This is a genomic window from Micromonospora sp. C95, from assembly GCF_018070465.1.
GTDB lineage: Bacteria > Actinomycetota > Actinomycetes > Mycobacteriales > Micromonosporaceae > Micromonospora.
Genome location: NZ_JAGPXT010000025.1, coordinates 1 through 57671 on the forward strand (window position 1 = coordinate 1; position 57671 = coordinate 57671).

The 57671-nt window shown below is 72.9% G+C and carries 51 protein-coding genes; 22 read left to right on the forward strand and 29 right to left on the reverse strand.

What is annotated here, in order from left to right; genetic code table 11:
- Positions 1–109: 109 nt before the first annotated feature.
- From KBX00_RS23095 to KBX00_RS23110, 4 genes are all read right to left on the reverse strand, one after another.
- Positions 110–1399 (reverse strand): DUF2314 domain-containing protein, encoded by a 1290-nt coding sequence (locus tag KBX00_RS23095; RefSeq protein WP_210830158.1) that lies wholly within the window; start codon positions 1397–1399, stop codon positions 110–112.
- 67 nt (positions 1400–1466) lie between these two features.
- Complete coding sequence (locus KBX00_RS23100; protein WP_210830159.1) at positions 1467–2240, reverse strand: adenosylcobinamide-GDP ribazoletransferase; 774 nt, start codon at positions 2238–2240, stop codon at positions 1467–1469.
- Positions 2230–4131 carry a bifunctional adenosylcobinamide kinase/adenosylcobinamide-phosphate guanylyltransferase gene (gene cobU / locus KBX00_RS23105; RefSeq protein WP_210830160.1) on the reverse strand — a complete coding sequence of 634 codons (1902 nt, stop codon included), beginning with the start codon at positions 4129–4131 and terminating at the stop codon, positions 2230–2232. Before cobU ends, KBX00_RS23100 begins: the two co-directional genes overlap by 11 nt.
- A 74-nt stretch (positions 4132–4205) precedes the next feature.
- Entirely contained in the window at positions 4206–4412 is a 207-nt protein-coding gene (locus KBX00_RS23110; RefSeq protein ID WP_210830161.1) for a hypothetical protein, read from the reverse strand.
- 181 nt (positions 4413–4593) lie between these two features.
- Here KBX00_RS23110 and KBX00_RS23115 point away from each other — a divergent pair, with 181 nt between their 5' ends.
- Both KBX00_RS23115 and KBX00_RS23120 read left to right on the forward strand, forming a co-directional pair.
- Positions 4594–4794, forward strand: a complete 201-nt coding sequence (locus tag KBX00_RS23115) for a hypothetical protein (RefSeq protein ID WP_210830162.1) — start codon at positions 4594–4596, stop codon at positions 4792–4794.
- Positions 4794–5585 carry a site-2 protease family protein gene (locus KBX00_RS23120; protein ID WP_210830163.1) on the forward strand — a complete coding sequence of 264 codons (792 nt, stop codon included), beginning with the start codon at positions 4794–4796 and terminating at the stop codon, positions 5583–5585. The genes KBX00_RS23115 and KBX00_RS23120 overlap by 1 nt, the downstream gene beginning before the upstream one ends.
- Before the next feature lie 53 nt (positions 5586–5638).
- Here the strand turns inward: KBX00_RS23120 and KBX00_RS23125 are convergent, their stop codons facing one another.
- Together KBX00_RS23125 and KBX00_RS23130 are read right to left on the reverse strand one after the other, a co-directional pair.
- A complete protein-coding gene (locus KBX00_RS23125; RefSeq protein ID WP_210830164.1) occupies positions 5639–6637 on the reverse strand; it encodes an aldo/keto reductase family protein in 999 nt (332 codons plus the stop codon).
- A 45-nt stretch (positions 6638–6682) separates the two neighbouring features.
- Positions 6683–7348: a TetR/AcrR family transcriptional regulator gene (locus KBX00_RS23130; protein ID WP_210830165.1), complete on the reverse strand. Its 666-nt coding sequence runs from the start codon at positions 7346–7348 to the stop codon at positions 6683–6685.
- 108 nt (positions 7349–7456) lie between these two features.
- Between KBX00_RS23130 and KBX00_RS23135 the strand changes: the two genes are divergently transcribed.
- Positions 7457–7969, forward strand: coding sequence for a quercetin 2,3-dioxygenase (locus KBX00_RS23135; protein ID WP_210830166.1), 513 nt, complete (start codon positions 7457–7459; stop codon positions 7967–7969).
- A gap of 275 nt (positions 7970–8244) precedes the next feature.
- Here the strand turns inward: KBX00_RS23135 and KBX00_RS29440 are convergent, their stop codons facing one another.
- The 4 genes from KBX00_RS29440 to nadA all read right to left on the reverse strand — a co-directional run bounded on the left by KBX00_RS29440 (position 8245) and on the right by nadA (position 16289).
- Positions 8245–12402 carry a WG repeat-containing protein gene (locus KBX00_RS29440; protein WP_301548456.1) on the reverse strand — a complete coding sequence of 1386 codons (4158 nt, stop codon included), beginning with the start codon at positions 12400–12402 and terminating at the stop codon, positions 8245–8247.
- 443 nt (positions 12403–12845) lie between these two features.
- The gene (locus KBX00_RS23145; protein ID WP_210830167.1) at positions 12846–13451 is read right to left on the reverse strand and encodes a DUF3043 domain-containing protein; all 606 of its coding nucleotides are present in this window, start codon (positions 13449–13451) and stop codon (positions 12846–12848) included.
- 79 nt (positions 13452–13530) lie between these two features.
- A complete protein-coding gene (murA, locus tag KBX00_RS23150; protein WP_210830215.1) occupies positions 13531–14886 on the reverse strand; it encodes a UDP-N-acetylglucosamine 1-carboxyvinyltransferase in 1356 nt (451 codons plus the stop codon).
- 227 nt (positions 14887–15113) lie between these two features.
- A complete protein-coding gene (gene nadA, locus KBX00_RS23155; protein WP_210830168.1) occupies positions 15114–16289 on the reverse strand; it encodes a quinolinate synthase NadA in 1176 nt (391 codons plus the stop codon).
- 68 nt (positions 16290–16357) lie between these two features.
- Here nadA and KBX00_RS23160 point away from each other — a divergent pair, with 68 nt between their 5' ends.
- The 3 genes from KBX00_RS23160 to KBX00_RS23170 all read left to right on the forward strand — a co-directional run bounded on the left by KBX00_RS23160 (position 16358) and on the right by KBX00_RS23170 (position 19249).
- The gene (locus tag KBX00_RS23160) at positions 16358–17497 is read left to right on the forward strand and encodes a glycerate kinase (RefSeq protein ID WP_210830169.1); all 1140 of its coding nucleotides are present in this window, start codon (positions 16358–16360) and stop codon (positions 17495–17497) included.
- 158 nt (positions 17498–17655) lie between these two features.
- The gene (erpA, locus tag KBX00_RS23165; RefSeq protein WP_093401225.1) at positions 17656–18024 is read left to right on the forward strand and encodes an iron-sulfur cluster insertion protein ErpA; all 369 of its coding nucleotides are present in this window, start codon (positions 17656–17658) and stop codon (positions 18022–18024) included.
- Positions 18025–18271: 247 nt separating this feature from the next.
- Complete coding sequence (locus KBX00_RS23170; RefSeq protein ID WP_210830170.1) at positions 18272–19249, forward strand: carbohydrate kinase family protein; 978 nt, start codon at positions 18272–18274, stop codon at positions 19247–19249.
- A gap of 244 nt (positions 19250–19493) precedes the next feature.
- Here KBX00_RS23170 and KBX00_RS23175 read toward each other — a convergent pair whose 3' ends face one another.
- Positions 19494–19730 (reverse strand): sulfurtransferase TusA family protein, encoded by a 237-nt coding sequence (locus KBX00_RS23175; protein ID WP_210830171.1) that lies wholly within the window; start codon positions 19728–19730, stop codon positions 19494–19496.
- On the reverse strand, positions 19727–20878 hold the full coding sequence (locus KBX00_RS23180; RefSeq protein WP_210830172.1) for an aminotransferase class V-fold PLP-dependent enzyme: 1152 nt from the start codon (positions 20876–20878) through the stop codon (positions 19727–19729). The genes KBX00_RS23175 and KBX00_RS23180 overlap by 4 nt, the downstream gene beginning before the upstream one ends.
- Before the next feature lie 193 nt (positions 20879–21071).
- Between KBX00_RS23180 and coxB the strand changes: the two genes are divergently transcribed.
- A complete protein-coding gene (coxB, locus tag KBX00_RS23185; protein WP_210830173.1) occupies positions 21072–22043 on the forward strand; it encodes a cytochrome c oxidase subunit II in 972 nt (323 codons plus the stop codon).
- Positions 22044–22053: 10 nt separating this feature from the next.
- The gene (locus KBX00_RS23190; protein WP_210830174.1) at positions 22054–22482 is read left to right on the forward strand and encodes a cytochrome c oxidase subunit 4; all 429 of its coding nucleotides are present in this window, start codon (positions 22054–22056) and stop codon (positions 22480–22482) included.
- 120 nt (positions 22483–22602) lie between these two features.
- Here the strand turns inward: KBX00_RS23190 and trpD are convergent, their stop codons facing one another.
- From trpD to KBX00_RS23205, 3 genes are all read right to left on the reverse strand, one after another.
- On the reverse strand, positions 22603–23649 hold the full coding sequence (gene trpD, locus KBX00_RS23195) for an anthranilate phosphoribosyltransferase (protein WP_210830175.1): 1047 nt from the start codon (positions 23647–23649) through the stop codon (positions 22603–22605).
- A gap of 84 nt (positions 23650–23733) precedes the next feature.
- Positions 23734–24129: a hypothetical protein gene (locus tag KBX00_RS23200; RefSeq protein WP_210830176.1), complete on the reverse strand. Its 396-nt coding sequence runs from the start codon at positions 24127–24129 to the stop codon at positions 23734–23736.
- A 174-nt stretch (positions 24130–24303) separates the two neighbouring features.
- The gene (locus tag KBX00_RS23205) at positions 24304–25305 is read right to left on the reverse strand and encodes a cytochrome c oxidase assembly protein (RefSeq protein ID WP_210830177.1); all 1002 of its coding nucleotides are present in this window, start codon (positions 25303–25305) and stop codon (positions 24304–24306) included.
- Positions 25306–25412: 107 nt separating this feature from the next.
- Between KBX00_RS23205 and KBX00_RS23210 the strand changes: the two genes are divergently transcribed.
- The 5 genes from KBX00_RS23210 to KBX00_RS23230 all read left to right on the forward strand — a co-directional run bounded on the left by KBX00_RS23210 (position 25413) and on the right by KBX00_RS23230 (position 30485).
- Positions 25413–26012, forward strand: coding sequence for a heme-copper oxidase subunit III (locus KBX00_RS23210; protein ID WP_210830178.1), 600 nt, complete (start codon positions 25413–25415; stop codon positions 26010–26012).
- Between the two features lie 76 nt (positions 26013–26088).
- Complete coding sequence (locus KBX00_RS23215) at positions 26089–26928, forward strand: cytochrome c (protein WP_210830179.1); 840 nt, start codon at positions 26089–26091, stop codon at positions 26926–26928.
- Between the two features lie 11 nt (positions 26929–26939).
- A complete protein-coding gene (locus tag KBX00_RS23220; protein WP_210830180.1) occupies positions 26940–28025 on the forward strand; it encodes a ubiquinol-cytochrome c reductase iron-sulfur subunit in 1086 nt (361 codons plus the stop codon).
- Entirely contained in the window at positions 28022–29641 is a 1620-nt protein-coding gene (locus KBX00_RS23225; protein WP_210830181.1) for a ubiquinol-cytochrome c reductase cytochrome b subunit, read from the forward strand. Before KBX00_RS23220 ends, KBX00_RS23225 begins: the two co-directional genes overlap by 4 nt.
- Before the next feature lie 166 nt (positions 29642–29807).
- Complete coding sequence (locus KBX00_RS23230; protein WP_210830182.1) at positions 29808–30485, forward strand: DUF4142 domain-containing protein; 678 nt, start codon at positions 29808–29810, stop codon at positions 30483–30485.
- A 48-nt stretch (positions 30486–30533) separates the two neighbouring features.
- Here the strand turns inward: KBX00_RS23230 and KBX00_RS23235 are convergent, their stop codons facing one another.
- The 7 genes from KBX00_RS23235 to KBX00_RS23265 all read right to left on the reverse strand — a co-directional run bounded on the left by KBX00_RS23235 (position 30534) and on the right by KBX00_RS23265 (position 37948).
- Positions 30534–30821: an Lrp/AsnC family transcriptional regulator gene (locus KBX00_RS23235; protein WP_210830183.1), complete on the reverse strand. Its 288-nt coding sequence runs from the start codon at positions 30819–30821 to the stop codon at positions 30534–30536.
- A complete protein-coding gene (locus tag KBX00_RS23240; protein ID WP_210830184.1) occupies positions 30818–32116 on the reverse strand; it encodes an MFS transporter in 1299 nt (432 codons plus the stop codon). Before KBX00_RS23240 ends, KBX00_RS23235 begins: the two co-directional genes overlap by 4 nt.
- On the reverse strand, positions 32113–32691 hold the full coding sequence (locus KBX00_RS23245) for a helix-turn-helix domain-containing protein (protein ID WP_210830185.1): 579 nt from the start codon (positions 32689–32691) through the stop codon (positions 32113–32115). Before KBX00_RS23245 ends, KBX00_RS23240 begins: the two co-directional genes overlap by 4 nt.
- A 90-nt stretch (positions 32692–32781) precedes the next feature.
- Positions 32782–33663: a sugar phosphate nucleotidyltransferase gene (locus KBX00_RS23250; protein WP_307869057.1), complete on the reverse strand. Its 882-nt coding sequence runs from the start codon at positions 33661–33663 to the stop codon at positions 32782–32784.
- On the reverse strand, positions 33660–34202 hold the full coding sequence (locus KBX00_RS23255) for an NUDIX hydrolase (protein WP_210830186.1): 543 nt from the start codon (positions 34200–34202) through the stop codon (positions 33660–33662). Before KBX00_RS23255 ends, KBX00_RS23250 begins: the two co-directional genes overlap by 4 nt.
- Positions 34203–34276: 74 nt before the next feature.
- Positions 34277–36064, reverse strand: a complete 1788-nt coding sequence (locus tag KBX00_RS23260; RefSeq protein ID WP_210830187.1) for a bifunctional (p)ppGpp synthetase/guanosine-3',5'-bis(diphosphate) 3'-pyrophosphohydrolase — start codon at positions 36062–36064, stop codon at positions 34277–34279.
- A gap of 129 nt (positions 36065–36193) precedes the next feature.
- A complete protein-coding gene (locus KBX00_RS23265; protein ID WP_210830188.1) occupies positions 36194–37948 on the reverse strand; it encodes a DEDD exonuclease domain-containing protein in 1755 nt (584 codons plus the stop codon).
- A gap of 127 nt (positions 37949–38075) precedes the next feature.
- Between KBX00_RS23265 and KBX00_RS23270 the strand changes: the two genes are divergently transcribed.
- The 3 genes from KBX00_RS23270 to KBX00_RS23280 all read left to right on the forward strand — a co-directional run bounded on the left by KBX00_RS23270 (position 38076) and on the right by KBX00_RS23280 (position 42068).
- Positions 38076–39506, forward strand: a complete 1431-nt coding sequence (locus KBX00_RS23270) for an NYN domain-containing protein (RefSeq protein WP_210830189.1) — start codon at positions 38076–38078, stop codon at positions 39504–39506.
- Positions 39507–39687: 181 nt separating this feature from the next.
- A complete protein-coding gene (locus KBX00_RS23275) occupies positions 39688–40947 on the forward strand; it encodes a M48 family metallopeptidase (protein WP_210830190.1) in 1260 nt (419 codons plus the stop codon).
- The gene (locus tag KBX00_RS23280; protein ID WP_210830191.1) at positions 40944–42068 is read left to right on the forward strand and encodes a glycosyltransferase family 4 protein; all 1125 of its coding nucleotides are present in this window, start codon (positions 40944–40946) and stop codon (positions 42066–42068) included. The genes KBX00_RS23275 and KBX00_RS23280 overlap by 4 nt, the downstream gene beginning before the upstream one ends.
- Before the next feature lie 580 nt (positions 42069–42648).
- On the opposite strand, the gene KBX00_RS23285 is transcribed toward KBX00_RS23280, so the two are convergent.
- The 5 genes from KBX00_RS23285 to KBX00_RS23305 form a co-directional block, all read right to left on the reverse strand.
- Positions 42649–44304, reverse strand: coding sequence for a bifunctional diguanylate cyclase/phosphodiesterase (locus KBX00_RS23285; protein WP_210830217.1), 1656 nt, complete (start codon positions 44302–44304; stop codon positions 42649–42651).
- 79 nt (positions 44305–44383) lie between these two features.
- Positions 44384–45193, reverse strand: coding sequence for an SAM-dependent methyltransferase (locus tag KBX00_RS23290; RefSeq protein WP_210830192.1), 810 nt, complete (start codon positions 45191–45193; stop codon positions 44384–44386).
- Positions 45194–45356: 163 nt separating this feature from the next.
- Positions 45357–46025, reverse strand: a complete 669-nt coding sequence (locus tag KBX00_RS23295) for a response regulator transcription factor (RefSeq protein WP_092382321.1) — start codon at positions 46023–46025, stop codon at positions 45357–45359.
- A 7-nt stretch (positions 46026–46032) separates the two neighbouring features.
- Entirely contained in the window at positions 46033–47727 is a 1695-nt protein-coding gene (locus KBX00_RS23300; protein ID WP_210830193.1) for a histidine kinase, read from the reverse strand.
- Positions 47728–47741: 14 nt separating this feature from the next.
- A complete protein-coding gene (locus KBX00_RS23305) occupies positions 47742–49541 on the reverse strand; it encodes a long-chain fatty acid--CoA ligase (protein WP_210830218.1) in 1800 nt (599 codons plus the stop codon).
- Positions 49542–49686: 145 nt separating this feature from the next.
- Here KBX00_RS23305 and KBX00_RS23310 point away from each other — a divergent pair, with 145 nt between their 5' ends.
- The 6 genes from KBX00_RS23310 (at position 49687) to KBX00_RS23335 (ending at position 54949) form a co-directional block, all read left to right on the forward strand.
- Entirely contained in the window at positions 49687–50142 is a 456-nt protein-coding gene (locus KBX00_RS23310; protein WP_210830194.1) for an SRPBCC family protein, read from the forward strand.
- A gap of 40 nt (positions 50143–50182) precedes the next feature.
- Positions 50183–50887, forward strand: coding sequence for a hypothetical protein (locus KBX00_RS23315; RefSeq protein WP_301548459.1), 705 nt, complete (start codon positions 50183–50185; stop codon positions 50885–50887).
- 66 nt (positions 50888–50953) lie between these two features.
- Entirely contained in the window at positions 50954–51901 is a 948-nt protein-coding gene (locus KBX00_RS23320; protein ID WP_210830219.1) for an ROK family glucokinase, read from the forward strand.
- Between the two features lie 29 nt (positions 51902–51930).
- Positions 51931–52635 carry an endonuclease/exonuclease/phosphatase family protein gene (locus KBX00_RS23325; RefSeq protein ID WP_210830195.1) on the forward strand — a complete coding sequence of 235 codons (705 nt, stop codon included), beginning with the start codon at positions 51931–51933 and terminating at the stop codon, positions 52633–52635.
- A gap of 92 nt (positions 52636–52727) precedes the next feature.
- Positions 52728–54134 (forward strand): NAD(P)/FAD-dependent oxidoreductase, encoded by a 1407-nt coding sequence (locus tag KBX00_RS23330; RefSeq protein ID WP_210830196.1) that lies wholly within the window; start codon positions 52728–52730, stop codon positions 54132–54134.
- Between the two features lie 11 nt (positions 54135–54145).
- A complete protein-coding gene (locus tag KBX00_RS23335; RefSeq protein WP_301548476.1) occupies positions 54146–54949 on the forward strand; it encodes an alpha/beta fold hydrolase in 804 nt (267 codons plus the stop codon).
- A 32-nt stretch (positions 54950–54981) separates the two neighbouring features.
- Here KBX00_RS23335 and KBX00_RS23340 read toward each other — a convergent pair whose 3' ends face one another.
- Both KBX00_RS23340 and KBX00_RS23345 read right to left on the reverse strand, forming a co-directional pair.
- The gene (locus KBX00_RS23340) at positions 54982–56397 is read right to left on the reverse strand and encodes a trehalose-6-phosphate synthase (protein WP_210830198.1); all 1416 of its coding nucleotides are present in this window, start codon (positions 56395–56397) and stop codon (positions 54982–54984) included.
- Positions 56398–56572: 175 nt separating this feature from the next.
- Positions 56573–57418: a DUF308 domain-containing protein gene (locus tag KBX00_RS23345; RefSeq protein WP_210830199.1), complete on the reverse strand. Its 846-nt coding sequence runs from the start codon at positions 57416–57418 to the stop codon at positions 56573–56575.
- Between the last annotated feature and the right edge of the window lie 253 nt (positions 57419–57671).

Here is a 57671-nt window from a genome sequence, read left to right on the forward strand (position 1 = left end):
AGTCCCTGCTGATCATGAAGTTGTTGTCGCGCCACGCCGGCGCGGGTGACAACAACTTCATGATCAACGGCGACAGAGACGGGGTGGGTGGGAGAGGGCCGGGGTGGGTTTAGGGGGTGGGGGGTTGGCCGGCGTCCAGGACGGCTTGGGTCCAGCCGCCTTCGATGACGCCGTCGGCGTTCAGCACGGCCCAGTCGACGATGTCGGTGGTCTCCACCACGACGGGGGAGCCGATGCGCACGGTGGGGTCGGTGTTGGCGTCGCTGGCGCTGGCGCCGACGATCCGGTCCGGGGAGTCCCAGTCCGTCACGCCGGCCCAGACGTACTCCGGGCCGTCGTCGCCCGGTAGCCCGTACTTGACCACCAGCTGCGTCTCCGGCGGCAGCTGACCGTCGCGGAACCGGACCCGGATGTCCGCCAGTCCGGCGCGGGCGGTGGCGATCGCCCGGCTCATCGCGTCACCCGAGCGGGCGTACCGCACGTCGGGCTGGATGCCCGAGAAGAGCGTGGCGCAGGCGTTGGCGAAGTAACGCCCGGCGGGGCCGGGGTGCCCGGCCGGTGGGCGCAGGCTGAGGAAGGAGTCGGCGTCCGGGTCGGTGGCCGGGTCCAGCTCCAGGCGGAGCAGCACCGGCGCGGTCGCCCCGTGCTGTTCCGGATTGCCGTACGCCACCGCTATGTCGTGGCCGGTCACCGTGGCCAGCACCGGTAGCTGCACGAACGCCGGCACCTCCGCGCCGGCCAGCCCGTCGGTCCAGTCCCGCAGCAGGCGTCGGGCGGCACCGGTCATCACCGCGCCCCAGGCCCGGGTGAGATGGTCGGGCACCCCCTGGGTCTGCAGCTCCAGCAGGCCGAAGCGGCGTAGCCCCTTGGTGGTGAACCAGAGCCCCTCGGCGTCCGACGAGTAGGGCACCAGCACCCAGTCGACCAGCCGAACCCGGCCCTGCGCGTCGGGCAACGAGCGCAGCGCCGTGGCCGGGTCGAGGAACTGCAGGCCGAATACGTCCACCACGTCACCGCCCACCGCCTCGGCGACCGCCGCGGCCACCGCCCGCGCGGCCCACTCGTGGGCGGGCGGCCAGCCCGGCCGGTACTCCGCCTGCACCACCACCAGGTGGGTCGCGGCGGCCAGCCGGTCCAGCTGCGCCTCGCTGGCCCCGAACGCGGTGAGCAGGTCCGGCGGCAGCTCGGGAAACTCGCCGACCGGCCGGATGTCGACGCTCATCAGCGGGCTGTCCAGCATCTGCCGGGCCAGCCCGTACACCGGCTCGGCGAGCCGGCCGGCCAACGTCCCGACGGCCGTCCGGGCGGTCACCGACGGCAGCCCGGCCGTCGGCACCAGATAGGTCGCGTTGAGCGACTCCGGGACCGGAACGGGCAGGAAGTCGTCGGTGATGAGCATGTCGCCCCCCGGGTGGCCGCGCCGGTGCTGTCGTCGCAGGTACGCTACCCGCCGCCGGGCCACCGACTCAGCCGGACAGCACCAGTCCCAGGTAGACGAGCGTGGTGACCAGCTCGACGGTGGCGCCCAGCACGTCGCCGGTGATCCCGCCGAGGCGGCGTACCACGTGCCGCAGCAGCCCGGCCGCGACGGCGAGCGCCGCCAGCACGACCAGCGGGCCCTGCCACGGCCGGTGCGGCACCGCCGCGATCGCCAGCAGCGCGACGGCGGCGGTGGCGACGGCCAGCGCGACCGGCCCGACGCTGCCGGCGACCAGCGCCCCCAGCCCCTCCGGTCGCGCCGCCGGCACCCCACGCCGGCAGGCCAGCGTCACCCCGAGCCGCCCCGCCGCGGTGGCCGTCAGCACGGCCGCGAACACCGCCGGACGGGACCGACCGGCCAGCTCGGCCAGCGCCGCGGCCTGCACCAGCAGGACGAGCACCAGGGCGACCACGCCGAAGGGCCCCACGTCGGGCTTCTTCATGATCTCCAGGGCGGCCGGTCCGCGCCGGTACGACCCGAGCGCGTCCACGGTGTCGGCCAGCCCGTCCAGGTGCAGCCCCCGGGTGAGCAGGGCGGCCGCCGCGACGGTCACCCCGGCGGCGACCAGCGGCGCGGTGCCGGCGGCCAGCAACAGCAGTACGCCGGCCAGCGGCACGCCGAGCAGCACGCCGACCGCCGGGGCGAGCGTCATCGCCGTACCGGCGATGGCCCGGTCGACCCGGCCGACGCGCAGCGGCAGGATGGTGAGGGTGGTCAGCGCCAGCCGCGCCCCGTCGCCGAGCCGGGGCTCAGCCGGCACGCGCGGCGGAGGTCTCCGCCGGCTCGGCGGCCGGCGCGGTGGTGGTCGGGCCGGGCCCATCGGGCTCCGGCTCGTGGAAGTCGGGCTCCGGTTCCTCGATCGGACCCGGCTCGTTGCCCTCGCCGTCGTCGCCCCCGGGGCGGGGCGGCAGCGTGGCGGCCAGCGCCAGCGCCGACCGCAGCAGCGGCAGCACGGTGAGTGCGTTCGCCCCCTCGCCGAGGTCGAGCCGCAACTGGGTCAACGGATCCAGGCCGAGCACGTCGGCGGCGAGCCGGACGGCCGGATGACCGCCGTCGTCGGCCAGCAGGCACCAGTGCCGGGCCTGCCCGGCCAGGTCCCGACTGATCAGCGCGGCGGCCACCCCGACCGGCCCGTCCAGCAGCACCGGCAGCTGGCGGGCCGTCGCACCCAGCAGGATGCCGGTGGCGACGGCGATGTCCCCGCCGCCCAACTCGGCGAGCACGTCGACGGAGTCCCGGGACGCTCGACGGGTGCGGTGCAGGGCGTCGCGGACCGCGGCGCAGCGGGCCATCCAGGCCACGTCGTCGAGCCGGCCGTCCGTGGTGACCACCCGGGCCAGCACCGCGGGCGGTTCGGCGCCGGCGGTCGCGGCCAGCACCGCCGCGGCGGTGGCCTCGGTGCCGGCGCCGCACGCGGCCAGCACCAGCAGCTGTACGCCGGCGTCCGCCGCCTCCTCGGCCAGCCGCCAGCCGTAGCGTAGGGCCGAGTTCACCTGATCGGTGCCGAGCGCCGGGCCGTGTTCGATGGGCGCGGCGGCGGGGGCGTCCACCACCTGAAGGCTCGCCCCGCTCTCGGCGGCCAGCCGGGCGAGCACGCCCTGTCCGGCTCGGGCCTGCTCGGCCCGGCGGGCCGACTCACCGGCCGTCGTGCCGGCGGCGACGCCGCCCGCGTGGTCGCCGTGCACCAGCAGCACCCGCACGGCCCGCCACGGGGCCGGGGTGGGGGTGCCCTGGGTGGCGGCGGCGAACGAGATCACCTGCTGCAGCGCACCGAGCCCGGTGCCCGGCACGTCCAGGCTCGCCAGCCGATCGACGGCCTGCGGGCCGGCGTACTCGTCGGGCATCGGCAGGTCCATGCCGGGCTGGATGACCAGGCCCGTAGCGGTCACCGGGAGGGCTGTCGTGGGCCCCGTCCAGCCGGTGCCGACGGTCTCGGCGGCGCGCTCGGTGGGCACCTGCGGGTTGGTCACCGGAGGCGAACCGGGCAGCGGCGGACCATCGGGGGCGACCGACGACTCGCCGGTCGGGCCGGCCTGGGTGGGCACGGTGGCACCGGAAGCTGGTGCGGCGGGAACGGCCGGCGGCGTGTCGGCGGAGGTGGGTTGGGCGGCGGGCTTCAACCGGCACGGCTGGCCGGCGACCACCAGGACCACCGTGTCGCAGGCGTCCGCGACGGCACGGTTGACCGCGCCGAGGGCGTCGGTGAACGCCCGGCCCAGCGGTGTGGTGGGTACCAGGGAGAGCCCGACCTCGGGGCTGACCAGCACCAGCCGCGCGGCGCAGGACCGCACGGCGGCGGCCAGTTCGTCGATGGTGGCGGTGTCGTCGGCCGGCTGGTGTGCCGGGTCGAGCAGGACCGTCACCCAGCCGCCGAGGTCGTCGACGAGCAGGGTGTCCTCCGGTCGGGCGGTGGAGATCACGTCGGCGAGGCGACGCGGGTCGGCCGCGGTCTCCTCGGTGCTCCAGGTGGCGGGCCGGCGGGTGCGGTGTGCGGCGATACGCGCGGCCCACTCGGGGTCGTCTCCCGGGTCGGCGGCGGTCGCCAGGTAGCGGACCGTGGTCGCGTCGGCGACCAGGGACTCGGCGAATTCCGACTTGCCGGACCGGATGCCGCCGAGAACCAGAAGCGTGTTCCACCCGTCAAGGGACATGCTGCGTACCTTACGTCGCGCGGGAGGGCCGACGGACCGCAGGTGGGGCACCGCGCCGCCGGCCCATGGTGCGGTCAGTGCCGTTCGGGGGCCCGGTACCTGACGTCGTTGGGGTTGACGTCCGCCGGCTTGGGATCCTCCTGCCAGGCCCCCTCGCCCGGGCGGGCCTGCAGGGCGTCGATGAGTTCCTCCCGGTCCATCTCCCGCGCGCCTACGATGCCGCCGCGCACCGCGATGTCGCGCAGCTCCGCCGTGTCCATCTGCGGGATCGGTGTCGTCATTTGTCGCCTCCATGTGCGTCGGGTTCCTGAACGACATACCCGGCCGCGGCAGGGTCAGTCTCGCCCGGGGCGCGGCACCGGCCGCCGATCGCCGCCCGTGGCCCGGTCGTCGGTGCTGCGGTACGACTACGCTGGCGGAGGTCCGTCCCATGGGGCAGCAGCGGCGAGGGGAGACGCGCACATGGCGTGGAGCTGGCGGTACGAGGGCGCGAACGGCGAGTCGGTCGACGGACCGGCCGAGTCGTTCGGCAGCCAGGCGGATGCCGAGTCCTGGATCGGTCAGTCCTGGCGGGAACTCGCGGCGTCCGGCGTCACCTCGGTCGCGCTCCTCGAGGACGATCGGGTGGAGTACCGGATGAGCCTGCTGCCCGCGGCGGAGTGATGACTCCCAGGGACTCCGAGCCGCTGGTGCTCGGGGTGCCCCGGGCGGCCTTCCGGCCCAGCCCGGTCTTCCTGGCGCTTGTCGCCCTGCTGGTGGCAAGCGCCGTGCTGACCTGGCACGGAATCGGCAACGTCCGGCTCACCGTGTTCGGCTTCGTCGTCTCCGGCTGGCTGGTCTCGTTGTGCCTGCACGAGTACGCCCACGCCGTGGTGGCCTACCGCAGCGGTGACCGGGGGGTGGCCCACCGCGGTTACCTGACGCTGAACCCGTTGAAGTACAGCCACCCGTTGCTGTCCATCGCGCTGCCGGTGGTAGTGGTGCTGCTCGGCGGGATCGGCCTGCCCGGTGGCGCCGTATGGGTGGACCGGCACGTCATTCCGGGGCGGTTACGGCACACCCTGGTCAGCCTCGCCGGACCCGCCACGAACGTGCTGTTCGCCCTGGTGCTGGTGGTGGTGCTGCGGCTCGGCGCGGCCGGCGGCGGGCCGGTGGAGTTCTGGGCGGCGGTAGCCCTGCTGGCCTTCCTCCAGATCACCGCGAGCCTGCTCAACCTGCTGCCGGTGCCCGGGTTGGACGGTGGGAACATGATCCAGCCGTGGCTGACCTCGCCGTACCGGCGGATGTACGACCTGTTCGCGCCGTACGGGTTCATCCTGCTCTTCGCGTTGCTGTGGAACCCGACGATCGGCGGCTGGTTCTTCACCGCCGTCTTCGCCATCGGCGACCTGCTCGGCCTGCCGCCGTGGCTGTACGCGACCGGGCTCGACCTGATCCGCTTCTGGCAGGGCTGAGCCCAGCCGAGACGCCCGGCCGGCGTGCGGTGCGCCGGCCGGGCACAGTGCGGTCAGGGCCGTTCGGCCGGTGACTCGGTACGCGCCGGGTCCCGCTCGGTCACCGGCTCGACGATCTCGTCGATCGCCTTGAGCAGGCCGGCGTCGAGCTTGACGCCGGCCGCCTTGACGTTGTCGTGCACCTGGTCGGGGCGCGACGCGCCGATGATGGCCGACGACACGTTGGGGTTCTGCAGCACCCAGGCGATGGCCAGCTGGGGCATGGTCAGCCCGGCCTGGTCGGCCAGCGGCTTGAGCTGCTGCACCCGGGTCAGCACGTCGTCGGTCAGCCACTTGGCGATGAAGCCCGCACCGGACTTCTCGTCGGTGGCCCGGGAACCGGCCGGTGGCGGCTGGCCGGGCAGGTACTTGCCGGAGAGCACCCCCTGGGCCATCGGCGACCAGACGATCTGCCCGAGGCCCAGCTCCTCGCTGGTGGGGATGACCTCGCTCTCGATGACCCGCCAGAGCATCGAGTACTGCGGCTGGCTGGACACCAGCGGGATGCGCAGCTCCCGGGCGAGGCCGTGTGCCTCGCGGATCTGCGACGCCTTCCACTCGGAGACACCGATGTAGTGCGCCTTGCCGGAGTGCACGACGTCGGCGAACGCCTCCATCGTCTCCTCCAGCGGGGTGCTGTAGTCGTACCGGTGGGCCTGGTAGAGGTCCACGTAGTCGGTACGCAGCCGGCGCAGCGATCCGTTGATCGACTCCATGATGTGCTTCCGGGACAGGCCCCGGTCGTTGCGGCCCGGCCCGGTGGGCCAGTACACCTTGGTGAAGATCTCCAGGCCCTCGCGCCGCTCCTGCTGAAGCGCCCGGCCGAGGACGTCCTCGGCGCGGGTGCCGGCGTACACGTCGGCGGTGTCGAAGGTGGTGATGCCGGCGTCGAGGGCGGCTCGCACGCAGGCGAACGCCGCGTCCTCCTCGACCTGCGAACCGTGGGTGATCCAGTTGCCGTACGAGATCTCACTGACCATGAGGCCGGAGCGGCCCAGGTGTCGGAATTCCATGCTCTGACCCTAGCCCGCCCTGGTGAACCCGGCAGGCGGCGGTGATCAGTCGGGGTCGGACAGCAGGGCGTGGCGCAGGCTGCGGCCGAGCCAGCGCCGGAAGGTCTCCTCGTGCCAGCCGCGCTCCAGCACCAGTGCGCCGTAGTGCGCCGGGTCGTTGTAGAACCACACCTCGTCGATGGCGGCCTCGACGTCGGAGCCGTGGCGCAACCGCGCGTCCAGGGCGCACATCCGCTCGACCACCATCGTCGCGCCGAGCCGCCGGTTGCGCAGCAGCATCTGCCAGACGTCGGCCACCTCGGGGCTGCCGTCGGCGGCCCGCCGGACGGTTTCGAACACCCGGGTGGTCCGGGCGCCGATCAGGGTGCACACCCCGGCGTACGCGTCGAGCACCTCGCCTCCGCTGGCAGCCTCCCAGACCGGCCGGTACCAGGGGCGTTGCGCCACCGGCACCGGCTCGTCGTCGCCGGCGAGCGCCTCGTCGAGCACCTGGCGCAGCAGCGCCGCCTTGGATCCGAACGCGGCGAACACGGTGGGCCGGGCCACCCCGGCCGCGGCTGCCACGTCGGCAAGGGACGTGCCCGTGTAACCCCGCGCGACGAAGAGGTCGGTCGCCGCCGCGACCACGGCCTGTCGGGTGCGGCGGGCGTTCTCCTCGCGGATCCGGGACCGGTACGGCCTGGTCGGTTTTCCGTCCTTGACTTCATCCATGGCGTCGTCATACTAGCAATGTATTCACTAGACTCCCAGATATCGAATAGCGGATGGCTATCCAATAGCTGGCAGTCCACCGAAGACGGCTGATCCTGGGAGGCACCCATGTCCGTCCATCCGTTCGTACGCCGGCCCGACGACGGGGAGGCGTACTGGTTCCTGGGCAACCTGGTCACGGTCAAGGCGACCGGTGCGCAGACCGGCGGTCGGCTCACCGCGGTCGAGTTCGTCAACCCGCCCGGCTTCGCCCCACCGCTGCACCGGCACCAGGTCGAGGACGAGATGTTCTACCTGCTGTCCGGCACCGCGACGTTCTACTGCGACGACTCGGTGCTGACCGCCGCACCGGGCGATTTCGTGCTGCTACCGGCGGGCCTGCCGCACACCTTCGTGGTCGGTCCGGACGAACCGCTGCGGGTGCTGCAACTGACCACTCCCGCCGGTTTCGAGGAGTACGTCGCCGAGGTCGGGGTGCCGGCGGCGGAGCGTCGCCTGCCGGATCCGGCACCGATCGATCCGGCCGCGCTCGGGCACGCCTCCGCGCGGCACGGGATCGAACTGTTGGGACCGCCACCCGGCCACCAGCCGACCGGCCCGGCCCACCAGCCAGTGCCGTGACCGCCTCCGGTGCACGCCCGGGGCGGTCGACCTCCGGTGACCGCCCGCGCAGCCGCCGGGTCGTCTCCCGCGTCCCCGGTCACCAGCGCACTTCCGGCCCCGCCCACCACCGGCGCCTGCCGCCTTCCCGCACCGATGGCCGCCACCCGTGCCAGGTGGGACCCAAGACCGGGCAGGCTCGGGTGCGCCGGGCCCGGACGCGGTCGGTAGCGCCGGCCTGATCCCGCGCCGCGACCGGCCCACCGGTGGCGGCGCGGCGACAACGGGCCGCGGTCTCAGAGCACCGGGTTGGCGTCGGCGAGCAGCCCGTCGATCTCGGCGACCACCGCGCCCGGGTGATGGAACATCGGGTCGATCAACGACTCGCCCCGCCGGTCCAACGCACCCCAGTTCCCGGCGCTGTTGGTGGCCAGGAAGGCGACCGGGTGGATCAGCAACGCCGGGTGCGCCGGCGCGACGATCACCTGCCCGCCACGGTCCACCACGCCCTTGCGGCCAGCCAGGTCCACCACGGCCAGCCCCTCCTCGGTGAAGCCGTCGACGTAGTGGCCGCCGGCGAGGGTGGTGTGGAAGCCGTGGTAGCGGGTCGGCACCACGATCCGGCCGGTGCGGTCGACGGCGCCCCAGCCCTCCCGGCGGACCACCGCCACACCCTTGTGGAAGGGCCGCACGTCGGCGAAACCCGGCGGCACCGCCACCGCACCGGTGGTGTCGACGGCGTGCCACCCGCTCTCGTCGCGCACCACCCACGCCAGCCCGTCGGAGAACGGCCGAGCCGCCAGGTAGGTGGGTTCGAGCACCGTCTCGCCGGCCAGGTTGATCAACGACCACCGGTCGGTCTGCGGTCCGCGTACCCAGGCCAGGCCATCCCGGAACGGCTGTGCCTCCGCGTACGCGGCAGGCACCACCATGTCTCCCTCGGCGTCCGCGTAACCCCACAGGCCCTGGCCGCCGTCGCGAGCCGGCACCGGAGTCCGGTCGCGCTCCAACACCTCGTCCCAACTGCGCGGGTACGGCCCGAAGCCACCCTCCTCGGCTCGGGTGGCGACCGCGTCGAGGCCGGTCCGGACCCGGTCCAGCAACTCGGCGTCCTGCTCGCCGCGCAGGTCCAGAGCCCGCTCGAAGTGATGGCAGGCCTCGATCAGCCGGCCCTGGTCGTAGCAGCAGCGGGCGGCGTGCTCGTGCAGCGCGGCGCGGAGCCGGTCAGGTAGTTCGATCGAGTTGGCCTCCGCGAACAGCCGGTCGGCCTCGGCGAATTCGCCGCGCCAGCGCAGGACGTGGGCCAGCCGGGCCTGGGCGAGCGCGGCCCGGCGCAACTCCCCGGTCGCCTCGGCGTAGGTCAGCGCCATCCGGCCGTCGGCCAGCGCGTCGTCCAGGTCGTCGAGCACCCGCGAGGCCACCGCGCGCAGGCTCAGCAGCCGGGCGCGGGACCGGTTGTCAAGCGCCGAGGCGAGCTTCTCGGTGAGCCGCTCCCGGACCTCCCGCAGCTCCTCCGGGTCGTCCACGACCTCCCGCAGAGTCACCGGGTCGAGACGCCAGCGGAAGCGGGCCAACACCTGTTCGGGATCGGCCGGTGCTTCCGGTACGGGCTCGTCGTCGGTCGCGCCCTCGGAGCCCTGCTCGTCGTCGGCCGGAGGTCCGGATTCCGCCGAGGTGCCGAGCATCGCCTCGACCGGGCCGCTGCCCTCGCCGACGTCACCGAACGAGGCGCTGGCGGCACGCTCGACGGCCTCGCCGGAGCGCCCGGTGCCACCGTCCGCGCCGGCGGTGGCCTCGTACCCGCTCTGGGGCTGGTCATCCGAGAGCGGAGGGCCGCCCGTCGGGGTGGGGGCCGGCGGCGCCGACACCGGCATGGCCGACACCGGCGCACCGAGGTCCGGCTCGCCGGGGTGTCCGGAGACCGGCGGTGCCGAAACGGGCGGCGCCGAGGTCGGCGGTGTCGAGGCATCCGGTGCGGGGACCGGCGGCTGCGAGACGGCGGGTGCGGAGGCCGGCGGCTCCGCGACGGGATACGCCAGGTCCGGCGGGGCCGGGGCGGCAGACGCCGAGACCGGCGACGCCGGGTCCGGCGGTCGGGCGGTCGGACGGTCGGGCGGTGACGGTGCGAACGGTGCGGAGTCGGGAGATGCCGGGGCGGGCGATGCGGGGGCAGCGTCGTCGTCGGGCGGTGTGCGGTAAGGGGGTGCCGGTCGGTCCGGTGCGGTGTAGGCGGGTGGCGCCGACACGGGCTCGGTGAGCGGATCGGGGCCGGTCGGTGCGGGCTGCTCCCGTGGCGGTGCGGCGGCGGGCGCGGCCTGCGCTGCGGCGGGCGGCTCGGCGGCGGGACCGAACCAGCTCTGCGTGCCCTCGGCGGCGGGACGGGCGGGCGCGGACGGCTCGGACGCTGGCGGAACGTACCGGGTCGGCTGGCGGGCCGCCGGTGGCCGCAGCACACCGGCGGCACTGTCGGCTCGCGCGTCCGGCGGCGGTCCGAGCGGTGCCGGATCGGCGACGGCCCCGGACATCCGCCCCGACGGCGCGGGCACGGGTGGCTGGCTGGGTGGTGCGGAGACCGGTCGGTGGGCCGGTGGTGCGGAGACGGGTGGCCGGCTGGGTGGTGCGGGGGCCGGTCGGTCGGCCGGCGGTGCGGAGCCCGGACGGGCCGGGGGCGGAGCGACGGGCGGTGCGGTGGCCACCGCGGGCGCCGGTGCCGGTGGTGGCGAGGCGACGACCGGTTGATCGTGCAGGGGAGCCGGACGGACCTGGTGCTCGTGCAACGGCGCGGGACGTACCTCGTGCTGGTGCAGCGGTGCCGGTCGGACGGCGTCCCCGGTCGGTGCCCGGTCGGCATCGGAGGCGGCGGCGGGCCGCTCCCGGCCCCGGCCGGGAAGGTCGGTCCGGTTGCGGTCGGGACGGCCGAGCGGAGCACGGTCCGGGGCCGGTCGGTAGTTCTCGTTGCGGTCCGCGACCGGCGCGGCGGGGCGAGGTTGTGGCGCGGGGTCGACCTCCGGCTGGAGGTGTTGCGGAGCAGGGGAGACCGGCCGGGCCCGGCCGGCTGCGGGGGAGACGGGACGGTCCCGCTCCGGGGCGGGTGAGACGGGATGGTCCGGCACCACCGACAGGTGACGGCGGCGCGGGTCCTGGTCGGGTGTCCCGGAGACGGGCCGCTCGGGGTCGGGCAGTGCAGCGGCCGGCCGGTCGACGAACCGCTCCGGTTCGGGACCGTCCGGTGGGCCGCTGGGTCGCCGGTCCTGCGGGGTCGGCCGCTGGTACTCACGATGGTCCCGCCCGCTGCTCGGCCGCAGTGGTCCGGGTGCCGGCCAGGGCAGGTCGCCGCGGGGCGGAGCACCGTACGCCTGCTGATCCGGCGTCGGCGGCTCCGGGCGACCCGGCCGGCGGTTCCGGTCCGGGCGGACCCACTCGTCGGACGCGGTACGGGCCGGCTCGTCGTCGACGTAGCCGTCCGGGTACGGCGCGGCGTCCGGGTCGCCGCCGCCGACAAAGTCGCTTCGGTAGCCGTCGACCACCGGGCCGTCGGCGCGGGCCGGCTGCCCGGGGTGGTGACTCCACTGGTAGCGGGGGCGCTGGGAGATGTCCTCGGGTGACCGGCGGTCGACACCGGCGGTCGGGCGGTGTGCGGCGGTGGGCCGAGGCGTCTCCTCGTCCGTCTCCGCCACCCAGCCGGGTTCCGGGCGGGCGGCCGGGGACACCGGTGCCCCGCGCCGGTACTCGTCCCGACCGGTCGGCTCGGCGCGGCGGCGCGGCCGGTCCGCGTACGGCTCGGGCTCGCGCTGGCCCCGTCGCTCCGGTTCGGGTCGTGGATACCGGTCGTCGCGCCGATCCGGGTCACGTCGTTCGGGCTCCCGGCGGGCGTGCCGCTGCGGGTCGCGTCGCGCGTACCGGTCGGGCTCGCGCTGGTCGCGAGCGCGGTCCGGGTCGCGCCGGTCGGATTCGCGCTGGTCTCGGCGGTCCAGGTACCGGTCCGGGTCGCGTTGGTCGCGGCGCGGTGGCGCGCCGGCGGCCTGCGGTCCGAAGTCCGACCAGACGACCCCGTCGCGGCCCCGGGCAGCATCGCCGTACGGCGAGCGCCGCCCCTCGGGCCGTGCCCGCTCGGTCCGGGAGCCGGGTGGCACCGACCGGTCGTACGGTTGCGAACCGTTCGGGCTCTCGGTGGGTCGACGGTCCGGGATCTCGTGCCGACCCGGCCAGCCGTCCGGCTCCTCGTCCCAGGACCGTCCGGTGTACGTGCCGTCGGGTCGGGTCGGCGCGAGTGGCGGCACCTCGGCACGTCCGACGGCGCTCGCGCGACCTCGTGCGGGCGGCGGCTGGTGCTCGACCCCGATGTCACCCGGGTAACGCTGGCCAGGGAACTGCGGCTGCCATTCGCTCGTCGGCTCGACGACCCAGGATGGCTCGGCGGGATCGTGCCACCGGTCGGCGTAGCCGCGACTCATCCGCCGGACCTGTCGCTACGGCCGGGACGCCGGCAGGCGGCACACGTCGCGACACGAGCTGTGGCCGGTCCGACGGACCGGCGACGATCGGGCCTTTCGCCACGGCCCGTGCCGCAACCCAGGGCCGGCGCCCGCTCGCTCACGGTCGCGCCCCGGTGGTCGGCTCGCGTCCGCTCGCTCACGGCGATGTCACCTCGTCGGAAATGGTCGCGCTGGGCACCCCGGAGGCCGGCGAAATCGCTCGTCCGGGCACCGAATGGCTGCGCATGGAGGGTAACGGCGCGGGCTCGGTCACCGCCACTGCGGCACCCTCGTCAACCCAAACGTTATCCTATTGATCCGGACATTTATCCCTATGCCGGTATCGGACTTCCGACGCTGCCGCACCCACCGTCAGCCGCTCGTCGCATTCGCCCGCGGCCCGGCGGTGGCCGGGCTCGCGGTCAGACCTGGTCGCCGATGGCGACCCGTGGCTCCGGCGTACGCAGCTTGCGGAAGGTGATCGCCCGCATGATCGCGTAGAGGTACAGCGACCCCATCCGTTGGGTGGACTTCGGGAACCGCTCACGGACCAGCTTCTTGATCTTGCGCGAGATGAGCACCGAGTCGACCACCACGCCCAGCGCCAGCGCACCCCAGAGCAGGTTGGAGGCCAACCGGATCACCGGGGGCATCGCCTGGTTCGAGCCGATCAGCACCACCAGTGCCCCGCCGAAGAACCAGGTGCCGACCGTACGCCGGGAGTCGACCACGTTGCGGGCCAGCAGCCGCTCCGGCCCCCGGTCCCGGGGACCGCCCTCCCGCCGGAACTCCGCGGCCGTCTCGGCGCGACGCTGCCGGCGCAGCGTCTTCGCCTCGTCCTTGCTCAGCGGCTTCGTCGCCCCGGCGGGTCGACGCCCGGTGACGGGCCGCTTCGGCGTCTGGCGACCCTTGGCCGGGGTGTAGGCACGGGACCGGGCGGCCTCGGCCTCCTCCTCCTGCGCCGGGGTCAGCGGCTCGGTGGCGGGATCGGCGAGGTCGGCGGACTTGCGACGAAACAGCGACGGCACGCGGCAAGGGTAGCCAACGCCGCGCGCCCGCCGCACATCGCGGTGCGGCGAACGCGCGGCGGGCGGCGTCGCGGACCGACTACGGTCGTTCCACGTGCGCGCCCAGGTCGGCGAGCTTGGCCTCGAAGTCCTCGTAGCCCCGGTTGATCAGGTCGACGCCGTAGACCCGGGAGGTGCCCTCGGCGGCGAGCGCGGCGATCAGGTGGCTGAAGCCCGCCCGCAGGTCGGGAATGACCAGGTCGGCGGCGTGCAGCTTGCTCGGACCGGCGATCACCGCGGAGTGCTTGAAGTTGCGCCGGCCGAAGCGGCACGGGGTGCCGCCCAGGCAGTCCCGGTACACCTGGATGTTCGCGCCCATCGAGTTCAGCGCCTCGGTGTAGCCGAGCCGCTGCTCGTAGACCGTCTCGTGGACGATGGACAGGCCGCGAGCCTGGGTCAGGGCGACCACCAGCGGCTGCTGCCAGTCGGTCATGAAGCCCGGGTGCACGTCGGTCTCCAGCGCGGTGGCCTGGAGTTCGCCGCCCGGGTGCCAGAAGCGGATGCCGCCCTCCTGCCCCGGCTGTCCCAGCCGAGGGGGACGGGTGTCGGTCACCTCGTACTCGCCGCCGACCGAGCGGAAGACGTTCAGGAAGGTCATCATGTCGGCCTGCTCGGCACCGAGCACCTCGACGTGACCCCGGGTGGCAAGCGCCGCCGCCGCCCAGCTCGCCGCCTCGATCCGGTCCGGGATCGGCCGGTGGGTGTAGCCGTGCAGTTTCGGTACGCCCTGGATCTCGATCACCCGGTCGGTGTGCACCTTGATGATCGCGCCCATCTTCTGCAGGACACAGATCAGGTCGACGATCTCCGGCTCCACCGCCGCGTTGCGCAGCTCGGTGACCCCCTCGGCCATCACCGCGGTCAGCAGCACCTGCTCGGTCGCGCCCACACTCGGGTAGGGCAGCGCGAACTTGGTGCCGTGCAGCCCGTTCGGCGCGGACAGGTGCAGCCCTTCGGGGGTCTTGTCGACGGTCGCACCGAACTCCCGCAGCGCCTGCAGGTGGAAGTCGATCGGCCGGGGCCCGATGTGGCAGCCGCCGAGGTCCGGAATGAAGGCGTGCCCGAGGCGGTGCAGCAGCGGCCCGCAGAACAGGATCGGGATCCGGCTGGAGCCGGCGTGCACGTTGATCTGATCGGTGCTGGCGCTCTCCACGTTGGCCGGGTCGAAGACCAGCTCACCGTCCTCGCCGCCGTCGGTGACCTTGACCCCGTGCAGCCCGAGCAGACCCCGGACGACCTCGACATCGCGGATCTTCGGCACGTCGAACAGCCGGCTCGGGCTGTCGCCGAGCAACGCGGCGACCATCGCCTTGGAGACCAGGTTCTTCGCACCGCGCACGCGGATCCGCCCTTGCAGCGGCGTGCCTCCGTGTACGACCAGGATGTCGTCGGTCAACGCAACCTCCAGCGCGTGCGTGCTGCCGTTTCGATGGATGGACACCACCGGTCTCGCTACCCGGGGTGCGACCGCGCGCAAACGCCCGCGCCCGCGTGTGTCGTCGCCCGGCAGCATAGCCCTCCGTGATGAGAATGGATCCGGTCACACCGCCTCGGAGGGCATTTATCGGTGATCCGGCACTTTCGCGTACACCGGACGTCACTGAGCGTGAGGGTCGGTCGAGGTCAGGCGCCGGGCAGCGCGAGCATCTGGTCCAGCGCCACCCGGGCGTGGTGCGCGGTGTCGGCGTCGACCGTGATCCGGTTGACCACCCGCCCGGCGACCAGCTCCTCAAGCGCCCAGACCAGGTGCGGCAGATCGATGCGGTTCATCGTCGAGCAGTAGCAGACCGCGCGGTCCAGAAACATGATCTGCTTGTCGGGGTGGGCCAGCGCGAGCCGGCGGACCAGGTTCAGCTCGGTCCCGACGGCCCAGGCGGAGCCGGCCGGGGCGGCCTCGATGGTCCTGATGATGTACTCCGTCGATCCGACCAGGTCGGCGGCCTGCACCACCTCGTGCCGGCACTCCGGGTGCACCAGCACGTTCACCCCCGGCACCCGCTGCCGCACGTCGTTGACGCTGTCGAGGGTGAACCGGCCGTGCACCGAGCAGTGCCCGCGCCAGAGGATCATCTTCGCCGCGCGCAGCTGCTCGGCGGTGAGCCCGCCGCCCGGCTTGTGCGGGTCGTACAGGACGCAGTCGTCCAGGGCGAAGCCCATCTCCAGCACGGCGGTGTTGCGGCCCAGGTGCTGATCGGGCAGGAAGAGCACCTTCTCGCCCTGCTCGTACGCCCACTCCAGGGCCCGCTTCGCGTTCGACGAGGTGCAGACCACACCGCCGTTGCGCCCGACGAAGCCCTTGATGTCCGCCGAGGAGTTCATGTAGGTGACCGGTACGGTGTGCTCCGCCAGGCCCAGCTCGGTGAGCACGTCCCAGGCGTTCTCGACCTGTGGCAGCGCAGCCATGTCGGCCATCGAGCAGCCGGCGGCCAGGTCGGGCAGCACGACCTGCTGCGCGTCCGAGGTGAGGATGTCCGCGCTCTCGGCCATGAAGTGCACGCCGCAGAAGACGATGTACTCGGCCTGCGGCCGGGCTGCGGCCTCGCGGGCCAGCTTGAACGAGTCGCCGGTCACGTCGGCGAACTGGATCACCTCGTCGCGCTGGTAGTGGTGACCCAGCACGAAGACCCGGTCGCCGAGGGCGGCCTTGGCCGCCGTCGCGCGGGCCACCAGGTCGGGATCGCTCGGTGCCGGCAGGTCACCCGGACACTCCACGCCACGTTCGGTGGCGGGGTCGCTGCCGCGGCCGAGGAGCAGCAGCGCAGTGGCGGTGTTGGAGGGCTCAACCCAGGTCGACGTCACGTCCTCCATGGTCCCACAGCGCGACCGTGGTGCCGCCCGTGCCGGTGTGGGCTGCCACACTGCCAGGCATGCGCGTACTGCTCTGCCCGGACAAGTTCGCCGGTACGCTCCCGGCCCCGCAGGTCGCCGCCGCGGTGGCCGAGGGCTGGCGGGAGGTGGCACCCGGCGACGACCTGCTGGTCAGGCCGTTGGCCGACGGGGGGCCGGGCTTCCTCGACGTGCTCGCCGAGGCGCTGCCCGGCCGGCGGGTGCCGGTGTCGACGACCGATCCACTGGGCCGGCCGGCCACCGGTGAGATGCTGCTCACCGACGGGGGTGCGGTCGCCTGGCTGGAGAGCGCGCAGGCCTGCGGGCTGCACCTGCTCACCGCCGGCGAGCGTGACCCGCTGGCCACCACGTCGTACGGCCTGGGTCTGCTGATCGCCGCCGCGGTCGAGGCCGGGGCGCGCACGGTGGTGGTCGGGCTCGGCGGCTCGGCGACGAACGACGGCGGCGCGGGAATGCTCGCCGCCCTGGGCGCGGTGGCGCTGGACGGCACCGGCGCGGCCCTGCCGTACGGCGGTGCGGCGCTGACCGCGGCGGCGAAACTCGACGGGACGCCCCGGTTGCGGGACGCCCGGCTGATCGCGGCCACCGACGTCGACAACCCGCTGCTCGGGCTGCACGGCGCGAGCAACGTCTTCGGGCCGCAGAAGGGCGCAGACCGGGCCGACGTGCTGCTGCTCGATGCCGCGCTCGGGCGTTGGGCCGAGGTGCTGGAGCGGGACCTGCCCGGCTGCCCCAGCGGGCTGGGCGCGCTGCCCGGTGGCGGCGCTGCCGGCGGCGTCGGTGCCGGGCTGCTGGCCCTGGGCGGGCGGTGCGAGTCCGGCATCGGGCTGGTCAGCCGAGCCGTCGAACTGGACACCGTGCTCGACGAGGTCGATCTGGTAGTCACCGGGGAGGGCAGATTCGACCACCAGTCGCTGCGCGGCAAGGTGGTGGCCGGAGTGGCCGGCGCCGCGCGTGACCGGGGGGTACCCTGCGTCGTGCTCGCCGGGCAGGTCAGCACCGGGCGGCGGGAGGCGGCGTCGGTCGGGGTGACCGACGCTTACAGCCTGGTGGAGCACTTCGGCGGTGAGGAGCGCGGCGGGTTGGCCGCCGCCCTGGAGCGCCCGGCGCAAGGGCTGCGGGAGCTCGGCGCCCGGCTGGCCCGGCAGTGGAGCCGCTGACTGCTGACCCGGGTCGTACCGAGTGCCTGGTCACGCCGCCGGGTGGCACGGCCACCGGCGGCCTACAATCAGAAGCTGGACCACTGTGGGAATCGCTGACCGGCGGCTGACGTTGGCCAGAGGAGGACCACACCGACGCGCCGCAGGGAGAATTCCACGTGACCACGCCAGCGCAGACCGAGTCGACCGAGGCCAAGGCCCCCACGTCCGTCGTCCTCACCGACGTCGCGGCGCAGAAGGTCAAGGCCCTGATCGAGCAGGAAGGCCGCGACGACCTGCGGCTCCGGGTCGCGGTGCAGCCGGGCGGCTGCTCCGGCCTGCGGTACCAGCTCTTCTTCGACGAGCGTTCGCTCGACGGTGACATCGTCACCGACTACGACGGTGTCGAGGTCGTCGTCGACCGGATGAGCGCCCCCTACCTGGCCGGCGCCACCATCGACTTCGCCGACCGGATCGACGCCCAGGGCTTCACCATCGACAACCCCAACGCGGGCAACTCCTGCGCCTGCGGAGACTCCTTCAGCTGAGTCCGGTTCGCCACGCGGACGGCGGTACGGCCATGCGGCCGTCCCGCCGTCCGCGTCTCTGTATCCCGGCCCGGGTACCCCACAGTCGATCATGAAGTTGTTGTCGCGCCAGGCCGGTGTGGGTGACAACAACTTCATGATCAACGGGTGGGTTTCGCGGTGGGGGCGGGTGGGTGGCGGGGTGGTCGCTCGGGGGTGGTGGTGCCGGTAGGCTGATCGGGCTCTGCTGCCGATCCCGAGGGTTGCCATGAAGATCGCCGTGACCGGCTCGATCGCCACCGATCACCTGATGAGTTTTCCGGGTCGGTTCGCCGACCAGCTCATCGCCGACCAGTTGCACAAGGTCTCCCTCTCCTTCCTGGTGGACGATCTGGTGCTGCGCCGGGGCGGGGTGGCGGCCAACATCGCGTTCGGCATGGGTCAGCTCGGCCTCCGGCCGGTGCTGCTCGGCGCCGTCGGCGCCGACTTCGCCGACTACCGTTCCTGGCTGGAGCGGCACGGGGTGGACTGCGACTCGGTGCACGTCAGCGAGATCGCCCACACCGCCCGCTTCGTCTGCACCACGGACACCGACATGTGCCAGATCGCCTCGTTCTACGCGGGGGCGATGAGCGAGGCCCGCAACATCGAGCTGCACCCGGTCGCCCGGCGTCTCGATGGGCTCGATCTGGTGCTGGTCGGTGCCAACGATCCGGAGGCGATGCTGCGTCACTCCGCCGAGTGCCGGGAGCGTGGCTACCCGTTCGCCGCCGACCCGTCGCAGCAGCTTGCCCGGATGCCCGGCGAGGACGTGGTGGCCCTGATCGACGGTGCCGACTACCTGATGACCAACGACTACGAGAAGTCGCTGCTGCAGAGCAAGGCCGGCCTCTCCGACGACCAGCTGCTGGACCGGGTGAAGATCCGGGTCACCACGCTGGGCAAGCATGGGGTGGAGATCGCGGGGCGGGAGATCGAGACGATCCACGTGCCGATCGCCCGGGAGACCCAGGCGGTCGATCCGACCGGCGTCGGCGACGGCTTCCGTGCCGGCTTCTTCACCGCGCTGTCCTGGGGCGTCGGGTTGGAGCGGGCCGCCCAGGTCGGCTCCCTGCTCGCCACGCTGGTGCTGGAGACCGTCGGCACCCAGGAATACCAGGTGCGCCGCGACGCCTTCGTCAAGCGCCTCGCCGAGTCCTACGGCGACCACGCCGCCGACGAGATCCGCCCCCACCTGCTGCCCTGACCGGCTCCGACGGCACCGTCGGGCGGCCGAGGAATCCGGGTCCGGGTCTACCCCCCATCCGTAACCGGAAGGTCCGGCGGCAGGGGTACCGGCCCTGTCGAGCTGAACCGTGTGCGCTCTCACGCGGGACGCGGGACGCGGGACCGACGGCGACGGCTGGTGACCCGTTCGCGCCCTCAGGTCGACAGCGTCTCGGTACCGCACCCCGGTGCCATGCCGCAGCGCCAGCGATGGTCGCCGTTCGTCAGTGTGTGCGGCGCACGTCGTAGCCGGGGCCGGGTGCGTTGCCCAGGAACTCCTGCTGACGCATCCGGCACCAGGCCGGGATGTCGACCGCGGCCGCCGGGTCGTCGGCGAGCACCCGGACCACCGCGCCCACCGGCAGCTCCGGCAGCCGACGGGCCAGGGCGATCACCGGCAGCGGGCAGCGCTGGCCGAGGCAGTCGAGCACCACGTCCGGCTGACCGTCGGGCGCGCTCACAGCCCCACCACCCCCGCCTGTTCTCGTAGGTCGGCGACGATGCCGGGCAGTTCGGTGAGGAAGCGTTCCACGTCGGCCTCGGTGTTGCCGGCGTGCAGCGAGACCCGGACGTTGCCGTGCGAGAGCACCCCCATCGCCTCCAGCACGTGCGACGGGCGCAGCGTGGACGAGGTGCAGGACGAGCCCGACGAGACGGCGAAACCCCGCCGGTCCAGCGCGTGCAGCAGCGCCTCCCCGTCGACGTACAGGCAGGAGAAGGTGACCAGGTGCGGCAGCCGGTGCTCGGGATCGCCGACCACCTCCACGTCCGGCACCTCGGCCGCCACCCGGGCCCGGATCCGGTCGACAAGCGCAGCCAACCGCGTCGCCTGGGCTGCCGCGTCGGTCGCCACCGCGCGCAGGCTCGCCGCCGCCGCCACCACCGCCGGCAGGTTGAGCGTGCCCGGCGTACGACCCGATTCCCGCTCGTCGGTCGGCCAGGGCGACTCCCAGCGGGTGCCCTTGCGGACCACGAGCAGTCCGACACCGGGCGGGCCGCCCCATTTGCGGGCACTCGCGGTCAACACCGACCAGCCGGGCGGCACCGGCAGCCGGCCCACCACCTGAGCGGCGTCGACGTAGAGCGGTACACCTATCCGCGCGCAGGCCGCGGCGGCGGCCTCGACCGGCTGCACGGTGCCCACCTCGTGACTGGCCGCGATCAGCGCGGCCGACGCCACCTGGGCCCCGGAGACCGCGGTGGACCAGGCGTCCAGGTCCAGCCGGCCGAGGCGGTCGACCGGCACCTCGACGGCCGTGCCGCCGTCGGCGACGTGTTGTTCGGCGGCGTACAGCACGGCCGAGTGTTCGATCGCCGAGTGCACCAGAACCCGGCCGGCCCGTCGGCGTCCCCGCAGGCCACCGAGCACGGCGGCGTGTGCGGCGGTGGTGCCGCTGGCGGTGAAGGACAACTCGTCGGGGCGTACGCCGAGGGTGTCGGCCGTGGCCTCGCGCGCGGCGTCGAGCAACTGGCGGGCGCGCCGCGACTGGGAGTAGAGCCGGTCGGGGTCGGCCCAGCCGTCGTCGAGCGCGGCCAGCAGCGCCTGACGGGCGACCGGATGCAGCGGCGCGGCGGTGGCCGCGTCCAGGTAGACGGGGGAGGCAGTCACGTCTGCCCACGCTATCGCCCCGGCCGGCACCCGATCCCCCGTCGGGTGCGGACAACGACCCCAACCGGGTCCAGCCCGTCATGGTCGAGTAATCTGCGACCGTCGGTGACGCCTTTGCCGCCGGTGCGGCGGCTCCGCTCGGCGGAGCCGGCCGAAACGAGGACACCGCGGCGCGCTAGGGAGGCAGGACCAGGTGGTCGCAAGGAGTTCGGAGGTACGGCCGACGGCCGTACGGCACAGCGCATCCTCGCGAGCCGGTGGCCGGCGAGGGCGGCGTGCCGGGCGTCTCGCCGGGCTCGGATTCAGTGGGGCTGCGCTGCTGGTCCTGCTCACGGGCTGTGATGTCGGAGCGGCGTTCGGCGGCTTCGGCTGGCCGCAGGGCGGCATCACTCCCGAGGCCCGACGGATGTACGACCTGTGGATCGCCTCGTGCGTCGCGGCGCTCGCGGTCGGCTTCTTCGTCTGGGGCCTGATCTTCTGGTGCATCGTGCGCTACCGCAAGCGCGGCAACGAACTGCCGGTGCAGACCCGCTACAACCTGCCGATGGAGTTCCTCTACACCATCGCGCCGGTGCTGATCGTCTCGGTGCTCTTCTACTACACCGCGGTGGTGCAGACCGACGTGGTGAAGACCACCAACAACCCCGACGTGACCGTCGAGGTGGTGGCCTTCAAGTGGAACTGGCAGTTCAACTACCGCGACGGCCAGGGCGTCGACGCCGAGACCACCGCGTCGGTGCTCGGCACCAGCGAGGTCATTCCGATCCTGGTGCTGCCGACCGGCCGGTCCATCCGGTTCGAGGAGACCAGCCGCGACGTCATCCACTCCTTCTGGGTGCCGGAGATGCTGTTCAAGCGGGACGTCTTCCCCGGCAGCATCCGTAACGTCTTCGAGGTCTCCTCGCTGGAGACCGAGGGGGCGTACGTGGGCCGCTGCGCCGAGCTGTGCGGCAGCTACCACGCCTTCATGAACTTCGAGCTGCGGGTCGTCTCACCGGAGGACTTCGACCGTTTCCTCGCGGCCAAGCAGGGTGGCGCCTCGACCCAGGAGGCGTTGACCTCCATCGGCGAGGACCCGTACGCGACCACCACGCGGCCGTTCGAGACGCGGCGTGACGAGAGCAACTTCAACCCGGACACTGCTCCGGCCGGCGCGGGAAGCTGAGGCAACCGGCATGAAGACCGAGTGGCGTATCTTCCTGATCATCGCCGGGTTCCTGCTCTTCGCGACCTTCCTCTACGGCGGCTGGACGTGGGCCGACTCGGACGGTCGGGTCGAGTGGATCGGCACCGTGGCCCTGCTGCTGTCGTTCCTGCTCTGCGCGATGTGCGGCGGCTTCTTCTGGTTCGTCTCCCGCCGCATCGACCTGCGCCCGGAGGACCGGCCGGACGCCGAGATCGCCGACGGTGCGGGTGAGATCGGCTTCTTCAGCCCGGGCAGCTACTGGCCGTTCGGCCTCGCCCTGGCCGCCGCGATCGCCGGCCTGGGCCTGGTGTTCTGGCAGTTCTGGCTGCTCGGCCTCGGTGCGGTGGCCGTGATCCTGGCCGCCTGCGGCCTGCTGTTCGAGTACTACAGCGGCACGCGGCGTACCGCCGAACACTGAGCCTCGCAACGCGACAGGGCCCGCCCCACAGGGGCGGGCCCTGTCGTCGTCGAGTGGGCACCGGTTCGGGCGGCGCGGTGGTGGACCGCCGCACGGCGACGGGTCGACCGGCGCGGCGGGTCAGGCGGTACGGGCGACCTCGATCCAGCGGTCGAGGGTGCGGGCGGCCGCGCCGGAGTCGATCGACTCGGCGGCCCGGCCCAGACCGGCGCGGAGCGCCTCGGTCAGGTCGCCGGCCAGGGATCCCTGGGTGGCCAGCGCCGCCGCCGCGTTGACCAGCACGGCGTCGCGCACCGGCCCTGGCTCGCCGGCCAGCAGGCGTCGGGCCACGTCGGCGTTGTGGGCCGGGTCGCCGCCGCGCAGCTCGGCAAGGGTGGCCCGGGGTACGCCGAGGTCGACCGCGTCCACCACGGTCTCCCTGACGGCCCCGTGCTGGGCGATCCAGAACCGGGTCGCCGCGGCGGTGGTGAACTCGTCCAGCCCGTCCTCGCCGCGCATCACCAGCACCGAGTCGCCCCGGGCCGCGAAGACGGCCGCCATCACCGGCGCCATCGTCGCGTCGAAGCAGCCGACCGCACCCGAGCGGGGGCGGCCCGGATTGGTGAGTGGGCCGAGGAAGTTGAACGCGGTCGGCACGCCCAGCTCCCGGCGCACCGGGCCGGCGTGGCGCATGCCGGGGTGGAACCGGGCGGCGAAGCAGAAGCCGATGCCGGCCTCGGCCACGCACCGGGCCACCTGCTCGGGCCCGAGATCAAGTGGGATCCCGAGGAACTCCAGCAGGTCGGCGGTACCGCAGGAGGACGAGGCGGCCCGGTTGCCGTGCTTGACCACCCGTACGCCGGCTCCGGCCACGACCAGCGCCGTCATCGTGGAGATGTTTACCGTGTGGGCCAGGTCGCCACCGGTGCCGACCACGTCGAGCGCCTCGGCGCGTACCTCCTCGGGCAGCTCGACCGGGACGGCCCGGCTCAGCATCGCCTCGACCAGCCCGGTCACCTCGGCCGGGGTCTCGCCCTTGGCCCGCAGCGCGACGGCGAAGCCGGCGATCTGGGCCGGCGCGGCCGATCCGGACATGATCTCGCCCATCGCCCAGGCGGTGTCGGCGGCGGACAGTTCCTCGCCGCGCAGCAGCGCGGTGAGCAGGTGTGGCCAGGTCCGATCGCCCATGGCGGGCCTCCCGAGCAGACGGTTACGGGTGGGACGGGACCGGCGCCGGCTCGCCCGGCGCCGTGGCGGTGCCGGAGTGGGACGTCAGGCGGGTGCGCCCGCGCGCAGCAGCTCGGTCACCGTGGCGGCGGTGGTGACCGGGTCGAGCGGGTGCACCAGGGTGGCGTCGACCTCGGCGAAGGAGGCCAGCCAGCGGTCGGCGGCGCGGGCGATCACCACGCAGGTCGGTGGGGCGTCGTCCCGGTCGTCCTTGATCTGCCGGGCGATGCCGATGCCGCCGCCGGGGGTGGCCTCACCGTCGAGCAGCATCAGGTCGATCTCGTAGTCGTCGACAAGTCGGATGCACTCGGCGTAGGTGGACGCCTCGACGAACTCGACTCGCAGGTCGGCCGCGGGTCGGGTGCCGACGGCGAGCCGCATCCGGTCCCGTACCTGCGGGTCGTCGCTGTAGAGCAGGACGGTGCACAGACGGTCACTCATGCCGACACTCCGCTTCGCTTCGTGCCGTCCTGAGGCGCCATCGCACCGAGCATGACTCGCTCGCGGTGCTCGCTCATGGCTTCCAACGGCTCCCACTTCGTAGCTGCGTGGCCGATCGTACCGGTCGGTGTGGTGCGCGTGACACGCCGCCCCGACCGGTCCGCCGAGGCGGCCTCAGGCGGTGGATTCCGCCGCCCGTCGGCGGGCTTCCTGGCGGTCCAGTTCGCGGTCGATCCGGCGGGCCTCCCGCTCGGCCTGCCGCATCCACTGCACGACCAGGACCGCGAGCATCGTCACGCTGACGAACTCACCGCCGGCCCACAGGATGCCGCCGGCGAGCACCTGGTCCTCCCAGGGGTCGGCCCAGCTCAGCCCGAGCGAGGGATACCAGTCGCCGCCGAAGAGGGTGGTGCTCTGCATGATGGTCAGCCCGAGCACGGTGTGGAACGGCACCGACAGCAGCATCAGCAACGCCCGCCCGGGGTACGGCCAGCGTCCGGGCAGCGGATCCAGGCCGAGCAGCGGCCAGAAGAAGACGCAGCCGGTCATGATGAAGTGCGCGTGCACCAGCTCGTGCGCCCAGGCGTGTTCGAGCGTGTAGCGGTACAGGTCGGTGAAGTAGAGCGCGAACGGGTTCACCACGAAGATGGCGAACGCCACCAGCGGGAAGGTGTAGATCCGGGCGATCCGACTGTGCACCACCGCGAGCAGCCGCTTGCGCGGACCGGTCGGCAGGGTACGCAGGGCCAGGGTCACCGGCGCGCCCAGGGCCAGGAAGATCGGCGCGACCATGGACAGCACCATGTGCTGCACCATGTGCACCGACAGCAGCGTGGTGTCGTACGTCTCCAGCCCGGTTACCGTCACCGAGGCGATGCCGCCGAGGCCCGGGCCGAGGAAGAAGACGGTCCGGGCGACCGGCCAGCGGTCGCCCCGCAGCCGCAGCCGGTACACACCGTAGAGGTAGAGGCCGGCCGCGAGGACCAGGCCGACGGCGAGCCAGCTGTCCAGCCGGGCTTCGGTGAACACGGCGGTGATGGAGAACGGCGGCGGAGTGGCCTCCGCGGCCAGACTCCCGGCGCTCGTCGTCACCTCGGTCGCGGCCGAGCCGGTCGCGGCCGTGGTGAGCAGCGGCGCCGTCGGCGCGGCCACGGAGATCGGATCGACGTGCAGCACACCAATCAGCCTAGGTCAGGCGAACCGGACGGTACCGATCGGGCCACGCTGGCCCGGGTTTCACCCCCCGCTGATCGCCGGCCGTGGTGAACGGCAATAATGACCGCGTGACTGCGGCCCCAGCCATTGACAAGAGCCGGATCCACTCCCTGACGCGGCCGAACATGGTCAGCGTCGGGACGATCGTCTGGCTCTCCAGTGAACTCATGTTCTTCGCGGCGCTGTTCGCGATGTACTTCTCCATCCGCGCGGCGGCGCCGGAGCAGTGGGCGGAGCACACCGAGGTCCTCAACATTCCGTACGCGACCACCTTCACGGTGATCCTGGTGTTGTCCTCGGTGACCTGCCAGCTCGGCGTGTTCGCCGCCGAGAAGGGTGACGTCCACGCGCTGCGTCGCTGGTTCGCGATCACCTTCGTGATGGGCCTGATCTTCGTGCTCGGCCAGCTCAACGAGTACCGCGAGCTGGTGCACCACGGCATCAAGATCAACAGTGACGGCTATGGCTCGATGTTCTACCTGACCACCGGCTTCCACGGCCTGCACGTCACCGGTGGTCTGATCGCCTTCGTGATCTTCATGATCCGCACCACCATGGGCCGGTTCACCCCGGCTCAGGCCACCGCCGCGATCGTGGTGTCGTACTACTGGCACTTCGTCGACGTCGTGTGGATCGCGCTCTACGCCATGATCTACTGGCTTCAGTGATCTTGGCGCGCGTCAGCCGCCTTGCCGCTGCTCCACCCCCCGCAACACAAGGTCCAACCGGTTAAGGACACAGGTCATGACTTCTGACAACGACCGCCGACGCGGTCTGTTCGCGCGGCTGCGCGGGCGGCCCGGGGCGCCCAGCAGGGGCCGCCGCCGGCTGGGTGCTGCGGTCCGGCTGGTCGCCGCGCTGATGCTGGCCGGCGGCGCCTACACCGTCCTCGCCCCCGGCGCCGCCGCCCAGGAGAATCCGCCGCTGAGCAGCGCCGCCGCCGACGGCAAGGCGCTGTTCGACGTGAGCTGTGTGACCTGCCACGGACGCAACGCGCAGGGGGTCGAGGGGCGCGGGCCGAGCCTCATCGGCGTCGGCGCCGCCTCGGTGGAATTCCAGGTGAGCACCGGTCGGATGCCGATGGCCCGGCAGGAGGCCCAGGCGGCGCGCAAGCCCGAGGTGTTCACCCGCGACGAGATCGACCAGCTCGCGGCGTACGTCCAGGAACTCGGCGGTGGCCCGGTCGTTCCGGCGGGCGACGACCTGCACGCCGGCGGCAACGTCGCGATCGGCGGCGAGCTCTACCGGATCAACTGCTCGCAGTGCCACGCGTTCAGCGGTGGCGGCGGTGCCCTCTCCTCCGGCAAGTACGCGCCGAGCCTCGCGCCGGCCACCGACCGGCAGATCTACGCGGCGATGCTCAGCGGTCCGCAGAACATGCCGGTCTTCGGCGACAACCAGATCACGCCGGAGCAGAAGGCGGACATCATCGCCTACATCCAGCAGACGCTGAAGGACGACGGTGACCCGGGCGGCCTGTTCAACCTGGGCCGGTACGGACCCTCCACCGAGGGGATGGCGATCTTCCTCGTCGGTATCGTCGCGCTGGTCTTCGCCAGCCTGTGGATCGCGGGCAAGTCGTGAGCGGGGGGACCATGAGCAGTCACACCGGGCAGCGGGCCCTGCCGGACGGGGAGCCGCTCGACGTGAACGACCCCCGGCTCAGTCGGTTCGACATCGTCCGGGAGGGCGCCCGGCGGGACGACATCGAGATCGTCCACTACGAGCCGCAGGTGGCCCCGGGCACCAAGGCCGAGCGGCGGCTGGTCCGCACGGTGGCGGGCTTCTTCCTGCTGACCGGGCTGGCGGCGACCGCCTTCCTGGCGATCTACATCTGGTGGCCCTGGGAGTACGAGCCGGGTCGCGGCGGCGACAAGCTCTACACCCCGCTGCTCGGCGTGACCCTCGGCGTCGCCCTGCTCGGGATCGGCTTCGGCATCCTCACCTGGGGCAAGAAGCTGCTGCCCAAGGAGGTGTCGATCCAGGATCGGCACGAGGGTCCGGTGCCCGCCGAGGACCAGCGGATCACCGGCGAGACCATGGCGTACATGGCCGACGAGCTGGGCGTGAAGCGTCGGCCGCTGCTCGGCGTCTCGCTGCTGGCCGGTCTACTGCCGGTCGGCGCCGTCGCCGCGGCGCCCCTGGTCGGCGGGCTGATCTCCGACCCGCACAAGGACGACCAGATGATGACCACCGGGTTCGCCCCCCGGGACGGTCAGAAGATCCGGCTGGTCCGCGAGGACGGCCGACCCATCCGGCCGGCGGACATCAGCGCCGGTGGTCAGATCACCGTCTTCCCGGGCGTGGAGCACGGGGTGAGCAACCGGTACGCCGACTCGCCCACCCTGCTGATCCACCTGCGCGAGGACGACGCCGTGGAGTCGCGGCGCAACAACGAGCGCGAGGGCCACGGCGGCTACATGTGGGGCAACTACGCCGCGTACTCGAAGATCTGCACGCACGCCGGCTGCCCGGCGAGCCTGTACGAACAGCAGACCAACCGGCTGCTCTGCCCGTGCCACCAGTCGCAGTTCCTGATCACCGACAACGCCAAGCCCGTCTTCGGTCCGGCCAGCCGGCGGCTGCCGCAGCTGCCGATCGAGGTGGATTCCGAGGGCTACTTCGTGGCTACGTCCGACTACACTGAACCCGTCGGGCCCGACTTCTGGGAGCGGCCGTGAAGCGGCGAAAGTTTGACGTGGCAGCAGTGCCGGGCAACACCGCCCGAGCGGTCGACGACCGCTTCCAGGTGGCGACCCCGCTGCGCCGACTGCTCAACAAGGTCTTCCCGGACCACTGGTCCTTCCTGCTCGGCGAGATCGCGCTCTTCTCGTTCATCGTCCTGCTGCTGACCGGTGTCTTCCTGACCTTCTTCTTCGAGCCGGCGATGACCGAGGTCATCTACAACGGCAGCTACGCCCCGCTGCGGGGCACGCCGATGTCGGCCGCGTACGCCTCGACGCTGGACATCTCCTTCGACGTCCGCGGCGGCCTGATCATGCGCCAGATGCACCACTGGGCGGCGCTGCTGTTCATGGCCGCGATCGTGGTGCACATGCTGCGGATCTTCTTCACCGGCGCGTTCCGCAAGCCGCGCGAGACCAACTGGATCATCGGCTCGCTGCTGTTCTGGGTCGGCTTCCTGGCCGGCTTCACCGGTTACTCGCTGCCGGACGACGGTCTGTCCGGCACCGGCCTGCGGATCGCCTCGGCGATCATGCTGTCCATCCCGGTGATCGGCTCCTGGGTGACCGCGGCGGTCTTCAACGGCGAGTTCCCCGGCACGATCATCATCAGCCGGTTCTTCATCGCCCACGTGCTGCTCATCCCCGCCCTGCTCGTCGCGTTGATCACCGTTCACCTGGGCCTGGTGTTCAAGCAGAAGCACACCCAGTGGCCGGGGCCGGGCCGGACCAACGGCAACGTGGTCGGCGAGCGGATGTTCCCGCGCTACGCGATCAAGCAGGGCGGCTTCTTCATGGTCGTCTTCGGCGTGATCGCGCTGATGGGCGGTCTGTTCCAGATCAACCCGGTCTGGCTGTTCGGCCCGTACGAGGCATGGGTGGTCTCGGCCGCCAGCCAGCCGGACTGGTACGTCATGTTCCTCGACGGCTCGACCCGGCTGATGCCCGACTGGGAGATCACCATACCCATCGGCGAGGGTTACGTGATCCCGCCGCTGTTCTGGCCGACAGTGGTACTACCCGGCATCCTGGTGGCGCTCTCCCTGCTCTATCCCTTCATGGAGGCCCGCCACCTGAAGGACTACCGCAGCCACAACCTGCTCCAGCGTCCCCGCGACGTCCCGTTCCGCACCGGCCTGGGCGTCATGGCCCTCACGTTCTACGTGATCCTGACCCTCTCCGGCGCGAACGACGTCATCGCCGACAAGTTCCACATCAGCCTGAACGCGATGACCTGGGCCGGCCGGATCGGTCTGCTGCTGCTGCCGCCGCTGGCGTACTACGTCACCTACCGGATCTGTCTCGGCCTGCAGCAGCACGATCGGGAGGTTCTCGCGCACGGCGTGGAGACCGGCATCATCCGGCGGCTGCCGGACGGGCGGTTCGTCGAGGTGCACCAGCCGCTCAGCGCGGGCGACGGGCACGGCGAGCTGGACTACGCCGGCTGGGTGGTACCGAAGAAGATGAACCGGCTCGGCGCGCTCGGCCCGGCCATCCGGGGCTTCTTCTACCCGATCGAGCGGCCGGCCGAGGCGCCGGTCTCGCCGGGGCACCCGCCGGTCGAGCCGCGCCCGGAGCGGGAGGAGATCACCAGCGGGGAGACCCGCTCCTGAGATCCGTCGTAACGTGACGTGGCGCCCGCCGGACCTGCTCCGGCGGGCGCCACGCCCGTTTCGCCTCATCCGGACGTCGTCACCGCTTCCCGTCGTCGCCGGATCGCAGGAATAACCCCGGTCAGCCGGGTATCCGTGCGGTCCAACGTCTCAACGGGGAGGAAGCATGTTGGGTATCAAACGCCTCGGCCTGCTGGCCGCGCTGGTGCTGGTGGGAGTCGCACCCGCGGCGGCGGCGCAGGCGGCGGCGCAGCCGTCGGAACAGGACACCCAGTACCTGCAGGCGGTCCACCAGGTCAACCTGTACGAGATCGCCGCCGGTGAGCTGGCCCAGGAGAAGGGCCAGAACCAGCAGGTCAAGGAGCTGGGGCAGCAGTTCGTCACGGACCACACCGAACTGGACCAGTCGGTGCAGGACCTGGCCGGACAGCTGAACGTCGACCTGCCGAGCGAGCCCACCACCGAACAGCAGGACGGTCTCGACCAGCTCAACAACGCCAGCGGTGAGGAGTTCGACCGGCTCTGGGTGACCCAGGAACTGGCCGGCCACGTCCAGGCCATCCAGGCGACCCAGACGGAGATCTCACAGGGTAGCGAGCCGCAGGTGGTCCAGCTGGCGCAGACCGCGCTGCCGGTCCTGCAGGCGCACTACGACGCCCTGGTGATGCTGGCCGAGGAACTCGGCATCCCGGTGCCGGAGACCAGCCCGAGCGGCACGGCCAGCCCGGGTGGCACCGTCCCGGCCCCGGGTGGCACCACGCCGGCCCCGGGTGAGACCTTCACCGAGGAGGCGCCGGTTCCGGGTGGCACCGTCACCGAGACCCCGGTGCCGCAGCAGAGCTGATCCGGCGGTAGCGAGCCGAGCCGGTCCATCCCCTGCGGGTGGGCCGGCTCAGTCGGTGCTGCCCAGGCCGATGGCGAAGGCTTCCTCCAGGTCGTGCCGGGAGTACGCGCGGAAGGCGATGTGCGACTCGGTGTTGAGCACGCCCGGCACCTTCGAGATGCTGCCCGCGATGATCTGGGCGATCTCGTCGAACTCACGGACCCGGACCATGGCGATCAGGTCGACGTGCCCGGCCACCGAGTAGACCTCGCTCACCCCCGACAGGTTCGCAAGTGCCTCGGCCACCTCGGGAATCGAGTCGGTGGCGCAGTCGATCAGCACGATCGCGGTGATCACGGGACTCTCCGTTCGTCGGCGTACTCGCCCATGCTAGGCGGTATGACAGCAGCAGCGTGCGGGGCTGTGGCGGGCAGGCGTACGAAGAGGGCGGCGGACGCGAACAGCACCGCCGCGCCGATCAGGTAACCCGCTTCGATGCCGTGCCGGCTGGCCTGCCAGCCGATCAGCGGTAGCCCCACCGCCCCCACGACCTGCATGAGAAGTGACTGCACAGACAGCACGGTGGCCCGTTCGGTCGCCTCGACGCGGTCGTGCAGCAGCTTCGCCTGTGCCGGGAAGGCCGCGCCGAGACCGACGAAGAGCAGACAGTAGGCCAGCCCGGCGAGCGCCATGGCACCCGGCCCCCGCAGGAGTGCGCAACCGGCGAGCCCGAGCAGGGACAGCGCGGATACCACCACTCCGGTCGCCGCCGCCCGCGCGTGTGACCCGCAGCGGCGTACCGCCCAACCGGCAACCATGCCGCCGACGGCGTCGGCACCGAATCCCGCGGCTGCGACCACCGCGTACGTGGCAGCTGCGGTAGGACCGCCGGCCGATTCGGCCAGCCAGGCCGGGGTGAGAAGTTCGATGGTGCCCAGCGCGACACCCGCTCCGCCGGCCGCGAGCAACACCCGGGTCAGTACCCGGTCTCGTGCTGACACCTGCAGCCCGGCGGCGATGGTGGCGGGTACGTGCCGCACGACGTCCGCCAGTTCCGGGCGTGGATGCGGCGGCTCGGGCAGCCGGGCCGTCGCCAGGGCCCGCAGCGCCTCGACCCCGGCCGCTATCAGCACCGGCACTGCCAGGGCAGGAAGCGTGTTGGTGCCATCCAGAACCAGTGGCAGCAGACCGCCGGTGAGCGTGCCAACCGCCAGTGCCAGTGACCCGGCTACCTCACCTTTGGCCAGACCGCCGGTCAGGTCGACATCGCGGCCGGCGTGCGTGTGCACGGTGTCGACGTACCACGCTTCCAGCGGACCGGTCGACAGCGCGCGGGCGACGCCGCGCAGCACCGCGGAGGCCAGGAACAGTGCGATCGTGTCGGCCAGGCCCAGCAACAGCAGGCCGCCCGCGCCGGCCACCGCCGAGGCGACGAGTACGGGGCGGCGTCCGATCGCGTCCGCCAGCCCCCCGGTGGGCAGTTCGAGCAGCGCAACCGTGAGGCCGTACCCCGCGGTGACGAGCGCGATGGTGGGTACCGAGAGGCCACGGTCGAGCATCAGCAACACCAGGGGCACCAGATAGAGCCCGGTGGGCAGCCACAGCAGGAAGTTCAGCGATGCGTAGCGGCGGCGGGCCGCATCGATGCTCATCGGCGTTCGGATCTGGGAAAACCGGCCACCACGATGGACACGGTGAGCGCGCTCGGATCGGCTTCGTCTCGTGCGCTCAGCTCGTTGAGGTGGGCGTAGAAGCGGTCCCACAGCTCGGCCACCGAGGAGCGACTGAGCCGCGTCACGATGTCGCCGATGCCTGCCGCCTCCACCCAGGCCGGGTCCAGGTCGTCCAGTTGGGCCTCGAAGCGCTCGACGTCGCCGATGAGCACCTCGACCTGTCGACGCCGCATCATCCCCGCAGCCTCTCGACCGGCATCACTCGCGGAGAGCTCGGTGTTGCTCCATCCGGTCGTGCGGTGTACGGCCGCCCAGCGCCGTTCTCGTGGATGTCTGCGTCCGCTCTTGGACTCCGTGACGAACCCGTGTCGGGCCAGTATGCGCAGGTGGTAGCTGGTCGACCCGGACTCGGTGTCGAGCAGGTGGGCGAGTTCCGTGGCCGTGGCCGGGCCGTGCTCCCGCAGCGCGGCCAGCAACCGCACCCGGAGGGGGTGGGCCACCGCTTTGAGATCTGCGGGATCGGATACCCGTCGTTGCTGGCGAGGATCGGTCATGCACGACAACGTAGCTATGCAGAGAAGTTTATGCAAAAAGGTTTCTGCAAGCAGCGCCTGGCAGCGGCCGGGCGGGTGGTGCGTGTGGGATCAAGCCGCCGGGACGGTCAGGTCAGCACCGACCCGGATCACGTCGCGCAGGTGCTCCTCGGCACCGACGACGGCGCCCGCCCAGATCACGCTGCGACTGACCGTCCCACGGACGACGGCACCCGCGCCCACCACGGAGCGGTGGCAGGGGCCGGTGACCGTGGCGGTCGGATCGATCAGGCAGCCGTCGCCAGCGGCGTGCAGGTTCGCGGCGAGGTAGTCGGCCGGGGTGCCGGTGTCGATGAAGGTTCCCCGGTAGCCCACCACGTCCAGCCGACCGGCGGCCTCGGCCGGACGCCAGACCGCGCGTACCAGGTCGCCGAAGGTGGCGGGCAGGTCGCGGACCAGCCGCCACGGCAACAGCGAGAAACCGGTGAAGACGTGCCCGTCGAAGGTGCCCGGTGCGCGCGGGTCGGCGGCCGGCTGGCCGAGCAGGCGCACCGACTCGCCGTCCCAGCCGTCCAGCAGCGCGGCGATGTCGGGGCCGGGCGGTGCCGCCGGGTCGGCCAGGTAGGCGTCGGCGTTGCCGACCAGCACACCCCGGCCGTCGATCCAGTCCCGCAGCCGTCCCACGCCGCCAGCGGTGCCCAGCGGGTTGCCCGGCTCGACCGACAGGTGCGCCCGCGCACCCACCCGCCGCGCCACCTGGTCACCCAGGTAGCAGGCGTTCACCGCGACCGCGGCCGGGCCGGTCAGGCCGAGACCGGCGAGCCGAGCCAGCGCCCGGTCCAGCAGGGACACGTTGCCCACCGGGCAGAGCGCCTTCGGTACCCGCTCGGTCAGCGGGCGCAGCCGGGTGCCCTCGCCGGCGGCGAGCACCACCGCGCAGATCCCGTCGAAGGCGGCGCGACGGCGGTTCTCCGCGCCCTCGGGCCAGGTCACGGCGTCTTGTCGGGCAGCGGCGGCGGGAACTGCCCGGCCAACGGACCGATGTCGTAGTACGCCAGCAGACGGGCGGTCGGCCAGGTCAGCTTCGGCAGGTCGTCCAGCGGGTGCCAGGCGGCCTCGAAGACCTCGGCGCCGTCGACGGTCAGCTCGGTGCGCGAGGCCGGCACCTCGGCGGTGAACACCACGTCCACCCAGCCCTTGGCGTGCACGATGGCGTTGGGCACCGCCGGGGCGAGTCGGGTGGGGGAGAGGCGGACCCCGCTCTCCTCGTACAGCTCCCGGGCGGCGCCGACGGCCGGGTGCTCGCCGCGTTGCAGCAACCCGGCCGGCAGGGTCCACCCCCGGCCCGGTGGCTGCCGCAGCAGCAGCAACCGACCCGCGCCCGACGCCTCACTGTCGCGGAGCAGGGTGACGGCGCCGACGATGTACTTCGGCACGGCCATCCGGACCAGCCGACGTCGGACCGGCAGCGGCAGCCGGTAGAAGACCTGGTACGCGACGGCGCGCCCGGTGCGGCGGGTACGGAGGATCATGACTCCAGGCTAGTGGCCGTGAGGCTCACTCGCGCCACGAGGAGCACGCCGAGTACGGTGAGGGGCCAGGACGGTCACTGACGGTTATCGACCAGGTCGATGAGTTGGCACACCACGGCGTCCGGCTCGATGACCCGGTCGAAGACCGCGACCAGCAGGGTCTCCAGATCCGGGTAGCCGAGTTCCTCGGACAGCCGCAGCAGCGGCAGATCGCTGGCCAGTCCCCGGTTGTACTGGCGCAGGGCCAGCCCGATGGTGGCCCGGCCCAGCCGCACCTTGTCGCTGATCGAGATGCCCGGCTCGCTGTGCTCGGCGAACCACCTGTTGATCTGCATCTGCGCGTGCGGTGACTTGACGAACCCCAACCACTCGCGACGCGGCCCACGCGGGGCCACCTCGGCGTCGAGGCTGCTCTCTCCGTCGGTCTCGGTGAAGATCTCCACCACGTCGCCCTCCTCCAGCTCGGAGGAGAGCGGGACGAGCCGGCCGTTGACGCGGGCCGCCAGACACCGGTCGCCCCGGTCGGTACCCAGCTCGTAAGCCAGGTCGACCGGGGTGGCACCGGCCGGCAGTTCGATCTGCCGCCCCTCGGCGACCACCTGGATCTGCGCCTCGGACAGGTCGCAGCGCAGCGACTGCAGGAACTGGGCCGGGTCGGCCGCGTCCTGCTCCCAGTCCAGCACCCGGCGCAGCCAGTCGAGCTGCCCCGCGCGGGCCGTGGCCCCGCCGGAGCGGGGGAAGCGGAAGTCGGCGACCACCCCGAACTCGGCCGCCCGGTGCATCTCCGTGGTGCGGATCAGCACCTCGACCGTGCGGTTCTTCGGTCCGCAGACGCTTGTGTGCAGGGAGCGGTAGAGGTTGTTCTTCGGCGAGGCGATGAAGTCCTTGAACCGGCCCGGCACCGGCCGCCAGAGGCCGTGCACGGCACCGAGTGCCGCGTAACAGTCGGTTGCCGGTCCGTCGACCACGATGGTGATCCGGGGCAGGTCGAACGGAGCGGTGTGGCCGCCGGCCACGGTGTCCTTCCAGATCGAGTAGAGGTGCCGGGGTCGCGGTTTCACCTCCGCGTCGACCCGGCTGCGCCGCAGTGCCACCCTGGCCTGGGCGACCACCTCGGCGAGGTAGCCGTCCCAGCCGGGCCGGTCGTGCACGTGCCGCGCGATGCGGGCGTGCTCGTCCGGCTCGAGGTGCAGCAGCACCACGTCGTCCAGCTCCCGTTTCAGGGTCTGGATACCCAACCGGTCGCAGAGCGGTACCAGCACCTCCTGCGTCTTGCGGGCGATCCGCTCGCGGGAGGCGGCCGAGCGTACGCCGAGGGTGCGCATGTTGTGCAGCCGGTCGGCGAGCTTGATGATGAGCACCCGGACGTCCTTACCGGCCGCGATGATCATCTTGCGGATCGTCTCCGCCTCGGCGGCCTGCCCGTAGAACGCCTTGTCGAACTTGGTCACCCCGTCGACCAGGTGGGCGACCTCGTGGTCGAAGTCCTCCGCGAGGGCCTGCAGCGTGTAGCGGGTGTCCTCCACCGTGTCGTGCAGCAGCGCCGCCACCAGAGTGGTGGTGTCCATGCCGAGTTCCGCGCAGATCTGGGCGACCGCCAGCGGATGGGTGATGAACGGTTCCCCGCTCTTGCGGAACTGGCCGCGGTGCATGTTGTCCGCGATGGTGTACGCGCGACGCAGCACCGCCGGGTCGGCACCGGCGTGGATGGTGCGGTGGGTGCGTACCAGTTGGCCGACCGGCTCGGTCTCGGTGGTCGGCCAGGTGAGCAGCGATCGGAGTCGTCTGGTCAGGGGCAGCTCGCCGGGCTGTGTCGGGAGCGCACCGCCCAGGGCGCCGCCGTGGCCGGCGTTGACGTCCACCTGGGACACCCCCTCACGCCTGCTGCGCCACCACCGGAATCCGGCAAGCGGGAGCAGACCCTCGAAACGGGCAGGACTGCACTTCCTTAACAGAGTAAGTGAGTCGACGTAGTCCGATCGGACAGTTGCTCATGAGCGTTCGGACCAGAGTTGCCGGGACGCCGCGCTCTCCGCCTTTGTCAACAGGTCGCGGAACCGTGCCGCGCCGGCCACCGGGGAGGACCAACCGGCGGACATCTCGACCAGCCGGGTCTCCGGTCGCTCCAACCAGGACAGGATCCGCTCCGACTCCTCCGGGCTGGCCGCCGGGACCGGGCCGTGCCCGGCCGGCACCGTCTCGGCGGTGGCCCGGATGGCGGTCAACGTCGGTCGCGGGTGGACCCCGGGCGGCGACACGCCGGCACCGGCCAGCCGGCCGTGCCGTACCAGCGCCAGCTCCCAGCCCCCGCCGGCCGCGGGGTGCGCGGCGGCCACCTCGGCGAGCCCACTCAACGCGGCGAGGCGCTGCATGCGTACGGCGGCCCGCAGCACCGCCGCGAGGCGGGAGCGCAGTACGGCCGCGTCCTCGTAGCGCTGGCCGGCCGAGAGTGCCTCGATCCGGGCGAGCAGGGCGGCCACCACCGGCTGCGGATCGCCGGTGGTGGCGGTGGCGAACGGCGTGACCGCCCGGGCGTCGTACTCCTCGGGTGAGATCCGGTGCTCGCACGGTGCCGGGCAGCGGCCCAGCTCGGCAAGCGCGCAGGCCGGCGTGACGGTGCGCAGCGACAACCGGTGGGTGCACTGCCGTAGCGGCACCGCGTCGTGGAAGCCGGCGGCGGCCAGCTCGGCGGCCCGCCGCGAGGTGAACGGGCCGAGGTAGGCGCGGTCACCCGGGGAGATTTCCCGGACCACCGACAACCTGGGGTACGGCCCGTCGGTCAACTTCAGCCAGACCACCCGCTCCGGGTACTTCGACCGGCGATTGTACGGCGGGGCGTGCGCCGCGATGAGCCGCAGCTCACGCACCTCGGCCTCCAGCGAGTGCGCACACTCCACCGCCTCCACCCGCTCGGCGGCGGCCAGCATCTCCGAGATCCGGGCGCGTTTCTCCGCGGCGGTGAAGTAGCTGCGTACCCGGGTGGCGATGTCCCGGGAGGTGCCGACGTAGAGCGGTCGGTCGTCGGCGGCCCGGAAGATGTAGACCCCGGGGGAGTGGGGCAACCCGTCGGCCAGGTGCCGCTTGCGACGCTGCGTCGGGGTGACCGCGCGGGCGAACTCGATGGCGTCGCCGATGGTGTCGACCCGGTGCCCGCCGAGGCGGCCGATCAGCCCGTGCAGCACGTCGACGGTCGCCCGGGCGTCGTCCAGGGCCCGGTGGGTCGGCTGCGTGGCGGCGCGAAAGTACGCGGCGAGGGTGCCGAGCTTGCGGTTGGGCACCTCGTCGCGCAGCAGCACCCGCCGGGCCAGCGCCGCGGTGTCCAGCACCCGTGGGTTCGGCCACCGGTAGCCGTGCTTCGCGCAGGCCGCCTTGAGGAAGCCGACGTCGTACGGCGCGTTGTGGGCGACCAGAACGGCGTCCGAGACGAACTCCAGGAAGCTCGGCAGCACCTGCTCGATCGGCGGCGCCGGCAGCAGCATCGCCTGGGTGATGCCGGTCAGCACGGTGATGAAGGGTGGGATCGGCACCCCGGGGTTGACCAGGGTGGCCAGCACCCCCAGCTCCTCACCGCCGCGCACCTTGACCGCGCCGATCTCGGTGATGCCGCCGCCGTCGGGCGCGCCGCCGGTGGTCTCCAGGTCGACCACCACGAACGTCGTCGCGTACAGCGGCAACGCCGGGTCGACCCCGTCGACGGTCGGGTCGAGGCCGGCCAGCGGCGGTTGCCGGAATTCCTGTGCTGCCATCGGCGGCACCGTAACGGTCCGGTCCGACACTCGCGCCCCACCGGCCCCTCTGGTCACCACCGGTCTAGGATGAGAGATCGGCTCACTCACCGGGCGGTGGGCCCGGTCGCGGTGGGAGACTTGCCACATGCCCCTCACCGAGCCGCACGACGACAACCTCCCGCAGGAGGAGCAGGTCGTCGCAGTGCCCGCGGCCGGTGACGCTGCCACCGACGACCCGATGCCGGACACCGGGCCGGTGGACGCGGGGCAGCCGGAGCCGGAGCCGAGTCTGCCCGAGCCGGTGCGCCAGCGGATCGTCTCGCTCACCGCCGCCGTGCTGCCCGGTCTGCCCGCCGACGAGGTGCCCGTGCCGCTGCGACGGGTCGCCAAGTTCGCCCCGAATCGACGCGCCCGGCTCGGCGCGCCAGCGATCGCCGCCCAACTCACCGCCGATCCGCTGTTCCGGCAGCGGGTCACCGCCCGGGTGCTGGCCGACGCCGGTGACCTGGGCGCCGCCGTGGTGGAGGGCACCGCTCCCGCCGCCGCCGATCCGGTCGAGGTGGCGGCCCTGGCCTACCTGGCCCGTCCGCGCGGCTGGCGGGAGTTGATCGACGCCAGCGGGGCGGCGGTCCGCGCCGAGGCGGACACGGCGGTGGTGGCCGAACTGGTCCGGCAGGCCGAACAGCGGGCCACCCGGGCCGAGCACGACCGGGCGGTCGCCCGGGTGGAGGCCGACAAGCTGCGCGACGAACTGGCCCGGGTCCGCGAGGAACTGGGCCAACTGCGCGAGGAGGCCCGGCAACTGGCTCGTACGCTGCGGGAGAGCCAGGCCCGGGAGCGTCGGGCCAACGAGCTGCTGGCCACCGAGCGGGGCCGGGCGACCCGGGCCGCCGCCGACGCGGACGCCGAACTGCGTCGGGTCCGGGCCCGGCTGGCCGAGGCGGAGGCCGCGGCCGGCGCGGCCCGCAGCAGCGCCAAGGAGGCCCGCTCGGTCGACGACGCGCGACTGTGGCTGCTGCTGGAGACGATCGGTCAGGCCGCCGTCGGGCTGCGCCGGGAACTGGCCCTGGATCCGGTCGACAAGCTGCCCGCCGACTTCGTGGCCGACTCCTTCACCGACTCGCCCACCGCCACCGCGGCCACGGCCCGGGCCCAGGACACCGACGACCCGGCCCGGCTGGACCAGCTCCTGGCGTTGCCCCGGGCGCACCTGGTGGTCGACGGCTACAACGTGACCAAACGCGGCTTCGGGGATATGTCACTCGAACAGCAGCGCAAGCGGCTGGTGACCGGCCTCGGCGGGATCGCCGCGCAGACCGGTGACGAGGTCACCGTGGTCTTCGACGGCGCCGAACGGGTGCACGGCCTGCCACCCACCCCGCGTGGCGTGCGGGTGCTGTTCTCCCGCAAGGGTGAGACCGCCGACGAGTTGATCCGTCGGCTGGTCCGTGCCGAACCGCCGGGCCGCCCCGTGGTGGTGGTGTCCTCCGACCGCGAGGTCGCCGACGGGGTACGCCGGCACGGCGCGTACCCGCTGGGGGCGGACTCGCTGGTGCGCCGGCTGTCGCGGTCCTGAGCCCGCCGGCGGTGGTCCTGGGCCGGCCGTGCGGGTGGGTCGACGGGCGCGGGGCGGCTCCAGACCGGGACATAGGATGGGCGCCCATGGCGACAGGAACGGCGGGCATGAGGCGCACGGCGGGCGACGGATCGGTTCGCGTTCGCTGCGGCGGATCGCCGATGCCGGACGGAGCGGCGTGGTGAGCCCACGAGGATGGGCGTTGCTGACCCTGGCCGGGCTGGGTGTCGCCCTGGTCGTGGCGGCTCTGGTGCTGATCCCGTGGCAGCGCCCACCGGCCCCCCGGGCCGACCAACTCGCTGCCCTGCGCGACCTGCCGACCGAGCAGGTGGAGCGGGCCCGGCAGTTCCGGTCCGCGCTGCGACCCGGCGGATGGGCGGCGCTCGGCGTCGGGCTGCTGGTGGCCCTGGCGCTCGGGCTGACCCCGCTGGGCAGCCGCCTGGTCGAGTTGGCCGGGCGCCCCTTCGGCGGGCACTGGATCGCCCAGGCGATCCTCGGCGGACTGGCCGTGGTGCTGGTCGCCGATCTGGTGACCCTGCCGTTCTCGGCCTGGCGGCACAGCGTGCTCACCCGCTACGGGCTGGCCACCAACGGCTGGGGCGGCTGGGCGGTGGACCTGCTCAAGTCGTACGCGGTGAGCGCCGTCATCGGCGCGGTGGCGCTGCTCGGCTTCTACACCGTCATCCGACTCGCCCCCCGCTGGTGGTGGGCGTTCGGCGCGGCCGGCGCCGCCACCCTGGTGGTGCTGCTCTCCTTCGTGCTGCCGGTGCTTGTCGAGCCGGTCTTCAACCGGTTCCGTCCGATGGAGCCGTCGCCGCTGCGCAGCCAGCTGATCGAATTGGCCGAACGCGACGGGGTGCCGGTGCGCGACGTGTTGGTTGCCGACGCGTCCCGGCGCACCCGGGCGGTCAACGCGTACGTTTCCGGGTTGGGACCGACCCGCCGGGTGGTGGTCTACGACAACCTGCTGCGCGAGGCGACACCGGCCGAGGTGACCGCGGTGGTGGCGCACGAGCTGGGCCACGCCCGGGACCGGGACGTGCCGGTCGGCACGCTCACCGGCGCGCTCGGTGCCGCCGCCGCAGTGGTGGCGCTCTACCTGATCGGCTCCTGGCCACCGCTGCTGCGCCTGGCCGGGGTCGACTCGGTGGCGCAACCCCGCGCGTTCCCGCTGCTGCTCGCCCTGGTGACGGTGGCCGGTCTGGTCTTCGCCCCGGTGCAGGCGCTGATGTCGCGGCGGGTCGAGGCCCGCGCCGACGCGCACGCGCTGGCGTTGACCGGCGACCCGGCCGCGTTCGAGTCGATGCAGCGGCGGCTGTCCGCGGTCAACCTCTCCGACCCCGACCCGCCCCGCTGGGAGTACCTCTACTCGGCATCGCACCCGTCCACCGTGGAGCGGATCGCCGCCGCCCGCGCGTACGCCCGAAAGGTCGGCCGGTGAGCCGCACGTTGCTGGTGACGAACGATTTTCCGCCCCGGCCGGGCGGTATCCAGTCGTTCGTGCACAATCTCGCGGTACGCCAGCCGGCCGGTTCGGTGGTGGTGTACGCGTCGCGCTGGGCCGGGGCGGACAAGTTCGACGCCGACCAGCCGTTCGAGGTGGTGCGGGAGCGCACCAAGGTGTTGCTGCCCACCCCGCTCGTGGCGCGCCGGGCCGCCCGGCTGGCCCGGTCGTACGGCTGCGACACGGTCTGGTTCGGTGCGGCGGCTCCGCTCGGCCTGCTCGCCGCCGGGCTGCGTCGGCGGGCCGGGATCCGGCGGGTGGTCGCCCTGACCCACGGTCACGAGGTCGGCTGGGCGGCGCTGCCGCTGGCCCGGACGGCGCTGCGGCGCATCGCTCGGGACACCGACGTGGTGACCTACCTGGGGGAGTACACCCGCACCCGGCTGGCCCGGGCCGTCGACGGCCTGACCGAACTGCGGCGGCTCGCGCCCGGTGTGGACACCGACGTCTACCATCCGTCCGTCGACGGCGGCGCGGTGCGGCACCGGCTCGGCCTGGCCGATCGGCCGGTGGTGGTCTGCGTGTCGCGGCTGGTGCCCCGCAAGGGCCAGGACATGCTGATCCGGGCGATGCCGCTGATCCGCCGCCAGGTGCCCGACGCCGCGTTGCTGGTGGTCGGCGGTGGACCGTACCGGACCACGCTGGCCCGGCTGGCCCGCCAGTCCGGGGTGGAGCGGGACGTGGTCTTCACCGGTTCGGTGCCCTCGGCCGAACTGCCCGCCCACTACGCGGCCGGCGACGTCTACGCCATGCCGTGCCGTACCCGCAACCGGGGCCTGGACGTCGAAGGGCTCGGCATCGTCTACCTGGAGGCGTCGGCGACCGGCCTGCCCGTGGTCGCCGGCAACTCCGGCGGTGCCCCGGACGCGGTGCGCCAGGGCGAGACGGGCTACGTGGTGGACGGTCGGGATGTCGCCGAACTCGCCGACCGGGTGGCCACCCTGCTGGCCGACCGGGACCTGGCCCGGCAGTTCGGTGCCGCCGGCCGGGCCTGGGTGGAGCGGGAGTGGCGCTGGGAGACGCAGGCGGGACGCCTGGCGACGCTGCTCGCCGGCTGAGACACCGACGGGCCTCGCGTGTCCGGTGTAGCGGCCGGCCCGGGCCGAAGCTGTCGTCTGCGTCTGCGTCTGCGTCTGCGTCTGCGTCTGTCTCTGTGTCTGTGTCTGTGCCTGCGTCGGCGTCGGCGCGGCGGTCCGGGCCGTGGTGACCGGGTGGGTCAGGTGGCGGGGGCGGGCATGCAGGTGCCTCGGGGGGCGGCCCGGTTCGGCGCGCGGGTGCCTCGGGCCCGGGGCCGGGTGATGGTGTCGGCCACGCTGTCGAGCTGAGAGCGCAGGCGGATCGCTAACCGCTCACGGTCCGACGGCGCCGTGGTTCGACGGCGCCGTGGTTCGACGGCGCCGTGGTTCGACGGCGCCGTGGTTCGACGGCGCCGTGGTTCGACGGCGCCGTGGTTCGGCGATAGCACGAACGGTTCAGCTCGACAGTGTCCGCACACCCTGGTTCGGGTGGCGGCGGTGGCTGGTTCAGGGGTGCGGCGGCGGAGGTGGCTGGCAGAGCGTCAGGGTGGCGGACGTGGCTGGTCCAGCGTTGCGGTGGCGGCGGAGGCTGGTTCAGCGTTGCGGTGCGGCGGAGGCTGGTTCAGCGGATGCGGGCGAGGATGTGGTCGGGGGAGGCAGGGCGGCCGAAGTGCCAGCCCTGGCCGGCGTCGCAGCCGATCGCCCGCAGCCGCTCGGCCTGTCCGCCGGTCTCCACCCCCTCGGCGGTAACCGTCAGGTCCAGCGCGTGCGCCAGCGAGACCAGCGAGGCGAGGATCCGCTCGTCGGCGAGGGCCTCCGGGGTGCGCAGGCCACGAACGAACTCACCGGCCACCTTCAGCTCGGTCACCGGCAGGTCCCGTAGGTAGGCCAGATTGCTGTAGCCGGTGCCGAAGTCGTCGATGGCGATCCGGATGCCCAGGTCGGCGAGGGCACGAAGGGCACGTACCGGCTCCTCCGAGGTGGTCATCATCGTGCTCTCGGTGATCTCCAACTGGAGCCGGTTCGGGGGCAGGCCGGTACGCCGCAGCAGGGCCCGCACCTCCTGCACCAGACCGGGGCGGCGGACCTGACGGACCGCCAGGTTGACGCTGACGTACGGGGGCTGACCCGAGGTGGACGTCCAGCCGACCGCCTCGCGGCACGCCTCGGCGAGCACCCAGCCGCCGAGCTGCACGATCAACCCGGTCTCCTCGGCCAGACCGATGAAGCTGTCCGGGCGCAGCACCCCCAGCCGAGGGTGGCGCCACCGGACCAGCGCCTCGACGCCCAGCAGCGAGCCGTCGTGCAACGAGGCCAACGGCTGGTAGTCGAGGAAGAACTCACCCCGTTCCAGCCCCGCCGGGATGGCCGCGCACAGCTCCTGACGGGCCTGTTCCCGGCCGTCACGCTCCGCGTCGTACAGGGCCCACCCCGCGCCCCCGGCCGACTTGGCCCAGTGCAGGGTGCTGCCCGCGGCCCGCATCAGGTCGTCCGGTGAGGTCCCGGCGACCCGCCGCTCCACGATGCCCACGCTCGCCGTGACGGTCACGTCATGCCCGTCGACCACCACCGGCTCGGAGAGCGCGGCCAGCGCCGCCTCGGCGACGGCGACCACGTCGCCGGTGCCGGTGGACCGTTCGACAAGGACGACGAAGGCGTCCCCGCCGAGCCGCGCGACCAGGTGCGGCTCGACCGCCCGACGCAGTCGCCGCGCCGCCGCCACCAGGGCCCGGTCGCCGATCTGGTGCCCGAACGAGTCGTTCACCCGCTTGAACCGGTCGAGGTCGAGAAAGCACAGCCCGACCCGGCGGCCACCGCCGGCCGATGTGTCGACGGCGGCGGCGAGGCGTTCGGCGAAGAGCGTGCGGTTCGGCAGGTCGGTCAACGGGTCGTGGGTGGCCTGGTGCCGGAAGCGGGCCTCGCTGGCCCGTAGGGCCTGCTCCGCCTCGGCGCGGGCGGTCATCGCGGCCCGCCGGATGGACTCCTGCTCGTCGAGAGTCCGGTCCCGCAGCGCCCGGGCGTAGCCGGTGGCGACCGCGCCCAGCAGACGGGCCATCCGGTCCTCGATGTCGTCGGCGACCAGGTCGAGGTCGCGGACCAGGCGAAGCTGGATCACCTCGACGGTCCGGCCGAGCGCCTCGGCGGAGACGATGTGCGCGGCGACCAACTCGTCGGCGACCCGGTGCCCCACCCGCAGGTCGAGCGGCTCCGCCCGCAGCGCCTCGGCGAGCAGGTCGGTGAGCCGTTGCAGCAGCACCTCCAGCTGGGCGTGGGGCATCGGCAGAAAGCTGGTGCCCGCTACCGCCTTCGCCCAGGCGCGGGCGAACACGCCGACGCAGGGCCGGCCGTCCGCAGGCTCACCCACCGAGCCGCCCGACCCCGCCGAGGAACACCGCCCGTTCGGCGTCCTCGGCGCTCTCCGGCGTTTCCGGGCGCCACTGCGGCACCCACACCACGCCGGGCTCGACCAGCTCGAAGCCGTCGAAGAACCCGGTCAGCTCGGCCCGGCTGCGTACCCACAGCGGGCTGTCGGTGCGCCGGTAGACCTCCTCGGCCTCGGCTCGCTCGGCCTCGTCCCGGCCGTCGTCGCTGGCCTGCGACAGCACCAGGTAGCTGCCGGGGGCCAGGGCCGTGCGCAGGGTCCGCAGCACCTCGGCCGGCCGGTCGTCGTCGGAGACGAAGTGCAGCACTGCCACCACCAGCACGGCCATCGGCTGGGAGAAGTCGAGCATCGCGCGCACGTCGGGATGGGTCAGGATCCGCTCGGGTTGGCGCAGGTCCTCCTGGATGACCGCCGTACGGTCGTTGCCGGCCAGGATCTCCCGACTGTGCGCCACCGCGACCGGGTCGACGTCGACGTAGACCACCCGCGAGTCGGGGGCGTGCCGCTGCGCGATCTCGTGCACGTTGCCCACGGTGGGGATGCCGGAGCCGATGTCCAGGAACTGCCGGATGCCGGCGTCGGTGAGGAACTGCACGGCCCGGCGCAGGAAGGCGCGGTTGGCCTGGGCCATCAGTGGCGCCTGGGGCACCGCCGCCACCATCGCGCGCGCGGTCGCCCGGTCCACGGCGAAGTTGTGTGAGCCGCCGAGATAGTAGTCGTACATGCGGGCGACGCTGGGACGTTCGACGTCGATGGTCTCGGGTGCCCAGTCCGGCCGCTGCAAGTGCCTCACCCCTTCGCACGCCCTCGGCGGCGACGCCGCCCCGGCGGGTATTCTGCCCCGCTTTCGCGAGGGAGGCCATAGTCGGTACGGGCGGGCGGGCGATCGATGCGAAGATCCGTGCCCCGCCGAGGTGGGACACGGATCTTCGTCGGTGTCGCGCCGATCAGAACTTCGGCGCGTCCGGTGCCTCGAGCAGACCGAGCCGCAGCGCGGTCATCAGCGCCTGCGCCCGGTTGGCCGCGCCGAGCTTTTCGTAGAGCTTCGAGATGTGGGTCTTGGCGGTCGATTCGCTGACGAACAGCTGCTTGGCGATGCCGGCGACGCTCATGCCGTCGGCGAGCAGCCGCAGCACCTGACCCTCGCGGGGGGACAGCTGCGGGCCGGACGGGGCGAGTCGACGCTTCATCGCCTCGGCCAGGTCGGCGGCGGTGAAGGCGCTGGGGGAGGAGGCGGCGTGCCGGGCGGCGGCGACCACCTCGTCGGCCGGCGCGGTCTTCGGCACGAACGCGCTGGCCCCGGCCTCCAGGGCACCGAAGAGCTGGTCGTCGCCGGCGTACATGGTGAGCACCACGATGCCCATGGACACGCTGGACTTGCGCAGCGCCCGGGTGGCCTCCAGGCCGCTGCCGTCGGGCAGCCGCAGGTCCATGATCACCACGTCCGGTTGCAGGGCACCGGCCTGCCGGACGCCCTCCGCCGCGGTGGCTGCCTCGCCGACGACCTCGAACTGCCGGTCTCGCTCGAAGGCGTGCCGCAGGCCCTTGCGGATCAAGTCGTGATCGTCGACAAGGAGGACCTTGGTACGGGTTGCCGGTGTCGGGCTTGTGGTCATCCTCGGCTTACTCCCCTTCTGCAGCGGCGGCGCTACCGCGAACGTTATCGCGCCGGGGTGGTGAACCGACCACCACCGCGACGGTCGTCCCGCTCGGCTGTCGCGGCCTGATCTCCAACCGGCCCCGGATACGTTCCGCTCTCTCGGCCATGATCGCAAGACCATAGTGCCCGTCCGAGCGCTGGTCACCTATGCCGTGACCGTCATCCGACACTTCGATCTGCGCGTACGGCGGATCCACCTCGCAGGTGACCCAGAGGTTGGCCGCGCCGGCGTGCTTGCGGGCGTTGGTGACCGCCTCCTGGGCGATGCGCAGCAACTCCGCCTCGGTCGCGGCGGGCAGTCGGGCGGTGGACTCGTCCAGCGACAGGTGCACCCGCAGGCCGCCGGAGGCGCCGACGGTGCGGGCGTACTCGGCGATCGCGGCGGCCAGGCCACCGTGCCGGTCCACCTCGCTGCGCAGCTCGAACAGGCTCAGCCGCAGCTCGGTGATCACCCGGGTCACCTCCTGGCGCAGCAGGCGCAGCGACTCGGCGGTCTCCTCGGCGTCGTCGTGCACGGTGGCCAGGGCGTTGTCGATGCCGTAGCCGACCATCACCAGTTCCTGGGCCACCCCGTCGTGGATCTCCCGGGCCAGCCGCTGCCGCTCCTCGTTGGTGGCCAGTGAGCGCACCTCGTCGAAGAGCAGGGCGGCCTCCAGGCGCAGCGCGGCCGGGCCGGTCAGCCCGGTCACCTGGGCCACCACCGGTGGCGGGTACGCGTGCGCCGTGTCGGTCTCCAGCACCACCAGACCCACCGTGCGCAGCCCGGCCACCAGGGGAACGATCAGCGCCGAGACCTCGCCACCACGGTGCGAGCGGGACTGTGAGCGGGCCGAGGTCTGCGACTGCTGGCTGGCCCAGGCGTCGGCGATGGCCGAGTCGGCGTCGATTGTGGTCTCCCAGTCGACCCGGTCCGCGCCGAGCTGGGCGAGTACCACCAGTCGGCCACCACCGCTGGCGGAGAGCACCGCACCCCGGTCGGTCCGGGCCACCGTGCGCAGTTCCTCCAGCAGGTGCTCGGAGATGCCGCCCGGGTCCAGCGTGGCGCCGGGTAGTTGACGGGCCACCGTACGCAGCTGGGTCAGCAGCCGGGTCGCCTCCGCGTACGGCTGGGGTTTGTTGTCGTGGCGGGCCTGCATCACCCGGTGCAGGGTGCCGGCGGCGTAGAGACCGAGGGCGGCCAGGATCAGCCACTGCGCGCAGACGGCGAGATAGCCGGGCTGGCTGAGCTGGCGAACCCCGCCCACCTCGGTGACCGCGCCGGCGAGCAGCAGACTGCCGGCGGTCACCCCGATCAGCGCCGCGCCCTCACGGAACCGGCGGCGCAGCGCGGTGACGGTCACCGGCACCGCGAGGTAGGGCAGCACCGCGGAGGCACCCAGCCCGCCGATGTGTCCGCCGACGGTGGCCACCGCGGCGACCTGGCTGGCCGCCAGACCGAGCACCACCACCTCCGCCACCCGGCTGAGCGGGCCGACGAGGCGGTGCTGGGGGGCCAGCATCGCCGGTAGCCCGGCCAGCGCCAGCAGGACGATCCACCACAGCTGGGTCACGTCACGGGTGGCGAACAGGGTCAGGACGGCGACCAGCGTGAGCACGACGACGCGCGCCGCGGCGGCGAGCGGGTGCGAGCGGGCCAGGGCGGATGTGGAGGCGGGCACGTGACGGATCGTAGTCAGCCGCGGTAGATGTCGGCGATCTCCGCCGCGTACGTCTTGTGCACGACCTGGCGCTTGACCTTCAGCGACGGGGTCAACTCCCCGGTCGCCTCGGTGAAGTCGCGCGGCAGCACCCGGAAGACCTTGATCGCCTCGGCCTTGGAGACCGACTGGTTGGCCCGGTCCACGGCGGCCTGGATCTCCGCGCGCAGCCCCTCGTGCTCGCGCAGTTCCTCGATGCCGGTGTCCGCCGGCAGCCCGGCCGACTCCAGCCAACCCGGCAGGGCCTCCTCGTCGAGGGTGACCAGCGCGGCGATGAACGGCTGCCGGTCGCCCACCACCACGCACTGGCTGACCAGGCGGTGCGACCGGACCTGGTCCTCCAGCACGGCCGGGGCGACGTTCTTGCCACCGGCCGTCACGATGATCTCCTTCTTCCGGCCGGTGATGGTCAGGTAGCCGTCACCGTCGAGCGAGCCCAGGTCGCCGGTGCGGAACCACCTGTCGGCGGTGATCGCCTCGGCGGTGGCCTGGTCGTTGTGCCAGTACCCCTGGAAGACGAGATCGCCGGCGACGAGGACCTCGCCGTCGTCGCCGATGCGGATGGTCACCCCGGGCAACGGCCGGCCGACCGTGCCGATCCGGGTGAATCCGGGCAGGTTGGCCGAGGCGGCGGGAGAGGTCTCGGTCAGGCCGTACCCCTCGCAGACGGTCACGCCGATGCCCCGGAAGAAGTGGCCGAGCCGGGCGCCGAGCGGCGCCCCGCCGGAGATCGCGTCGCGGCACCGCCCGCCGAGCGCGGCCCGCAGCTTGCCGTAGACCAGCCGGTCGAAGAGCGCGTGCTGGGCACGCAGCGCCAGGCCCGGCCCGCCGGGCGTCTCCAGCGCCTCGCTGTACGCGATGGCGACCGCCTCGGCCCGGGCGAAGATCCCGCCCTTGCCGCCGGCCTCGGCCTTCTGCTTGGCGCCGTTGTAGACCTTCTCGAAGACGCGCGGCACCGAGAGCACGAAGGTGGGCTTGACCTCCTGAAGCTCGGCGACCAGGTTCTTGGTGTCCGAGCAGTGCGCCATGGTGGCCCGGGCCTGCACCACACCGATCTGGATGAGCCGGGCGAAGGCGTGCGCGAGCGGCAGGAACAGCAGGGTCGACGCGTTCGGCCCGAACAGGTTCGGCAGCACCGGGACGGCGTTGGCGATGTCGGCGTACATGTTGCGGTGGGTCAGCACGCAGCCCTTGGGGCGGCCGGTGGTGCCGCTGGTGTAGATGATCGTCGCCATGTCCGAGGAGCGCAGGCCGGCGCGGCGGCGCTCGATCTCGGTCGGTTCGACCTCCGCGCCGGCGGCCATCAGGTCGTCCACCCCACCCAGGTCGATCTGCCAGACGTGGGACAGCGCGGGCAACTGGTCACGGACGCCGGCCACCAGGGTGGCGTGCGCGGTGGTCTCCACCACCACGGCCACCGCGCCGGAGTCGCCCAGGATCCAGGCCGCCTGCTCGGCACTGGAGGTCTCGTAGATCGGCACGGTGACCGCACCGGCCGCCCAGATGGCGTAGTCGACGAGCGTCCACTCGTACCGGGTGCGGCTCATCAGCGCCACCCGGTCGCCCGGCTGCACCCCGGCGGCGACCAGCCCGCGGGCGACCGCGGCCACCTCGTCGCGGAACTGCCGGCAGGTCACGTCGGTCCAGGCGCCCGCCGCGTCGCGGCGGAGGAACTGCACCGCGTCGGGCGCGGCCTCGGCGTTGTCCCAGACCGGATCGGTGAGGTTGGCCGAATCGCCGACGGTGACGATCGGCGGGACGGTGAACTCGCGCACCTGCACTCCCTCGTGCTCACGGGACCGGGTCGGGCCGCCACCTGCGCGGGTGGCCTCGTCGAAACCTACCCGCCCGGCCGGCCGGGAGCACACCGCAGGTGGGCGGCGCGGCGCGCGGGCGGTCACCGGACGGTAGCCTCCCAGCATGGCGGACTCCTCCACCCAGTCGATCATCATCGGCGCGTCACCGGACCGGGTGGCCGCGGTCATCTGTGACTTCCCGAGCTACCCGGAGTGGACCGACGCGGTCCGCGAGGCGGAGGTGATCGAGGAGTACGAGGACGGTTACGCCAGCCAGGTCCGTTTCGTTCTCGACGCCACGGTGATGGCCGACGAGTACGTGTTGGCGTACGCCTACGCCGAAGACCTGTCCCGCATCGAGTGGCACCTGGTGGCCCCGTCGAAGATGCAGAAGGCGCAGCAGGGCGCGTACGACCTGGTGGCCAACGCCGACGGGGGCACCACCGTGACCTACACCCTGGAGGTGGAACTCGCGGTCGGGATGCTCGGCATGTTCCGTCGCAAGGCCGAGAAGATGATCATGGATGCGGCGTTGAAGCAGCTCAAGCGCCGGGTAGAAGCATCCGGTGCGGCGCAGTGACGCAGTTGGCGACCCGGTCGCCGCGGTAGAGGAGCCCAGCATGGGTGCGACAGATCCGGGTACGGCCCGGGAAGAGGCGGAGCGGCTGGTCGCCACTCTGCTGGCCACCGTACGGATGGCCGCCGCCAACCCGGCCGCGGTGCCGCTCGGTCCGCTCGGCGGGCTCGTGACCGGTGTCCTCGGTCACAACGAGGCTCCCGGCGTCGCCTCTGGCGGCACCGGGGGCGGTTTCGCCACCGGCGCGGCCGAATGCCGTGTCTGCCCGGTATGTCGGGGCATCGCCGCGTTGCGCGACCCGAGCCCTGAATTCGCCGAACAACTGGCCACCGGTGCCGGAGATCTGGCCGCTGGCCTGGCCAGTTTTCTGCGCGCCTTCGGCCCGGCCGGTTCGACCGCCGAACCAGGGGCCGGGACCGCCGCCGAGGCCACCGCCACCGCCTCCGCCGATCCTCACGGTGACGACGTGTGGCGCGAGGCCACCCGGACCGGGCATGATTCTCAGCCGGCACCGGAGCGGGACGTCTGGTCCGCCGCGACCCGGGCGGAGGACGTCGCCGTCCCGACCGCCGGGCCCGTCGACGCCGCCGGGCCGGTCGCACCGGCCGGACGCCGGACGCCGACCGAGCGTCGCGTGGTGCCCGCCTCCCGGGTACCCGAGGGCGAACCCGCACCGGGTGACGAGCCCGCATCGGACGGCCGTACCGTGCCCGGCGGACGGCACGACGCACCAGGCGACGGGGCCTGACCACGACGACCCGCACCACCGGCGAAGGCAGGTGTGCGGGTGGCACAGCAGAGGGGAGTGGCAGCGGTGACGCTGACCATCGGAGTCGACGTCGGTGGCACCAAGGTCGCCGGCGGTGTCGTCGACGACACCGGCACGGTCCTCGTGCAGGCCCGACGGGACACCCCCGCCGACGACGTCGGAAAGACCCGCGACGTCATCATCGAGCTGGTCGCCGAACTGGCCGCCGGCCACGACATCCAGGCGGTCGGCATCGGCGCGGCCGGTTGGATCGACGCCAGCCGTTCCACCGTGCTCTTCGCCCCCAACCTGGCCTGGCGTGACGAGCCGTTGCGGGCGTACGTGAGCGCGGCGGTCGGGCTGCCGGTCATCGTGGAGAACGACGGCAACGTCGCCGCCTGGGCGGAGTTCCGCTACGGCGCCGCCCGCCACGCCGACGACTCGATGGTCATGTTCACCATCGGCACCGGCGTCGGCGGCGGCATCGTGCTCGGCGGCGAGTTGGTCCGCGGTGCCCACGGCATCGCGGCCGAACTGGGCCACATGCTCACCGTTCCCGACGGTCACCAGTGCGGTTGCGGCCGACTCGGCTGCATCGAGCAGTACGCCAGCGGCAGCGCCCTGGTCCGGTTCGCCCGGGCCGCCGCCCGCCAGGAGCCGCACCGGGCCGCCGCCCTGCTGGAGCTGGCCGACGGCGAGGCCGAGGCGATCACCGGCCCGATGGTGACCGCCGCCGCCAAGGGGGGCGATCCCGTCTCGGCCGAGGCGTTCGCGCAGGTCGGGCGCTGGCTCGGCACCAGCCTGGCGGACATGGCACAGATCCTCGACCCGCAGATCCTGGTCGTCGGTGGTGGCGTCATCGACGCCGGTGACCTGTTGATGGGCCCCACCCGTCGCTCGTTCACCGAGGCACTGGCGCAGCGCAGCCGGCTGCCGGTGGCCGAGATCCGCCCGGCCGAGCTCGGCAACTCCGCCGGCGTCATCGGCGCCGCCGACCTGGCCCGGCGGATCTAGCGGTGCCGGTGTCCTCGACACCGCCGCCGGTGACGGAGCCCGGCGTGCCGCTGCGCGTGCTGTCGTACAACGTCCACGGCCAGCGCGACGACACCGCCGCGCTGGCCGCCGTGGTGCGCGCGGCGGCACCGGACGTGGTAATCGTCCAGGAGGGACCGCGCCGGTTCCGGTGGCGGGAGAAGTCGGCCGCGCTGGCCGAGTCGTTCGGCCTGGTGGTCGCCGCCGGTGGGCTGCCGTCACTGGGCAACCTGCTGCTGACCAGCCTCCGGGTACGGGTGACCGGCGCCCGCTGCCGGCGCTTCCCGCTCACCCCCGGCCGGCACCTGCGCGGCGCCGCGTACGCCGACTGTCGGGTGGGCACCTCGGCCCGGTTCACGGTGGCCGGCTCACACCTGTCCACCGATCCGGCGGAGCGTCCCGGCCAGGCCGAGCTGTTCAAGCGGGACCTGACCGCCGCACCTCACCCGGTGATCGCCGCCGCCGATCTGAACGAGGAGCCGGACGGGCCGGCGTGGCGCACCGTCGCCGATGGGCTGACCGACGCGGCGGTGGCGGCCGACCGGACCGACCGGCTCACCTACTCGTGCGCCGATCCCCGCCGGCGCATCGACGCGCTGTTCGTCGACGCACGGATCACCGTGGTCGACTACGACGTGCTGGACACCCCACTGGCCCGGCGGGCCAGCGACCACTTCCCGGTCCTGGTCGACCTGCTGCTGCCCGCCAGCGCCTGAGACCGGCGGCCCGCCGGGCTGGACAACCCGCTCCGTTGTGGAGAGGATTTCGCGCGACCCGGCACTCGTGCCGAGACGAAGGAGATCCCCCGGTGCCCACCTCCCCCGAGCCCGGCCGCCCAGACCCGGAGACGACCACGCTCGCCCGCGGCCCCGACGGCCGCCCGGTCTCCGACCGGGGCGACACCGTCTGCGTCATCGGCGCCGGTGCCAGCGGCCTGACCGCCGTGAAGAACCTCGCCGAGCACGGTTTCGGGGTCGACTGCTACGAACGCGAGACCGGCGTCGCCGGTGCCTGGAACTGGCGGCACGACCGCAGCCCGGTCTACGCCAGCACCCACCTGATCTCGTCGCGGCCGTTCACCCAGTTCCCCGACTTCCCGATGCCCGACCACTGGCCGGACTACCCGCACCACAGCCAGTTGCTGTCGTACTTCGAGCGCTACGCCGACCACTTCGACCTGCGCCGGCACATCTGGTTCGGCACCGAGGTGGTGCGCGTCGAGCCGGTCGGCGACGACCGGTGGGACGTCACCACCCGCAGCACCGGCGGCTACGGCCCCGAGCGCACCTCCCGGTACGCCGCGGTGGTGATCGCCAACGGGCACAACTGGTCGCCGAAGCTGCCCCGCTACGAAGGGCTGGAGCAGTTCCGTGGCGAGGTCATGCACGCCTCGTCGTACAAGGACTCGGCGCAGCTGCGCGGCAAGCGGGTGCTGGTGGTGGGGGCCGGCAACACCGGCTGCGACATCGCCGTGGAGGCCGCCCAGCAGGCGTCCCGGTGTTGGCACTCCACCCGTCGCGGCTACTGGTACGCCCCGAAGTACGTCTTCGGTCGCCCCGCCGACCAGGTGAACGACCTGCTGCTGGCGCTGCGGGTGCCGCTGCGGGTCCGGCAGTGGCTCTACCACCGGACGCTGCGACTGACCGTCGGTGACCTGACCCGCTTCGGCCTGCCGAAGCCGGACCACCGGGTCTACGAGACCCACCCGATCGCCAACAGCCTGCTCGTCTACCACGTGGGCCACGGCACCATCACCCCGGTACCGGACATCGCGCGCTTCCACCCGCACTCGGTGGAGCTGACCGACGGCCGGCAGATCGACCCGGAACTTGTCGTCTTCGCCACCGGCTACCTGCCCCGCTTCGAGTTCCTCGACGGCAAGATCCTCGGCGACGACGAGGGGGTCGGCCGGCCCCGGCTGTGGCTCAACGCCCTCGTACCGGACCATCCCACGCTCGCGGTGACCGGGCTGGTCCAACCGGACTCCGGCATCTTCCCGCTGGCCCACTGGCAGGCCGTGCTCTTCGCCCGGTTGCTGGCCACGCGCGCCAGCCGTCCGGAGCGGGCCGCCGCCTTCGCCGCCCAGGTACGCGCCGGGGCCGGTGAACGTTACTCGGGGCAGGTGAAGGACTCCACCCGGCACTGGTTCGAGGTCGGGCACGCCGACTACCTGCGCGCGCTGGAGCGCGCCCTACGTGAGCTGGAGAGCAAGTGACCGAGCGGGTGATGCGCAGCTGGGAGTGGGCGCGGCCGGTGCGCCCGGTCCGGCGTGAGGTGCTCAGCGCCGTTCCGGAACTGGAGGAGGGGCGGCCACCACTGCTGCTCGTGCCGGGCTTCGGCCATGGTGCCTGGGCGTACGCGGAGAACTGGCTCGGACATGTCGCCGCCCGTGGCTTCAGCGCCTACGCGATGAGTCTGCGCGGGCACGGCGGCAGCGCCCCGGCACCGGAGGCCACGCTGCGGGCGTACGCCCACGACGTGGTTCAGGTGGCGGCGGGTCTGCCGCGCCGGGCGGTGCTGGTGGGGCACGGCGCCGGGGCCCTGGTGGTCGCGCACGCCATGGCCCGCTACCCGGCGCAGGCGGCCGTGCTGGTGGCGCCGGTGTTCGGCGGTTGGGCGACGTTCGGCACGGCGTTGCGCCGCAACCCGTTCGGCACCCTGCCGGCGGTCTTCGGCGCCGGGTTGCGGCTCAACCGCAGGCAGCTGTTCAGTGGTGAGCTGCCCGAGGCCGACGCCCGCCGGCACGCCGGGCGGCTGGGGCGGGCGGCCCGGCGGGCCCAGTGGCAGCTGTTGACCGGCACCGATCCGGAGCCGGCGGTGGGCGATCCGCCGGTGCTGGTGCTGGGTAGCCCGGACGACCGGGTGGTGCCGGCGGCGGCGCTGAACCGCGCCGCGCGGCGGTACGCCTCGGCTCCGCTGCTCTTTCCCGGCATGGGGCACGACCTGATGCTCGACGCCCGGTGGCGGGAGCCCATCGACGCGATCCTCGACTGGCTCATCAAGAACCCGGGCCGCGACGACCTCGGCTGAGGCGTCGCGGGCGGGGCCCGGCGGGCCCGCTCTCAGTTTCCGCCGAGGAGGGCGAGCATCGACCCGCTCTGATCCAACGTGGACAGGTAGGAGCGGGCCCAGGCTCGGATGTCGTGCTCGTGCAGGTACGCGCGCATGGACCGCATCCGTTCCCGGACGTCGGCGGGGTTGGCCCGCACCGCCGCGAGCAGGCCCTGCTTGAGCCCCTCCAGGTCGTGCGGATTGACCAGGTACGCCTGGGGCAGCTCGGCGGCGGCCCCGGCGAACTCGCTGAGCAGCAGCGCGCCGGTGTCGTCGACCCGGGCGGCCACGTACTCCTTGGCGACCAGGTTCATGCCGTCACGCAGCGGGGTCACCGCCATCACGTCGGCGACCCGGTAGAGCGCGGCCAGTTCGGCGCGGTCGAACGGCTGGGTGAGGTAGTGGATGGCGGGCTCACCGACCCGGCCGAACTCCCCGTTGATCCGCCCGACCTCCCGCTCCACCCGGTCCCGCAGGATCTGATACTGGCTGACCCGTTCCCGGCTGGGCACCGCCACCTGCACCAGCACCGTGTCGCGGACCTTGACGTGCCCGCCGGCCAGCAACTCGCTGTACGCCTTGAGCCGCTGCTCGATGCCCTTGGTGTAGTCCATCCGGTCGACGCTGAGGATCACCTGGTCGGGACTGCCCAGATCGTGGCGCAGCCGGCGCGCCCGGTCGGCCACGTCCGGGCGGTCGGCCAGCGCGGCCATCTCGACGGTGTCGATCGACACCGGGAACGCGCCGATGCGCACCACCCGGTCCTCGATGCCGATCCGTCGGTCGGTGGCCGGCAACCCCAGCACCTTCGTGACCAGCTGGGCGAAGTTGTGCGCCGCCTGGGCGCGCTGGAAGCCGACCAGGTCGGCGCCGAGCATCCCGCGCAGCAACTCGGCCCGGCGGGGCAGTTGCATGAACAGCTCCGGCGGCGGGAAGGGCACGTGCAGGAAGAAGCCGATGCGCAGGTCGGGCCGCAGCGTGCGGAGCAGCCCCGGCACCAGTTGCAGGTGGTAGTCCTGCACCCAGACGACCGCGCCGGGCTCGGCGACCTGCGCGGTCGCCTCGGCGAACCGCTTGTTGACCCGCAGGTAGGCGTCCCACCAGCGCCGATGGTGCTGCGGCTGCTCCACCGCGTCGTGATAGATCGGCCAGAGGGTCGCGTTGGCGAAACCCTCGTAGTGGTCGCGCAGGTCTTCGCCGCTGAGCGGCACGGAGTGCATCCGTACCCCGTCGATGTCGGGCAGCTCGGGCGCGGGGCCGGTCCCGCCGGCCCAGCCGACCCAGGTCGCGGGGGTGTGGCGCAACAGCGGGTGCAGCGCGCTGACCAGCCCACCGGGGCTGCGTCGCCACTCGCAGGCACCGTCGGGTGCCACGCTGTCGTCGATGGGTAGGCGGTTGGCCACCACCACGAGGGAACTCTGTCGCATCTCGGGCATTCCGATCAGCAGGGGAGTGACCGCCACGAGGGAGGAACAACCGGGCAGTCGGCGGGTGACGTGACGTACTGCGGTATTCCTACTGACAGTAAGTTACACCACTGTTACGCGCGTCGGCACGGGCGGTCGCCGTCCCGGTATCCGGACGGCTACCCTGCGCGCCGGCTCAGACGACGGCACCGTCGTCCGGGTCGCGGTCGTCGGCGTCGCCGGGCCGCAGCCGCCACACCAGCGTGACGAAGCCGGCGAGAATGCCGGTGAAGCCGAGCAGCGTGACGATGCCCTGGTCGGCGGGGAGCAGCTCGGGGAAGAGGAAGAGCACGAAGCCGAGCAGCACGGCGAGGATGCCGGCCAGCGCGAACTTCGACACCCGGGGCAGCGGAGGTGGCGGCGGCGGTACGTAGCGCTCGGCGTCGTCCGGCTCGTCGGGCAGCTCCGCGCCGAAGGTGTCCAGACCGTCCAGCAGCGACGGGCCCTCACCGTCGCGGGGCCCCCGCCCCACCGAGACACCGGAGATGTCGGCGGCGTACGGCAGCCGGCGTAGGTCGGTGGCGGTCGGGCCGGGCTCCTCGGTGCCCGGCCGGGTGGCGGTGGCCGTGCCGCCCCGCCCAGCCGGGTCGTCCACGTTCTCGGCGGCGGGCCACGGGTGGTCGCCGGTGTCCGGCGGGGTGTGGAAGCCAGCGACGATCCGTTCCCACTCGGCGTCGATGTCCGGTTCGCCGCCGACCCGGGCGTTGCCGGTCTCGTCGGCGAGCTGGCTGAGGTAGTCGCGGGCGGTGCTCAGGTGCGAGCGGTCCACGTAGAGCCGGTCCACCGGTCGGGGCGGCACGGTGGTGGTGCGGGTGACCGGGTTCAGGTCGGCCGACGGTTGCAGGTAGGCGGCGATCCCGCCGGCGGCCAGCACGTCGAGCAGGTGCTCCCCGACGCGCGGGTCGACATCACCGGCGATGGCGTACTCGCTCGCGTCGAGACCGTTGTCCCGCCGTCCCCGGCGGGCTCCACCCGCTGACACCGACCATCCTCCTCATCGCGCCACCGGCGCGCCCCGCACGCCCCGTGCCCTGAATCGTGACACGTCGAGGGCGGGTTCGGGGAGTGCCTTGTGGCGCGGCGTACGGCCACCGGGCCCGGCCGATGGCCACAGCCGTCACTGTCGCACCGCTTGTCTGCCAGGCGGCGACCCTCGGTGACGGCGACCCAGCGTGAGCGGATCCGCCTGGGCCCCATCTACCCACCGCCGCCTTTGCTCTGCTTCAACCGACGCA

Excerpts from the sequence above, each read along its gene's own strand:
- KBX00_RS23270 (WP_210830189.1), top strand. The coding sequence starts at position 38,076 with ATGCCCCTCACCGAGCCGCACGACGACAACCTCCCGCAGGAGGAGCAG.
- KBX00_RS23120 (WP_210830163.1), top strand. The coding sequence starts at position 4,794 with ATGACTCCCAGGGACTCCGAGCCGCTGGTGCTCGGGGTGCCCCGGGCG.
- KBX00_RS23285 (WP_210830217.1), bottom strand. The coding sequence starts at position 44,304 with ATGCCCCACGCCCAGCTGGAGGTGCTGCTGCAACGGCTCACCGACCTG.
- KBX00_RS23190 (WP_210830174.1), top strand. The coding sequence starts at position 22,054 with ATGAAGACCGAGTGGCGTATCTTCCTGATCATCGCCGGGTTCCTGCTC.
- KBX00_RS23170 (WP_210830170.1), top strand. The coding sequence starts at position 18,272 with ATGAAGATCGCCGTGACCGGCTCGATCGCCACCGATCACCTGATGAGT.
- KBX00_RS23115 (WP_210830162.1), top strand. The coding sequence starts at position 4,594 with ATGGCGTGGAGCTGGCGGTACGAGGGCGCGAACGGCGAGTCGGTCGAC.
- KBX00_RS23130 (WP_210830165.1), bottom strand. The coding sequence starts at position 7,348 with ATGGATGAAGTCAAGGACGGAAAACCGACCAGGCCGTACCGGTCCCGG.
- KBX00_RS23230 (WP_210830182.1), top strand. The coding sequence starts at position 29,808 with ATGTTGGGTATCAAACGCCTCGGCCTGCTGGCCGCGCTGGTGCTGGTG.
- KBX00_RS23135 (WP_210830166.1), top strand. The coding sequence starts at position 7,457 with ATGTCCGTCCATCCGTTCGTACGCCGGCCCGACGACGGGGAGGCGTAC.
- KBX00_RS23240 (WP_210830184.1), bottom strand. The coding sequence starts at position 32,116 with ATGAGCATCGATGCGGCCCGCCGCCGCTACGCATCGCTGAACTTCCTG.
- KBX00_RS23265 (WP_210830188.1), bottom strand. The coding sequence starts at position 37,948 with ATGGCAGCACAGGAATTCCGGCAACCGCCGCTGGCCGGCCTCGACCCG.
- KBX00_RS23310 (WP_210830194.1), top strand. The coding sequence starts at position 49,687 with ATGGCGGACTCCTCCACCCAGTCGATCATCATCGGCGCGTCACCGGAC.
- KBX00_RS23255 (WP_210830186.1), bottom strand. The coding sequence starts at position 34,202 with ATGATCCTCCGTACCCGCCGCACCGGGCGCGCCGTCGCGTACCAGGTC.
- KBX00_RS23110 (WP_210830161.1), bottom strand. The coding sequence starts at position 4,412 with ATGACGACACCGATCCCGCAGATGGACACGGCGGAGCTGCGCGACATC.
- KBX00_RS23220 (WP_210830180.1), top strand. The coding sequence starts at position 26,940 with ATGAGCAGTCACACCGGGCAGCGGGCCCTGCCGGACGGGGAGCCGCTC.
- KBX00_RS23215 (WP_210830179.1), top strand. The coding sequence starts at position 26,089 with ATGACTTCTGACAACGACCGCCGACGCGGTCTGTTCGCGCGGCTGCGC.
- KBX00_RS23340 (WP_210830198.1), bottom strand. The coding sequence starts at position 56,397 with ATGCGACAGAGTTCCCTCGTGGTGGTGGCCAACCGCCTACCCATCGAC.
- KBX00_RS23125 (WP_210830164.1), bottom strand. The coding sequence starts at position 6,637 with ATGGAATTCCGACACCTGGGCCGCTCCGGCCTCATGGTCAGTGAGATC.
- KBX00_RS23315 (WP_301548459.1), top strand. The coding sequence starts at position 50,183 with ATGGGTGCGACAGATCCGGGTACGGCCCGGGAAGAGGCGGAGCGGCTG.
- KBX00_RS23095 (WP_210830158.1), bottom strand. The coding sequence starts at position 1,399 with ATGCTCATCACCGACGACTTCCTGCCCGTTCCGGTCCCGGAGTCGCTC.
- KBX00_RS23200 (WP_210830176.1), bottom strand. The coding sequence starts at position 24,129 with ATGAGTGACCGTCTGTGCACCGTCCTGCTCTACAGCGACGACCCGCAG.
- cobU (WP_210830160.1), bottom strand. The coding sequence starts at position 4,131 with ATGTCCCTTGACGGGTGGAACACGCTTCTGGTTCTCGGCGGCATCCGG.
- KBX00_RS23160 (WP_210830169.1), top strand. The coding sequence starts at position 16,358 with ATGCGCGTACTGCTCTGCCCGGACAAGTTCGCCGGTACGCTCCCGGCC.
- KBX00_RS23245 (WP_210830185.1), bottom strand. The coding sequence starts at position 32,691 with ATGACCGATCCTCGCCAGCAACGACGGGTATCCGATCCCGCAGATCTC.
- KBX00_RS29440 (WP_301548456.1), bottom strand. The coding sequence starts at position 12,402 with ATGAGTCGCGGCTACGCCGACCGGTGGCACGATCCCGCCGAGCCATCC.
- trpD (WP_210830175.1), bottom strand. The coding sequence starts at position 23,649 with ATGGGCGATCGGACCTGGCCACACCTGCTCACCGCGCTGCTGCGCGGC.
- KBX00_RS23295 (WP_092382321.1), bottom strand. The coding sequence starts at position 46,025 with ATGACCACAAGCCCGACACCGGCAACCCGTACCAAGGTCCTCCTTGTC.
- KBX00_RS23335 (WP_301548476.1), top strand. The coding sequence starts at position 54,146 with ATGCGCAGCTGGGAGTGGGCGCGGCCGGTGCGCCCGGTCCGGCGTGAG.